This window comes from Xanthomonas maliensis (assembly GCF_009192945.1).
GTDB lineage: Bacteria > Pseudomonadota > Gammaproteobacteria > Xanthomonadales > Xanthomonadaceae > Xanthomonas > Xanthomonas maliensis.
Window position 1 is genome coordinate 1 of sequence record NZ_NSET01000019.1, and the last position, 57671, is coordinate 57671.

Below are 57671 nucleotides of genomic sequence, written 5' to 3' on the forward strand. Positions count from 1 at the left end.
GGCCGCGGCCGCGGCCGAGGGCGACCGCTCGGAAAACGCCGAATACACCTATCGCAAGAAGCAACTCGGCGAAATCGACCGCCGCGTGCGCTATCTCAGCAAGCGGCTGGAGGCATTACGGGTGGTCGATACCGCGCCCACCGATCCGCACGCGGTGTTCTTCGGCGCGCAGGTGGAACTGGAAGATGCCGACAGCGGCGAACTGCTGCGCTACCGCATCGTTGGTCCGGATGAAACCGACGCCGCGCTCGGCTGGATCAGCATCGACTCGCCGCTGGCGCGTGCACTGCTGAAAAAACGTGTGGACGACGAGTTCGAGGCGCAACTGCCCGGCGGCCGACATACCTTCGTGGTGGTCTCGGTGGCGTACGAGACAGGCTGATTGCCGATCGTCGGTTACGCCCGAGCAGGAGACGGCTTGCCCGCCCCCCTTCCCGCAATCCACGGACCTTCGCCTGCTCCGATCGAAGCGGCGAGTGCGGATAGATCGCAGCCGCGATGGTGGCGAACCAAGCACGCCACTTCCGGTGCATGCCCGCGATGGTGGCGCCCTGCTCGCCTCTTGTACCGATCGTTTCGGAACGAAGCATGCTGGGTCGTCCACCGCACGCGGCCATGAACCGCAGCGAAGGACCCACCCCAACGCATCGTCGCAGGCGCAAACCCACGACGACGACTTCCGAAGACTAGACCATCTGCAGATTGAGCGGCCGGCCGCGGCCAGCTGGCTCGCTGGGCGAGCGCAGCGCATCGCCGAACAGATCGTGCTCATCGCTGTCGGTGATCTCGACCTCGACCAGATCGCCCGGCTGCAATTTGCAGGCGCCGCCATTCTGGATGTGCACCAGCCCGTCGATTTCCGGCGCATCGGCACGCGAGCGCGCCACCGCGATATCGTCTTCGACCAGGTCCACCAGGCACTGCTGCACGGTGCCGATCTTCGCTTCCAGCCGCCGCGCGGAGATCTCGGCCTGCTTGGCCATGAAGCGTGCCAGCCGCTCCTGCTTCAGCGGCTCGGGCACCGGGTCCGGCAAGGCGTTGGCGCTGGCACCTTCGACCGGCGAATAGGCAAAGGCGCCAACGCGATCCAGCTGCGCCTGATCGAGGAACTCGAGCAGCGCTTCGAACTCGGCATCGGTCTCGCCGGGAAAGCCGACAATGAAGGTGGACCGCACGGTGATCTCCGGGCACAACGCCCGCCAGCGCTGCACGCGCTCCAGCGTCTTGTCGACCGCGCCGGGCCGCTTCATCAGCTTGAGGATGCGCGGGCTGGCGTGCTGGAACGGGATATCCAGATACGGCAGTAACTTGCCCTCCGCCATCAACGGCACCACGTCGTCCACGTGCGGATACGGGTAGACGTAATGCAGCCGCGTCCATACACCCAGTTCCGACAGCCCTTCGCAGAGCGCCTTCATCCGGGTCTGGTAGCTGCGGTCACGCCAGCTGCGCTCGGCGTATTTCAGATCCACGCCATAGGCCGAGGTGTCCTGCGACACCACCAGCAATTCCTTGACCCCGCCGCGCACCAGCCGCTCGGCCTCGCGCAGCACCTCATCGACCGGACGCGAGGCCAGATCGCCGCGCATCGAGGGGATGATGCAGAAACTGCAGCGATGATTGCAGCCTTCGGAGATCTTCAGATACGCGTAGTGGCGCGGCGTCAACTTGACGCCGTAGTCCGGCACCAGATCGACGAAGGGATCGTGGCGCGGCGGCAAGGCGGCGTGTACCGCTTCCATGACGCTCTGGTAGTCCTGCGGGCCCGACACCGCCAGCACGTCCGGATAGCTTTCACGGATCTGCTCCGGGCGCTTGCCCAGGCAGCCAGTGACGATGACCTTGCCGTTGGCGTTCATCGCCTCGCCGATCGCGTCCAGCGACTCGGTCACCGCCGAGTCGATGAAGCCGCAGGTATTGACCACCACCACGTCGGCCGCGTCGTAGCTGGGGACGATGCTATAGCCCTCCACGCGTAGCTGGGTGAGGATGCGTTCGGAATCGACAAGCGCCTTCGGGCAGCCAAGGCTGACGAAGCCGACTTTGGGAGCGGCCTGGGACATTACCGGGGGTACCGGGTGAGAAACCGCAGATTATAGCCCACGTTGCCTCGCGGGCTGGCCGGGATGCGGCCGTGGCTTAACCGGACAGCCCCCGTTCTGATCGCAGGCGCGGCCGACGCAGCAGCCAGGCCGCTCTCATGGCCCACGAGTGCTTGATCGTCTTTTAGTGCTTGATCGTCTTCTTCAGATAGAGGGTCTTTGCACCGAAATCGATCACCGCGCCATTTGCGATCATGAAGTCCGCGCCCAAGGTACCGCCGGTGGGACCGGATGCAGGGCGGGGCCAGCCCATGTACTCGTACTCATCGTGGATGTGTATCCCGATAACGGGTCCCGATTGCCACGTGTCGATCATCATATAAATCGGCTTGTCGGTGATGTACTCCAGGCCGGTCGCGCCTCCAGGGCCGCCATAGCTCACCCCTGCCTTGCCTTCGACATGCGCGGCGGACGCAAAGTCTGAATCCAATATCAGGCCAGCCACCGTACCCACGGTCATTGCTCTGGTCACATCGTTGATCGTGACCGGCACGACAAACCGTCCCTTGGCGTTTTCGGTCATGGGAATCGCGACGTAGCCACTCTTGCTCATGCGCTTGGAGAGGGACTGGCGGGTCTCATGCGAGGGATTCAGAACCACCTGGTGTTTGACATAGTCCATGACGATGCCGTTATCCCGTATCCAATCCAGCCCAAGCATGCCGACCTTCTCACCGGGGGTCTCGAAGACCGACACAGGCCGATGCGGCAGGTGGGTGGATCCCACATTGAAATCCGCAATCTCGCCTTCGTCCCGACCAAGCTTGCTCACCTGACCAGGCGACTCGATGCCGAACGCACCGGCGTGGCGAAGGATCTTGACTCCCACCTGCTTGGCAAAGGCATGCTGAAGCTGCATGTAAAGGCCCGCATTGGCATGGATTTCCATCTCCAACGGCTTCCCGTTGAAGCCTGCATGCACCCGTGGACGACGGCCGGCATTTTCCTCCAGTCTGAAGGAAACGACCTCTTCTTTTGGCCGGACCAAGGCATCGGCTGCCCGGCCCAGCGCCGGTGTTGCTGCCATCACCAGCAGCAACGCACACAACTTGGATCTGCTCATAAGGGCCCACTTTTCTGAATGTTTGTCATGACCAACGGACAGCGCTCGCACCCTCCGCGCGCGATCCGCATGCAAGGCTCGCCATCGGAGATGGATGCGCGGCGCACGCATATGGTTTAAACGTCGGCAGACGTGACGCATCCGGCAACCACCAGCGAGCATGCATACGAGATCTCACTGTGCAACCAAGGCTGACGACGCCGACGCTGCAAGGGACCTGGGCACCGGCGCGGACCTCGCAGTCTCGCACGCTCTTCAGGCACGCTACCGATTCATAGGGACGAGCGCGCTCGCAAAGCCAGCTGTCAGAACAGCTTGGGAAGCAACAAGCCAGTGCGCTTGCGATAGGCGGCAAAGCCTGGATAGCGGGACAGCGACGCGTCTTTGCGCAGCATGCTCTTGAAGAAGAAGACGAACATCCAGGTCGCAAAGATCAGCCAGGGAATCCAATGACCGGAAGCCGCCGCAAACGACGCATAGATCAGGATCTCGCCGAGATAATTGGGATTCCGGGTGCGACTGAACACGCCGTCCTCGATCAATCCGGGCTTCAATCTTAACGTGTAGTACTTCTGGGCATCCCCGACATAATGAAGAAAGATTCCCAGCGTGAACACCGAGAGCGTCAACCCGACGACCCAGGGATGCAGCTGCGCATGCCTGCTGATCAGCAGATAGGGCGCAACGTAGTAGCCTGCGAGCGGCAGGAAGATGAAGAAAAACCCGATTTTTCCCGGCAAACGCGCCTGAAAACGCCGATCCGGGAAGGTCACCCCTTTCAACAACCAAAGCAATGAGTAGGTCCCGTGCAGGCTCAGATAAATAAACGCCTCCATGCTCCAATTGTCGTAGTACCACATGAACCCCAGCACGAGCGGAATGACCAAAACCTTATGCGCGTTGATGAAATCAATTGCTCTCATAGCGTTACATTTCCTCCTGAGTCAAACTGCCGGTGCTCCACGCACCCCATGCTAGCGGAATCGGATTCGACGCATCCATGATCGCGCCCAATTCCCATGCACATAACGCCGATGTTTGCGCATAACGCGACCGTGCTTCTCACGTCGTCCGGGTCGACGACCGAGCCAAGGTGCTGCTGTGCCGCGAACGCAGCCTCCCTCGACTGACCTTGGCCGTCCTTTGCAGGGCGCATCATGACGGTCTCTGCTCCACTCCAGTTAAAGAACGGTGAACCCGGCAGCGTGCGCAACAGCGATCACCGTTGCCGCCTGTACTCGGCCGAATGGGTGCAATCACCGGATCGTTTTAGCGAGATCCTCACCTATCGCGCCCTCGACTCGATCGATAATAGGGACCTCTCTCAACGCATCAGGAGTTGCCATGGGTCACTGGACCACGCTCGACACCCCCGGCGGACAGGTTGCCGCCTGGCACGCCACACCGGCTTCCAGCCCACGCGGCGGCCTGGTGGTGATCCAGGAAATCTTCGGCGTCAACGCGCACATTCGCGACGTCGCCGATGACTTCGCCGCGCGCGGCTACGAGGTGCTGGCGCCGGCCTTCTTCGATCTGGAAGAAAAAGACGTGCAGCTGCCCTACGACCAGGACAGCCTCAAGCGCGGACTGGCGCTCGCCAATGCGGTTGGCCTGGATCGCGCGGTGGAAGTCGTGCAAGCCGCTGCAACCTTGCTGACGCGGGCCGGCAAGGTCGGCACGGTGGGCTATTGCTGGGGTGGCTCGGTCGCATTGCTGTCGGCCATCCGCCTGGGCCTGCCGTCGGTCAGCTATTACGGCGGGCGCAACGTGCAATTGCTCGACCAGACACCGCAGGCGCCGGTGATGTTCCACTTCGGCGAGCAGGACAGCAGCATTCCGCCGGAGGCGATCCAGGCCCATCGCGACAAGCTGCCGCAGATGGAGACCTTCGTCTATCCGACCGGACATGCCTTCAACCGCAGCATCGACCCCACGCACTACCACGCGGCCAGCGCCGAGCTGGCATTGGAACGCACACTGGGCTTCTTCCAGAGCCACGTGGGATGAGCCAATTCCAGCTCGATCCGCGGCTGGCCGCCGACAGCCTGCTGGTGGTCGACGGCCCGCTCTCGCAGGTGCGCTTGATGGACGACACCCGGTTCCCGTGGCTGCTGCTGGTACCACGCGTGGCCGATGCCAGCGAATGGATCGATCTGGATGGCGGCCAGCAGCGCTTGCTGCTGGCCGAGATCAACCAACTGTCGCACGCGCTGCGCGAGGAGCCACAGGTCGCCAAGCTCAATGTCGGCGCCCTGGGCAACATCGTGCGGCAACTGCATGTCCACCTGGTGGGCCGGCATCCTGGCGATGCGGCCTGGCCTGGACCGGTCTGGGGCAGCGGACCCGCCCAGCGATTCACCCCCGAAGCGCTACAACAGCGTGCCAGTGCCTGGGCGCAACGGCTACGATAGGCACCCGTCTCTCAATCTGCCCGTTCGCATGAAATCCAATGTCGTCGCCGCGCTGATCCTGATCCTGGTCGGCCTGCTGTTCCTGGCCAACAATCTGGGCTGGACCAATCTCAGTCTCGGTCGGCTGATCGCCACCTGGTGGCCGGCCCTGCTGGTGGCGTGCGGCATCGGCATGCTGTTCGGGCGCGGCAAGTAGGCGACCCGCCCGCCGTCGCCCGCTGCGAGGCGGGCGGTCGGCTGGGCGCCAACGAACGCGCCTGCAGCGCCGGCCGCGAGGGAGATGACGACTGTCACCTGCGATCGTTGACCTCTGGCACCTGACCCAGCACCGCGCACGGCGCATGATCGCCTCACACCCAACGAGGCCACCGCCATGTACAACCGCCTGATTCCCGCGCTGTTCCTGATCGTGCTGGGCACCCTGTTCCTGCTGAACAACCTCGGCCTCAGCCACATGGACCTCGGCGGGCTGATCGCGATCTGGTGGCCGGTCATGCTGGTCGCGGCAGGGATCCGCCAGCTGCTGCGCAAGCGCGCGGCAGCCGTCACCGCCTGCTGATTGCCGTTGCCCCTCTCAGGTCCGCGGCAGGGTCACGCCGACCTGGCCCTGGTACTTGCCGCCACGATCCTTGTATGAGGTCTCGCAAACCTCGTCGGACTGGAAAAACAGCATCTGCGCCACGCCTTCGTTGGCGTAGATGCGTGCCGGCAACGGCGTGGTATTGCTGAATTCCAACGTCACGTGCCCCTCCCATTCCGGCTCCAGCGGGGTGACGTTGACGATGATCCCGCAGCGCGCATAGGTGCTCTTGCCCAGGCACACCACCAAGGTATCGCGCGGGATGCGGAAGTACTCGACCGTCCGCGCCAGCGCGAAGCTGTTGGGCGGGATGATGCAGACATCGGACTCGATGTCCACGAAGCTGCCCGAGTCGAAGTGCTTGGGATCGACGATGGTCGAGTTGATATTGGTGAACACCTTGAACTCGCGCGAGCACCGCACATCGTAGCCGTAGCTCGAGGTGCCGAAGCTGACGATGCGCTGGCCCGCCGCGTCCTGCTTGACCTGGCCAGGCTCGAACGGCTCGATCATGCCGTGCTGCTCGGCCATGCGCTTGATCCAGCGGTCGCTCTTGATGCTCATCGGATGTTCCTTGAAGACGGAAGGCGCCGGGCCGGATGGCCCGCGCACAAGGCGGCAGATTTTAGCCCAGCGACGGGATTGCCAGCGCGCGGGCGCTATCCCAGCGACGCGGAGATCGGAATGCTGGCGCGTGGGCGCTTGCCCAACTCCTCCGACAGCCGCGCTGCAGCCGCCAGATAGGCCTGCGCGGCGGCCGACTCAGGGGCCGCCACCACGATCGGCTGACCGACGTCGCCCTGCTCACGGATGGCAATCGCCAACGGCAGCGCGCCCAGCAGCGGCACACCGTAGTGCACCGCCATGCGCTCGCCACCACCTTCGCCGAACAGGTGCTCGCGATGGCCGCACTGGCTGCAGGTGTGTACCGCCATGTTCTCCACGATACCCAGTACCGGCACCGCTACTTTCTCGAACATCTTCAAGGCCTTGCGCGCGTCCAGCGTGGCGATGTCCTGCGGCGTGGTGACAATGACCGCACCGGCGACCGGAATCTTCTGCGACAGCGTCAGCTGGATGTCGCCGGTGCCTGGCGGCAGATCGATCAGCAGGTAATCCAGGTCGTCCCACAAGGTATCGCTGAACAACTGCATCAGCGCCGAGGTCGCCATCGGACCGCGCCAGATCATCGGGGAGTCCTGGTCGACCAACAGCCCGATCGACATCGCCTCGATGCCGAACGCGCGCAGCGGTTCGATCGACTTGTTGTCCGGGCTGTCGGGCCGCCCGCTCAGGCCCAGCATCGCCGGAACGCTGGGGCCGTAGATGTCGGCATCCAGCACCCCTACCCGCGCGCCCTGCTGGCGTAGCGCCAGCGCCAGATTGACGGCGGTCGTCGACTTGCCTACCCCGCCCTTGCCGGAGCCGACGGCGATGACATTGCGGATCCGCGAATGCGGCGACAAGCCCCCTTGCACGGCGTGGGCGGCGATCCGCCGCTCGGCCGTCATGCCTTACCTCTCACGGCCATACGTGCCGCCACCAACATCAATTTCCAACCGACTTGTTTCATTGCTGACCTGGACTACTGGGGGCCGGCCCGGCACGACATGCCAGACCCGCCGTACACGGGCGCACAGTTTAACGGGTCCACGCACCGTGGCCCGCTCCGTCGGCGAGCCCATGGTTCGTGTCATGCATCGACGTAAATGACATGCATGGACACATTGTGAATCAATTGTTACTTTTGGATTTCCGGTTCAGGTTCCGCTCAGCGAGCCCGTCCGGTGGAGTTTCTTCATTCGCAAGGATTTCGCTACCTCATGTCCAGCCGTCTCTCCCATCGCATTTCCCCTACCCGTTTGAGCACCGCCCTGCTGGTGGCACTCATCGCCCCGACTGGTCAATTGGCCGCGCAAGAAAACGGCGTCGCATCCGACACCACCGACCTGGCCAAAGTGACGGTGACCGGCTCGCGTATTGCCCGTACCGGCTTCGTCACCCCCTCCCCGGTCACAGCCATCACGTCCGAAGAGATCCGCGCCACTGGCGCGACCACCATCAGCGACCTGATGGTGCGGATGCCGGCGCTCTCGCCGAGCTACACCCTGGGCAACTCCACGCGCTTCATCGGCACCGCCGGACTGGGCTTGCTGGACCTGCGCGGCATGGGCACCGATCGCACCTTGGTGCTGGTGAACGGACGCCGCCATGTCGGCTCCAGCCCCGGCTCCACCGCGGTCGACGTCAACACCATTCCGGTGGAATGGGTCGAACGCGTGGAAGTGATCACCGGCGGTGCGTCGGCGGTCTACGGCGCCGATGCGGTGGCCGGCGTGGTCAACTTTATCCTCAAGAAGTCCTTCACCGGCTTCGAGACGCGTGGCCAGACGGGCATCGCCGACGAAGGCAATTTCAACCGCTCCTTTGCCAGCTTCTCGGCCGGTACCGACTTCGCCGAAGGACGCGGCAATATCGCCGTGTCCGCCGAATACAGCACCCAGGACCGCTTCGGGCGCGGCAATCGCGCCATCGGTCGCGAATATCTGGTCAGCGTCCCCAATCCGAACTTCGACCCAAGCCAGCCACCGAGCGAGCGCAATCCGCAGAACGTTCTCAGCGGCCCCGGCGGCAACCATTCCACGTCCTACGGCGGCACCTTCAACCTGGGGACGTTCGACTTCCGCAATCCAGCCAGCTATGGCAACCGCTATCTGTTCAACCCGGATGGCAGCTTCCGCCGTAATCGCTACAGCGGCACGGTGGTCAGCAACACCTCCTGCGTGGACTGCGATTTCGCCGATCTCAACGCAGTGGCCGATCTGCAGCCCGGCTTCGATCGCAAGAGTCTCAACACCATGGCCAGCTTCGAGCTGACCGAGAATCACCGCGTGTTCTTCGAAGGCAAGTACAGCGAGACCGACTCGGAATTCTTCGGCCAGCCGGCGTTCGACAGCTCGCTGCGCATTCGCCGGCAAAACCCTTACGTGCGTCCGGAATTGGGTGCCTTGATGGATTCGCGTGGTGCCACTCAGCTGCTGATGAACCGCTTCAACGTCGATGCCGGACGGCGCGGCGAGAACATCGAGCGCAAGACCTACCGGGCCGTGCTCGGTGCCGAGGGCAACCTCAGCGAGAACTGGACCTACGACGTGTCGGCCAACTACGGCAAGACTACCGTCGATCGCTTGAATCTCAACAACCGCATCAACGAGCGTTGGCAGGCCGGCATCGACGCAGCGCGCGACGCCAATGGCAACATCGTCTGCCGCACCACGCTGGACCCGAACGCCATCAATCCCAACACCAACCGGGTTTACTCGGCACTGGCGCGCGAAGGCTGCATCCCGTTCAGCGTGTTCGGCTACGGTGCGGTCAGCCCGGCGGCGGCGGCGTGGTTCAACACCACCTCGCGCGCGAAGGCCAAGGTGCAGCAGACCGTGTTCTCCGCAGCAGTGGCCAACAGCAATCTGCTGTCGCTGCCGGCCGGCGACATCGGCTTCGCAGGCGGCCTGGAGTACCGCAAGGAGCAGAGCGAGGAGACCACCGACCCGCTGGCAGCGTCGGGCGCTACCTTCCTCAATGCCATCCCCAACAGCGGCGGCGACTACAACGTCAGGGAAGCCTTCGTCGAGACCACCATTCCGCTGTTGGCCGGGCTCCCCGGTGTGGACCGCTTGGCGCTAGATCTGGCCGGCCGTTACTCCGACTACAGCAGCATCGGCTCGACCAAGACCTGGAACATCGGCCTGGACTGGACCATCATCCCGTCGCTGCGCCTGCGCGGTACCTTGGCGCAAGCCGTGCGTGCGCCGAGCATCGGCGAGCTGTACGACTCGCAGAGCGAGAACTTCGCCACCATCGCCGACCCCTGCAATTACCTGTCGACCAATGCCAATCGTCCCGGCACCGCCGGCGATGTGGCGCTGCGTCAGGCCAACTGCAGCGCACTGGGGATCCCGGTCGGCTGGATCGATACCTACACCGCGACCCGTCCTGGCGTCAGCGGCGGCAATCCCGACCTGAAGCCTGAGCGCGCGCGTAGTCTGTCCTACGGGCTGGTGTGGCAACCGGAGTTCTTCGAGGGCTTCGGCATGTCGATCGATTACTGGCGCATCGACCTGCGCGATGCCATTGGCACGGTCACCGCAGAAACCAATGCTACCCGCTGCGTGGACAATCCGGGCGGCATCAACAACAGCTTCTGCGGCTTCGTGCAGCGCGCACCGTTGGGCGGTTTCACCGACGACCAGGGACGCATCTATCCGGAGCACAGCATCATCGGCTGGCAGGCGCTCAACGAGAACCTGGCGCGCTCACGGCGGGTCGGCGTCGACCTGGAGATGGACTATCGCTTCCAGCTGGGTGAAGGCAACACGGTGCTGCGCCTGGTCGGCACCCGGCTGATCCAATCGCGCGAATGGGTCTTCCAGGATTTCCCGCAGGAATACGACGAGTACGTGACCTACGTGACCGACCCGCGCTGGCGCGCGCAGTTCCAGACCAAGTACAGCTGGATGGACTGGCGCGTCTCCTGGGACATGAACTACGTGGACGGCAACCTGCGCGTCACCCCGGAGAGCTACAACAGCAACCCCGGCTCGGCCAGCCCCATCCGCAATGGTTCCTACACCTACCACAACGTCCAGTTCGGCTATCAGTTCCCGGGATCGAAGATCGACGTCTACGTGGGCATCGACAACGCCTTCAACAAGGAGCCGCCGCGCAACTACTTCGGCGGCGACCTGACCTCGGCGCTGTACGACAACATCGGGCGCTTCTTCTATCTCGGTACGACGGTCCGGTTCTGAATGGCATCAGGCTGACCCAGGCAAGGCCCCGGAGTGTCGGGGCCTTTTCATTTGGCCACACAAACGAACCCAACCGAAGGTAACCAGCGCTTACACGTTCCTGAATAGTGCGTGCCGGGTCACTTGCGGCCGTAAAATTTGTGCTGATTTCTACAGTTTTGATGCGGATTACGGCAATTTCATTAATAGGATGTTCAAAAGGGTTGCGACAACGCCCACAACTTCATTACGTTCGGGTTAAGGTCATCTTGCTTTGCGATGACCGCCATCTCCCGACACATCTCAGCAAAGGTCTGCAATGAGCAATCAGCTTCGTCGCCAGGCGCTAAAGCGCTCCGCTCTCGCCGTCGTCCTCGGCGCATGTCTGTTCAACAGCGCGGTACACGCGCAGAGCACCACCGGCAGCATCTACGGCAGCGCACCTTCTGAAGCAGGCAGCACCATCGTGGTGCAGAGCGACACCGGCCTTAGCCGCACCGCGACCATCGATGCGAACGGTCGTTACAACCTCGGCTCGCTGCCGATCGGCAATTACACCGTGACCCTGCGCCGCGGCGACCAAGTCGTGGATACCCGCAACAACGTGCAGCTGCGCGTGGGATCGGGTACCGAGGTGTCGTTCGGCGGCGCGAGCGGCGGCGATGCGACCACGCTCGGCTCGATCACCGTTACCGCAGCCAACGTGCCGAAAATCGACGTCAGCTCCACCAGTTCGCGTTCGGTGATCACCTCCGAACAGCTGGCAACGCTGCCGTTGGGGCGCAGCGCAGAAGCGATCGCGCTGCTCGCACCCGGCGCCGTCGCCGGCAGCGGCGCGTTCAACAACGGCTCGCGCTCGGTGGTGTCGTTCGGCGGCTCGGGCGTCACCGAGAACGCGTACTACATCAACGGTTTCAACGTCAGCAATCCGCTCAGCAACCTGGGTGGCGTGAGCCTGCCGTACGGCGCCATCGATCAGCAGGAAACCTACACCGGCGGCTACAGCGCCCGCTATGGTCGCTCGACCGGCGGCGTGATCAGCCAGGTCGGCAAGCGCGGCACCAACGAGTGGCACTTCGGCGCACAGGCCGTGTGGGAACCGAAGAACCTGTCCAGTGCCGTCGGTGACGTCTGGTATCCGAGCAACACGCTCAATGCCGATCCGCGGTATCAGTACGAAGACGACTCGCTGCCGGGCACGATCTACCGGAGCGGCAAGGGCGACGTGCAGAGCCGCACGGTTTACAGCGCCTACGCTGGCGGCCCGCTGATCGAAGACAGGCTGTTTATCTTCGTTGCCGGCGAGAGCGACAAGACCGACGGTGCGGTGACCAACACAGCGACCGCTGCCACCAGGCAGGGCCGCAATCACTACGACTACAGCTCACCGAAGTTCTACGGAAAGGTGGACTGGAATATCAACGACAGCAATATTCTGGAATACACGCGCATCCAGAACACCGACCGTCGTGCCGGTGCCTACAGCAATTACGACTACGAAACGCGTACCGATGGCGGCCCATCCGGCCTGTATGCGGATACGTACAAGATCAAGGACAGCTACGACATCTTCAAGTACACCGGTTATCTCACCGACGACTTGACGGTCAACGCGACCTGGGGCCGTAGCACGGAGCACAACCAGCAATTCAACCCGCTGGTGTCGCCGCTGCCGTTCATCGCCGGCCTGAACCTGCAGAATCCGGCCATCACCGGCGGTACGCCGATCTCCAACAGCCAGGCGACCAACCGCTCCAAGGCCGACGATCCGATCAACAAGACGCGCAATCTGCGCCTGGAATTGAACTACCGGCTGGGCGATCACGACCTGACCGCCGGCGTGGACAATATGTACTTCAACGCCTACGACGAAGGCGTGCGGACCACCGGCCCGGGGTATCAGTGGATCTACGGCAGCGCAGGCAGTGAAGTCTCGCCTGTTCGCGGCACGCTTGGCGTGGGCCCGACCGGCCCGGGCACCGATGGCTACTATGCGCAGCGGCGCATCTTCACCACCACAACCAGCATGGCGGTGGAACAGAAGGCGTACTACCTGGAAGACCGTTGGCAGGTCAACGACCACTGGTTGCTCACCCTGGGTATCCGCAACGACAAGTTCACCAATTACAACAGCGACCACGTGCCGTATGTGGACAGCGGCGACCAGTGGGCTCCGCGTCTGGGCGCCAGCTGGGACGTGTTCGGCGATTCTTCGCTGAAGGTCTTCGCCAACCTGGGACGTTATTACCTCGCGCTGCCTAACCAAGTGGCGATCCGTGGTGCGTCCGCCTCGACCTATACCGACGAGTATTTCGCCTACACGGGCATCGATGCCAATGGCGAGCCCACTGGCCTGCGACCGATCGGCCCAGGCCCGGTGTCCAGCAATGGCGAATATGGCCAGGCCCCGGATCCGAATTCCTTTGCGCCAACCGATCTGAAGTCGCAATACCAGGATGAATTCATCCTGGGCTTCGAGAAGACCCTGGGCGAGAGCTGGAATTCGGGCGCAAAGGTCACCTACCGCAAGCTGCAGGCGGCCATCGACGACGTCTGCGACACCGGCCGTATCGCCGACAAGCTCGAAGCCAGCGGCGGCAATCCGGATGCAGTGGACATCCCCGGCTGCGTGATGTTCAACCCAGGCAAGACGAACACGTACAACCTGGCCAATGTCAATGGATCCGGCTACACCCAGGTCTCCATGTCGCAGTCCGACTGGGGCTTCACCGATAAGGCCAGGCGCAGCTATGTGTCGGTCGATCTGTTCCTGGAGCATCCCTTCGACGAGAAGTGGTACGGCCGCATCGACTACACCTGGTCGCACAGCTACGGCAATACCGAAGGTCAGGTGAAATCCGACCTCGGTCAGGCCGACGTGTCCAAGACGCAGGACTGGGACTCGGCTGAGCTGATGTACTACGCCGGCGGCAGCCTGGCCAATGATCGGCGCCACCAGATCAAGGCGTTCGGTGCCTATCAGATCAATCCGGAATGGATGGCCTCGGCCACCCTGCGCGTGATGTCGGGCACGCCGATCAGCTGCCTGGGCTTCTATGGCGGCCCGAATGCGGCAGCGGTCGACTACGATCCGATCGGCTATGGGTCTTCGTACCACTATTGCGGTCTCCAGCCCTCGCCTCCGGGCGAAGCCGGCCGGACGCCGTGGATCAAGAACCTGGATCTGGGTTTGACCTACCGTCCGTCGTTCGCCGATCACAAGCTGGCCTTCGGCGTGCAGGTCTTCAACGTCCTCAACGATCGAACGGTCAATCGTGTCGACGGCGTCTACGAAGGCGATGTGCCTTTCAACGTCTCCAACACCTACCGCGTGGGTCTGCAGCCTTACAACTACAACACGCCACGCTATGTCCGTCTGACCGCCTCTTACGATTTCTGATGCGGCAAGACAACCGGAGACGTTACGGCGTCTCCGGTGCATCGAGACACTTGCTCCAAGCCCCGGCTCGTCCGGGGCTTTTTTTTTGAGTGCAGCGGCCGCTCAGCCGCGGAGAATTTCCCGCGCGGCGTTGTGCCCTGGCGCCCCGGTGACTCCACCGCCCGGATGGGTGCCCGACCCGCAGAGATACAACCCTGGGAGCGCACCGCGATACGCGCCCTGGCCGAGCAGCGGGCGGGCGCTGAACAGTTGGTTGAGCGTCAGGGCGCCGTGGAAGATATCGCCTCCAATCAGGCCAAACACGCGCTCCAGATCCAACGGCGATAGCACTTGCCGGCCAAGGACCGAGGCAGCGAATCCAGGCGCATAGCGCTCGACGGTGGCGATCATCAGGTCGGCGACCTCTTCGCGATGGTCGTCCCACTGCCGGCCCTGCGGCAGCACCGGCGCCACGTGCTGGCAGAACAGGCTGGCCACATGCTGGCCAGGCGGTGCCAGCGAATCGTCGAGCGTGCTGGGGATCAGCAATTCCACCACCGGCTCGCGCGACCAACCGAGGCTGCGTGCGTCCTGCCAGGCGCGGTCCATGTAGTCCAGGCTCGGCGCCAGGATGATGCCGGCAGTCAGATGATCGCCACTGCCAAGCAAGGCGGTGAATTCGGGCAGCTGCGACAGCGCCACATTCATGCGGAAGGTGCCGGAGCCGCAGCGATAATGCGCGATGCGTTCGCGGGTGCCCTCCGGCACGTCGTCCGCGCGCAGCAAGCGCTGGTAGAGCAGCTTGGGATTGACGTTGGCGACGACCGCTCGGGCACGCAGCGTTTCTCCATCGGCGGTGACCACACCGACCGCACGCCCGTGTTCGACCAGCACGGTCTGCACCGCACAACCGGTCCGAATCTGCGCGCCATGCGCACGCGCACTGGCCGCCATCGCCTGGGTGATCGCGCCCATGCCGCCGATGGCGTGGCCCCAGGCGCCCTTGACGCCGTTGCTCTGGCCAAAGACATGGTGCAACAACACATACGCCGTTCCCGGCGTATACGGGCTGGCGTAGTTGCCGACGATGCCGTCGAAGCCGAACAAGGCCTTGATCGGTGCGCTTTCGAACCAGCGATCCAGGTACTCGGCCGCGGAGATGGTGAATAGGTCCAGCAACTCGCGTCGCAGCGCCAGCGGCAGCTCCTGCAACTGCTTGCCGACCTTGCCGGCTCGCCACAGTTGCGGCAATGCCCGCAGCCAGCCGCCGTCGGTGACATCCGGCGGCGCCTGCAGGGCGAGTGCGCGCAAGACATCCGCCAACTGCTCCAGGCGGGCTTCATAGGCGGGCAATGCTGCCGCATCGCGGGCGGAGAACTTGCCGACTTCCTGCACCGTCCGGCCGCCGCCGGCCAGCAGGTAGTTGCCATCGGGCAGCGGCAGGAAGTTGTTGATGCGCCTCGGCACCACACGCAAGCCATGTCGCTCCAGCGCCAGATCGGCGATGACCTTGGGCTGCAGCAAGGACACTGTGTACGCGGCCACCGAATTGCGAAACCCTGGGTGGAACTCTTCGGTCACTGCGGCGCCGCCGACCACGGGCCGCGCCTCCAGCACCAGCACCCGTTTGCCCGCTCGCGCCAGATAGGCGGCGCACACCAGGCCGTTGTGACCGGCGCCGATGATCAAGGCGTCCAGAGGTTCGGCGCGCGTCGACATACTCTTTATATAGCACCGCTCGCCGATGTGGGCCATGCATGGCTGGCGCTCTGACTTGCCGGGGTCTCCCCCTTGGCGGCGTTCTGCGAACGAAGAGCCCTCGACAGCCTGTCGCACGCTTCCCGTTAAACGACAGCCTACTTGTCGACAGTCGCCATCGGCCAGGTCGACCGCTGTCCAGGCGCCCGGACGCAGCCCGCCGCCGCAGCATGCATCGGCACCGCCTCCCCCTGCGGACGCAGCAGCTGTATCCAGGCATCCATGACCTTCGACACCCATGCGCCGAGTCCTACAGAACGGTAGAGTGCCGTCACGGCTCCAGGGTGACGGAGCCTCCCAATCGACTGACGCTCCTGGAGCCTTTGTGATTCGCACACCTCATCTGTTGACCCTGTCCCTGGCCGTGGCGGCCGCGTTGAGCGGCTGCAAGAAATCCGACGATGCCGCACCGGCAGCGCCAGCCACCGATGCCGCAACCACGGCACCGGCCGCACCGAAGACGCTGACGCTGGACCAGAGCAAGTTGCCGCCGGTGAACCAGTTCACTGCCGCGGATCTGGACACCAACGCCAACGCCTGTACCGACCTGAACGCGTACGCCAACGCCAAGTTCCTGGCTGCCCACCCGGTCCCCAACGATCGCACCAGCTGGGGCGCGTTCGAAATGCTGGACGAGCGTTCCAACGCCATCCAGCAACAGCTGGCCGAACAGGCTGCCGCCGAAAGCGGCGCAACCGGGGTAGAGAAGATCGTCGGTGACCTGTGGTCTACCGGCATGGACGAAGCCAAGGTCAATGCCCAGGGCATCGAACCGCTGAAGCCGGAACTGGCCGCCATCGAGGGGATCACCGATCAGGCCAAGCTGGTCGATTACCTGCGCAGCAGCGCCGCCAAGGGCCAGAACGAACTGTTCGGCTTCGGCGCCGAGGCCGACTTCAAGAACTCCAGTCAGAACATCGCCTATGCGATGCAGGGCGGCCTGGGCCTGCCGGATCCGGAGTACTACACCAACGCCAGCAACAAGCCCAAGCTCGAAGCCTATCAGGCGCATATCGCCAAGGTGCTGGAACTGTCGGGCGTGGCCGCAGCCGATGCCGCTGCCCAGGCCAAGCAGGTCGTGGATTTCGAAACCCGCCTGGCCAAGGTGTCCAAGACCAGCACGCAGATGTCGCGCGATGCCTCTCTGGCCTACAACCCCGTCTCGCCGGCCGAGGCCGACAAGCTGACGCCGAACTGGTCGTGGACCGAGTTCTTCAAGTCGCAAGGCGTGGCCACGCCGGAAATGTTCTCGCTGGCGATCCCCGCCTTCCATCAGGAAGTGAGCAAGATGATCGCCGACACCGATCCGGCGATCTGGCGTGCCTACCTGCGCTTCCATGCCGTCGATGGCGCATCGCCGTTCCTCAGCCAGCCGTTCGTCGATGAGAACTTCGCGTTCTACAACAAGACCATGCGCGGCCAGAAGGAAATCAAGCCGCGCTGGAAGCGCGTGCTGGCCACCATCAACAGCCAGGCCGGCGAAACCCTCGGCCAGATGTACGTCAAGGTCGCCTTCCCCGCCGATTCCAAGGCCAAGATGGAGACGCTGGTCGGCAACCTGCGGACCGCGCTGAAGGCCCGCATCGAGAAGCTGGACTGGATGAGCCCGGAGACCAAGGCCAAGGCGATCGCCAAGTGGGAGAGCTTTACGCCCAAGATCGGCTACCCGGAAAAGTGGCGCGACTGGAACGGCCTGAGCACGAGCCGCGACAGCTATCTGGGTAACGTGATGGCCGCGCAAGAGTTCAACTACAAGTGGAACCTGTCCAAGATCGGCAAGCCGGTGGACAAGACCGAATGGGGCATGAGCCCGCAGACGGTCAACGCCTACTACAACCCGCTGCAGAACGAGATCGTGTTCCCGGCCGCCATCCTGCAGCCGCCGTTCTTCGATCCGAACGCACCGGAGGAGATGAACTACGGTGGCATCGGCGCGGTGATCGGCCATGAAATGACGCACGGCTACGACGACCAGGGCAGCCGCTTCGGTGCCGATGGCAACTTCATTGCCGATCCGGGCTGGTGGACGCAGAAGGACCTGGATGCGTTCAAGGCACGCACCGGCAAGCTGGTGGCGCAGTTCGACGGCTACCGCACGCCGGCAGGCGACAAGGTCAAGGGCGATCTGACCCTGGGCGAGAACATCGCTGACCTGGGCGGCCTGAACACCGCCTACGACGCGATGCAGGCAGCGACCGCCGGCAAGGATGACCCCAAGACCGACGGCATTACCCGTGACCAGCGCTTCTTCCTCAACTGGGCCACGGTGTGGCGTCGCAACTTCACCCCGGAAGAACTGGTGGTGCGCCTGAAGACCGACCCGCATGCACCGGCGAACTTCCGTGCGATCGGCGCGCCGTCGAACATGCCGGCCTTTGCCGCCGCCTTCTCCTGCAAGGCGGGCGATGCGATGGTGCGGCCAGAGAAGGATCGTGTGGTGATCTGGTAAGCACGACCGGCAACACCCAGGCACACGGACGGCGATCGCGAGATCGCCGTCCGTTTTTGTTTCCCTCCACGCCATCGCCTGCAAGACGCCGGTAGTGCGCTCTTGGGATGTTGCCGCGTGACGCGTCGGTCGATCCGCACGCAGAGACGGCACGCGGCGCTCGTCCATAGGGTCTCGCTGATGTGCTGGCAGTCGCCAACCACGGCATCACGGCGAACGTGCCGCCAGGGCACTGGCCCACCGATGCCGCGCTGGCGTCCGCGCGCCCGATCGCCAAAGCCTCAACAAATCTCAACGCCCCTGGTCTCAAGGCCGCGTCCGCTTACACTGCCGACTGTTCTCCGCGGACCGCTCGCCATGTCGTTGCTCAAGGCCTCTCCCCTCGCCCTCGCCCTGGTCGCCTGCCTGTCGGCCTGCCAACGGACGCCCGACAATGGCATGCAGGCGAACACCGCCGCCCCACCGACGCCAGCGGCCAAGCCTGCCGCCCGCGCCTTCGATATCGGCGAGCTGGATACGTCCATCAGCGCCTGCAAGGATCTCGACGCCTTCGTCAACGGCAAATGGATCAAGGCCAATCCGATCCCCGCCGATCGCAGCAGCTGGGGCGTGTTCGACACGCTGGCCGAGCACAGCCTGGATACCCAACGCGAGATCGTCGAGAACGCCGCCAAACAAGCGAACCAGCAGACCGATCCGCTGGCACGCAAGCTCGGCCTGTTGTACGCCGCCGGCATGGACGAGGCCGCGATCGAGGCGGCGGGCGATCAGCCGATTCGCCCACAACTGGACGCGATCGCAGCGTTGACATCGGGCAAGGACGTCGCCGACTACATCACCCGCCGCTATGCCGACGGCGACGGGTACGTGTTCGAGTTCGGCTCCGGCGCCGACTTCCAAAACGCCGCGATGCAGATCGCCTTCGCCAGCGAAGGCGGCCTGGGATTGCCGACCAAGGACTATTACACCGCCGCCGAATATGCCCCCATCCGCGCGGCCTACCTGGCCTACATCGCGCGATCGTTCGAACTCACCGGCAGCTCCGCCGATGCGGCCAAGGCGCAGGCCAACGATGTGATGGCCCTGGAAACGCGCCTGGCGGCCGCCTCGCTGGCGCCTGCCGACGCACGCGATCCCAAGAACGAGTACCACTTCGTCAGCACCGCCGATGCAGAGAAGATGACGCCGCATTTTTCCTGGAAGGCGTTCTTTGCCGCGCAGGGTGTGGATCCCGGTAAGGGTTTCTCGTTGTCGCAGCCGCGGTTTTTCGCAGCGTTCGACCACGAACTGGCGCACGCCCCCATCGACCAGTGGCGCGCCTATCTGCGCTTCCACACCATCGACTCCGCTGCCGGCGCGCTCAGCAAGGCCTTCGTGGACAACAGCTTCCAGTTCCATGGCAAGACGCTGGCCGGGCAGCCGGAGCAACGCCCGCGCTGGAAGCGCGTGCTCGGCGCAGTCAACCGCGCCATGGGCGAAGGCCTTGGCCAACTCTACGTGGCCAAGACCTTCACTCCGGAAGCCAAGCAGCGTGCTGGCGAGCTGGTGGGAAATATCCAGGCCGCCCTCAAGGCGCGTATCGAACGGGTGGAGTGGATGAGCCCGCAAACCAAGGCCAAGGCGCTGGCCAAGTGGGAAACCTTCCTGCCCAAGATCGGCTATCCCGACACCTGGCGCGATTGGTCGGGGCTGGAGATCGTGCCGGGCGACTATTACCGCAATCTGCAGGCAGCGGCCAAGTTCAATTACCAGTACGACCTGGCGCAGATCGGCAAGCCGACCGATCGCAAGCGCTGGTCGATGACGCCGCAGACGGTCAACGCCTATTACGATCCGACCACCAACACCATCAACTTCCCCGCCGCGATCCTGCAGCCACCGTTCTTCGACGCCAACGCCGACGATGCCTTGAACTATGGCGCGATCGGCGCGGTGATCGGCCACGAATCCACCCACGGGTTCGACGACCAGGGCAGCCAGTTCGATGGCGCGGGCAATAACGTCAACTGGTGGCTGCCGCAGGACCGCACCGCGTTCGATCAACGTGCTGCCAAATTGGTCAAACAGTTCGACGACTATGTGCCGCTGGCCGACAAGCCGACGCTGCACGTCAATGGTCGCCTGACGCTGGGTGAGAACATCGCCGACCTGGGCGGCATCAACATCGCCTACGACGCGCTGCAGACCGCACTGAAGGCGCATCCCGAGCGCGCAGCGGCCGTCGACGGCTACCGGCCCGAACAGCGCTTCTTCCTTGGCTTCGCCCGCAACTGGCGCGAGCAGATGCGTGAGCAGATGCAGCTGATGCTGCTGGCGTCCGATCCGCATGCCCCCAGCCACCTGCGTGCGATCGCCGCACCATCGAACATGCCGCAATTCGCCGCGGCGTTCTCCTGCAAGGCCAGCGACCCGATGGTGCGGCCGGAGCAGGACCGCGTGGTGATCTGGTAGGCCAGGCACGGGCGGATCGTCCCGGGCGGCACGCGCCGCCCGGGCGGCGACGGCGATGGCGTGAATCCGCCGGATGGAGAGGCGGATAGAGGAAACCCGCCTGCCTGCGCGGCACGCAGCCTTGCTAAACTCCGCCGACTTCACCTCGGCCACCTCGTCTCGATGCCCACCATCCGTCCGCTTGCCCTCGCCCTTGGCTTCAGCCTGATCACGCTGCTGTCCGCCCCCGACGCCGACGCCGCTCGCAAGAAGAAGGCTCCCGCCAAGGCACCGGCAGTGCCGGCTGCCTGCAGCAACTTCTACGACTACGCCAATGCGGCCTGGCTCAAGAGCAACCCGATGCCCCAGGCCGGCGCGGTCACCGCGCTGGGCCAGCTGTCCGACCGCGCCCTGCAGCAGCAGCGCGATCTGCTCGATGCGGCGATGAAGAGCCCGCAGGGCAACGTACAGAAGCTGCTCGGCGACTTCTGGGCCAGCGGCCTGGATGAAGCGGCGGTGGAAAAGGATGGCTCCAACCCGATCGCGCCGCTGCTCTCGCGCATCGATGCGATCAAGAAGGCCAAGGATGTGCCCGCTTCGATCGCCGCCCTGCATCAGGTCGGCATCCCGGTGGCCTTCAACTTCGGCCCGGATGTGGACCTGAAGGCGCTGGATCGTCATATCGGTTACTTCATGCAGGGCGGCATGGGCTTGCCCGACCCGGCCTTCTACACCCGCACCGACGCCGATACCCAGGCGCTGATGGGCCGCTACCGCAACTACGTCAAGCAGATCCTGACCCTGACCGGGACGCCAGCCGATCGGCTGGAGGCCGACGCCGGTTCGGTGCTGCAGATCGAATCCGCGCTGGCGCGCACGGCGAAGTCGGTCGAAGGCATCAACAACCCGTTCAACAACTACGCGCCGGTCGCCACCAAGGACCTGGCCAAGCAGTACAAGAACTTGCGCCTGGGCGACTTCCTGCAAGCGCAGGGCGTCAAGGACGATCTGGTATCGATGGCCGATCCGGCCATGTTCAAGCAGCTGGACAGCATGATCGTCAGCATCAAGCCGGAACAGTGGCAGGCCTACCTGCGCTGGCGCGTGGGCGATGCGATGGCGCCGTACCTGTCCAAGAGCTTCCGCGATGCCGAGTACCAGTTCCGCGGCCGTCTGCTGCGCGGCGAAGCCGTGCCGCCGCAGCGCTGGCAGCAGGTGCTGGATGCGATCAACGTCGCCGCCGGCCCGATGCTTGGCCGCGAGTACGTGGCGCGCTACCTGAGCAGCGATACCCGCCGCCAGGCCGAGGCGATCGCCGACCAGATCCGCGACGCGCAGGTGGCCGCGCTGGAGCGCACCGGCTGGGGCAATGGCGACGTCGTCAATGAAGCCAAGGCCAAGCTGGCGGCAATGAAGATCGAGGTAGGCGCACCGCGCCGCGATCTGGACTACACCGTCCAGCCGATGGGCCGCGGCAGCTTCGGCGGCAATATGCTGATCGCCTCGACCTGGCGCCATCGCGAAGAGATGAAGCGCATCGGCAAGGGCAATGCCGATCGGCGTTGGGACGTGTTGCCGCAGCAGCCGGCATTGGCCTACGACATCGCCCAGAATCGCCTGGTCGTCACCGCCGCGGTGCTGCAGCCGCCGGTACTGACCGCAGGTGGCACAGCGGCCGCGCAATACGGTGCCTACGGCGCCCTGGTCGCGCATGAAGTGACCCGTGCCATCGATGCCAAGGGCGCCCTGGTCGATGCCAAGGGCGAACTGCGCAACTGGTGGACGCCCGCAGAGAAGAGCGCCTGGACCCAGTTGACCAGCAAGGTCGCCAGCCAGTACTCCGCCTACCCGTATCCGGGCGTGCCCAACGCCAAGGTCAACGGCACCCAGACCGCGGAAGAAAACCTGGCCGACCAAGCCGGCGTCGAACTGGCCTGGCAGGCGTTCAACAAGGCGCAGCCGGCTGCCAGCAGCGCCGACAAGCAGGCCTTCTTCACCGCGTGGGCCGGCTTGTGGGCGCAGCAGGTCTCGCCCAACGAGGCCATTCAGCGCGCCAGCGCCGATATCCGTGCACCGGGCGAGTGGCGCACCAATGGGCCGCTGTCCAACCTGCCCGAGTTCGGCGCAACATTCCAGTGCAAGGCGGGCCAGCCGATGCAGCGCGCCGAGTCCGAGCAGTTGAAGATCTGGCGCTGATCCAAGGGACGCCCGTAAGAAAAAAGAGCGCGGATTCCGCGCTCTTTTTTTATATGCCCGTTTTTACCGACCGATCGCAGGCCAGGATCCCAAGCCCGCGACCGGCCTCAGCGCACGCGGCGGCCCGGCAGCGAAAGCGCGGATGCCCGCCCCGCGCCCGAGATGCTTAACGCACCACCCGCAGCGGCGGCTTACGGCGTCGCCCACCCTTGCCGCTACCCCCGAACGGCGGCTGGCCGCGCCAATAGCGGATCATCAACCAACCGAACAACATGCCACCCAGATGGGCGAAATGCGCCACGCCTGGCTGCCAGCCGGTGGCCCCCAACAGCAGCTCGATCGCACCGAAGACGATCACGAACGTGCGCGCCTTCATCGGGATCGGTGGGAACAACAGCATCACCCGCTGATTGGGGAACAGCATGCCGTAGGCGAGCAGCAAGCCGAACACGCCGCCCGACGCACCTAGCACCGGCGCGCCGCCCTGGGTGAGCCAGGCCACCAGCAGCTGGCACACACCGGCACCGGCGACGCACACCAGGTAGTAGCTCAGGAAGCGCTTCGGCCCCCAGGTCTGTTCCAGCGGCGCGCCAAACATGAAGAGCGCCAGCATGTTGAAGAACAGATGGTTGAAGCTGCCATGCAGAAACGCATAGGTCAGCAACTGCCAGGGCATGAAGCTGGCGCCTGGCGAAAACGCATCGAAGCCGCTGGAAATCGGCCACAGCATCAGCGGCGCGAGGGTGGCATCGGAGGGCGACACCCCGGGGGCAAAGTCGCCCAACGCCCACTGCAGGACGAACAGGCCAATATTGGCGATCAACAAGGCTTTGGTAACGGGCGGCAAACGCGGAAACATGGCGACATCCTTCGGACCTGCCGGCCATCATAGCCGTAGGCCTATGAAGGACCCCATACGGCCGCGTCCAGGCGCTCGGCCGCGCTGGGACGCCGCACACGTCCCCGCTCCACCGTCACGCCCTCGGCGCGCAGGCGCTGGGATTGCTCGCGATACGCCGCCGCGCCTTCGGGAAACGCGATACGCCCATCGCTACGCAGCACGCGATGCCATGGCAGCTGCGGATCGGTATTGCCACTGAGCACCCGCGCCACCAACCGGGCCCGGCCTGGCAAGCCGGCACGGGCGGCGACTTCGCCATAACCGGCGACCTGGCCGGCGGGAATGGCCCGCACCACGGCGAGGATGACTTGCCGCGCCTGCTCAGCGGTCGCTGCGGCGGTGCGGGGGGCGGTGCGGGAGATGGGACTGACCATGTCGCGATGATGCCAGTCGGTGCCGCGGTGAGGAACGTGCCGGCCTTGGCAAGGGATGATCGGATGTGCAGACAGCCTTCAAGGCCGAGTTCCGTCCCCGCACCGACCGCTCCGCGACGCAGCAGCGCGGGGCTATCGAAGCAGCGCGATGCTTGCCGAGGTCGCTGCTTGGTCGCGTCGGTGCGCGGCACTTGCCCAGCGCATTGAGTCTGGGAGCCACCGTCTGGCACAGCGCAAGCGCATCGGCGCGCAGCGCACCGGCTGCGCCTGGCCATTGCCCGCAATCTGGGTGATGCCGCGCCAGATTCCACGCCAAGGCGCAGCACGTGTTGTTCGTCGACGAAACGAGCCTGGGGCACGTTCGCCGCAGGCATTGCACGCGGCGTGGGCGCTGGCGGTACTGACCGCCAGCTCGCTCAATGCATCAGCACGATTTCTTCCGAAGACGTTGGATGGATCGCGACGGTGTCGTCGAAGTCGCGCTTGGTCGCCCCCATCTTCAGCGCCACCGCAAAGCCCTGCAACATTTCGTCTGCGGCTTCGCCCAGCAGGTGCACGCCAACCACCCGCTCGTCATCGCCCGCGCAGACCAGCTTGAACAGGCTGCGCTGCGGTGCATCGGCCAGCGCGTGCAGCATCGGCCGGAAGTTGCTGCGGTACACGCGCACGGCGTCGCCGTACTGCGCGCGTGCCTGCTCTTCGCTCATGCCCACCTGTCCCAATGGCGGATGCGAGAACACCACGCTGGGGACGTTGTCGTAGTCCATGCGCGCATCCGGACGATGGCCGAACAGACGATCCATCAGGCGACGCCCTGCAGCAATGGCAACCGGCGTCAGGCCGACCTTGCCAGCGACATCGCCGATGGCGTGGATGTTGGAGACGGCGGTGGTCTGCCATTCGTCCACGACCACCTCGCCCTTGTCGCCGAGCGCCACGCCCACCGCTTCCAGCCCGAGACCGGCGGTGTTGGCGCGCCGCCCCACCGCCAGGAACACCTCATCGAACACATCGTTGCCTTGCTCGCTGGCATGGCGAGCGCGCCCACGCACGCGCAGGCCACCGGTCGCATCGCGCTCCAGCCCGGTGGTCTGGAAACCGAAATGCAGACGCACGCCGAGATGACGCAGGTTATCGGCCAATTGCAGGGTCAGTTCGGCATCGAACCGCTCCAGCAAGCGGTCGCCCTGCACGAACAGGTGCACGCGGCTTCCCAGCGCCTGCAGCAGCCCGGCGATTTCCACCGCGATATAGCCGCCACCGACGATGGCGACCTGCGGCGGCGCATGGCAGAGATTGAAGAAATCGTCCGAGACGCTGCCATGTTCGGCACCGGCGATGTCCGGGCGCAGCGGATGGGCGCCAGTGGCGATGACGATATGGTCGGCGGTCACGGCCACGCCATCGTCGCCCATCACGGTATGACGATCGCGCAACACGCCACGTCGCGGCACCAACACGACACCATCATTGTCCAGCCGCCGCCGATAGCTGGCGTGGATGTTGGCGATGTAGCCCTGGCGGTGCGTCACCAATTCCTTCCAGGACAGCACTGGACGCGGGACGTCGAAGCCGAGCGCACCGGCCAGCTCGATCTGACCGGCCAGGTTGGCAGCCAGCCACATCGCCTTCTTCGGCACGCAGCCCAGATTGACGCAGGTTCCACCCAGCTCGCCCGGCTCCATGATGGCCACACGTGCGCCATGGCTGGCGGCGCGGAATGCCGCAGCAAGGCCGCCAGAGCCGCCACCCAACACCAGCACATCGTAGTCATGGCGAGCGCTCATGCGCAGATCCCCGATCGCTCGAACACGGTATTCCGCGCCAGGGCGCGCCAGGTGATCACATCCGCCATGGTCTTCGTTCGCTGTCTCTGCATCTGCGCACAGCATGCCACGTCGGGTCGCGATTCCCCTGTGAGGAACGCGTGCCGGCGCTCAGCGACGCATCGGCGGCACCCGCAGATAGGTCGTGCTGCGCCACAGCCATTCGACCGGACCGAAACGGAAATACCGCAACCACAGCCGGCTCAGCACCACTTGCAGGGCGAACACGCCGAGCGCGAATGGCAGCTGCCAGACACGTGGCAGTTGCTCGAACCATCCCAGGCCATAGCCGTAGAACACCCAGGTACACAGCAGCGATTGCAGCAGATAGTTGCTGAGCGCCATGCGTCCGGCGGGCGCCAGCCACGCCAGTTGGTGCGCCCAGCGCACCAGCCAGGCCATGTAGCCCAGGCTCATCAGCAAGCCGGCGATCAGCGCCAGCGCGAAGGCACACGACAAGCGCAGATCCAGCCGCGCCGGATCCATCCATGGTTCCAGTGCCACGCTGAGCAGCATCGCCCCCAATCCCAGCGGAAACGCGACATAGCGCAAGGCGGCGAACACGCGCGCAAAGCGCTCCGGTGCGGCAATGGCGCCGCTGCGCACGAACCAGCCACCGAGCAGGAACATGCCCAGCATGGTCGGCGCATTGATGCTCAAGCCGCTCAACGCATGTTGCAGATCGTGCCAGCGCTGCTCGGTGGCTTGCAGAAAGCTGCCGCTGCCAAACGCCACCCGTTGCGCCTGCACATTGGCCGCTGCCTGCCGCGATGCCTCGGCCACCGCTTGCTGCCATTGGCTCGCCGCTGTCGGGTCGCGCTGGGTCATCGACGCAGCGCCGCCGTACAGCAGCATCAGGAACGGCGCAGCCAGATAGATCAGCACGGCCAGCCAGGGCAGCGTGGGCGTGGCGAGCCGGCGCGTGGCGAGCAGCAGCGGTGCCAGCAACGCATAGGTCAGCAAAATATCGCCAGACCACAGCAGCAGGGCATGCAGCAGGCCGATGACCAGCAGTCCGGCGCTGCGACGCAGGTACATGCCGGCGAACGGACGTGCCGCGTGCTGCGCACGCTGCATCATCACGGCAAAGCCCATGCCGAACAGCAGCGAAAACAAGGTGTAGAACTTGCCCTGGACCAACACGTAGATCAGCGCATCGGCAAGTCGGTCGGCGCCATGCCAATGCGGGTCCACCCCGGTCATTGCCAGATCGAGCGGGCCGACGAAGCCTTCGATGTTCATCAGCAGGATGCCGAGCAGCGCGGCACCGCGCAGCACGTCCAGCACGGTGATGCGCTCAGCGGCGGCGATCGGCAGCAGCGGCGTGGACTCGGTCATGGCAGCGACGCTCGGCAAGGCAATGGCACCCCATACAACGCAAACGGCCCGCCGAATGGGCGGGCCGTTGCGGCAAAACGCAGGATCTTAGTGGTGATGACCGCCGTCGCCGTGCACGTGGCCGTGATCGCGCTCTTCCTGCGAGGCATCACGCACCTCGACGATCTCGACATCGAAATGCAGATCCTTGCCCGCCATCGGGTGGTTCAGATCGACGTCGACCACGCTCATGCCGACCTTCTGCACGGTGACCGCGCGCGGGCCGAAATTGGTCTGCAAGACGACCTGGGTGCCCGGGGTCAACTTGGTATTGCCGAAGTGCTTCTTGGGCACGCGCTGGCTCAGGCCCTCGCGGTACTCGCCGTAGGCGTCGGCCGCCTTGACGTCGACGCCGAAGCTTTCGCCGGCTTCCTTGTCCATCATTGCCGCTTCCAGGCCCGGGATGATGTTGCCATGGCCGATCAGGATCGCCAGCGGATCGCGGTCCTTGGAGCTTTCGATCGGCTCCTGGCCGATCTCGGAAACGGTGTAATGGAAACGGACGACGCGGTCTTTTTCGATCTTCATGCCTGACTCTGAGTGAGCTGCCCGACGGCAGACGGTTGAGGACGGCTTGTCGGCCGCCGGGAGCGCCGCCATCATGGCGAACGTCCAAACGCGTATTATCCCGGCTCGATGCCTATCACGCCAGTTTTCGCCGGTCGCGCCCGGCATGTCCGCGCCGTCCTGCTGCTGGCAGCGCTGCTGCTGTTGGCCGCCTGCTCCTCGCAGGCACCGGTCCGCCGCTCCAGCACGCCAGCGCCGACGCCGCGCGTCTGGCCGCAGGTACCACCGGCCGATCCGGCCGCGGCCAACAACATTCTGATGCGTGCACTGGGCCTGGTCGGCACGCCCTATCGCTATGGCGGCAACACGCCGGAATCGGGTTTCGACTGTAGCGGATTGGTCACTTACGTCTACCGCGATGTGCTCGCCCTGACCCTGCCCCGCACCTCACGTGAATTGGCTGCGGTGCAGGGACCGCGCATCCCGCCCGAACGGCTGACCACCGGCGATCTGGTGTTCTTCAGCAGTGGCGGCGCGGTGACTCACGTCGGCATCTATGTCGGTGACGGGCGTTTCGTCCATGCCCCGAGCACGGGGGGGACGGTGCGCCTGGATTCTCTCGACGGAGCTTACTGGCGCGACCATTATTCAGGTTCAAAACGGGTTTTGCACTAAAATGTGATGCACATCACATGTCATAAAACGGAAAGTTAACTCAATTTGAACGTAACGATCCTTTCACCAGGGCATCATCCCGCATCGACAGTAGAAATGTGATTCCCGCGTGACGAACGACGAACAGCTGAACCCTGGCGCCGCCCCGCTACCGCCCCGGAAACCGCTCCGCCTGCTGTGTGCCACCGCACTCTGGCTCGCCGCCCTGCCCGCCTTGGCGCAAACCGCCACTGGCACCCCAACCGCAGCGCCGGCGGCCGCTGCCGATGCCGCTGCTACCGTCGAGAAGGCCGCTCCGCGCAGCCGTGCCGATGCAGCCGCAACCGCCACCCTGGCTGCCCTGCTGCCGCATCTGGCGGCCAACGACGCCATTCCGCTGATGGACCGCTCGGCGATGTTCGCCGGCGACCTCAGCCGCCTGCTGGCCAACTACGACGTTTCGCAGAGTGCGGCCAGCGCGGCGCAAAACGCCGTCGCCGACAGCAAAGTGCAGGTGATCCTGCAACGCGCCATGGCATTGCTGGGTACCCCGTACCGCTGGGGCGGCGAATCGACCGACGGTTTCGACTGCAGCGGCCTGGTCGGCTATGTGTTCAAGACCGCGCTGGGGATCGAACTGCCACGCGTCTCGCGCGACATCGCCCGCGAGGACAGTGCCGAACTGATCAAGGACCGCAATGCCCTGAAAGCCGGGGACCTGGTGTTCTTCGGCCGCCGTGGTCGCATCGATCACGTCGGGCTGTACGTCAGCGAAGGCCAGTTCCTGCACGCCCCCAGCCGCGGCAAGGACGTGCGGGTGGACTCGCTGGTCAGCGGCTACTGGAGCGAAAAGTTCATTCAGGCGCGCCGCGTGCTCTAAGCCGCCGGCGACGCTGGAATCCTGCAAGGCCGCGGCGATCCCGCGGCCTTTTGCTTGGCACGCTGCCGACCCCGCGCTGGCGGGCGTGTTGCTGCCAGCAAACACCGTCCTGCCGCCGCTGCACGCTCAGGCTTCCGTGCCGGCCTGATAGTGGGCAATGGTGTCCTCGATGCCCTTGCTGAGTTCCATCACCTTCAAGGCGTATTCGGCCAGGCGTTGATCCTCGTCGGTCGAGGGCTGCCATGCCGGCACCGCAACCGAGGTCACTCCGTCCGGGTCCATCGCCACGAACACGATGATGCAGTGGGTGCACAGGCGTGCATCGCCGCCCATCGGGCTGCGTGCACGCACATCGATGGCGAAGTGCATGCTGCTGCGGCCGGTATAGACCAGCTTGGCCGAGACGCTGACCAGATCGCCGATCCGCACCGGGGCGACGAAGCGGATGCCACCGACCGCGACGGTGACGCAATAGTGACCGCTCCAACCGCTGGCAGCGGCAAAACCGGCCTGGTCGATCCACTTCATCACCACCCCGCCATGCACCTTGCCGCCGAAGTTGACGTCGTTGGGCTCGGCCAGGAAGCGGAAGGTCAGGTCGCGTTGTTGTCCTGTCATCGGGCGCTCCTGCGGCGCGGCTTCGGATGCGCGGCAGTGTGACATGCGCGGATGCGATCGCAGTGGGCACTCAACCCACCCCAGGTGCGGCAGACGCGCCTTGCACGCGCCATCCGGTCAGCCAGACCGCCAGCGATCGCGGCACTCACGCGTCGAGGTTGTCCTGGCGACGAATGCATAGCCACGGAAAGTGCGGTTGCGGGCGCCGCAACCAGCGTCGCAGCCGGGCACGCGGTCGCCGCGGGTCGAAGCGCATTTGCACCACGAAGCGATCGAAGCTGGCATAGGTGTGCTGGTGGTAATGCGCGGCCAACGCCGGGTAGCCCAGGCCATCGAAGTAACGCAAGGTGCGGGCCGCGCTGTCGCGGGCCTGTTGCGCACTTGCGTACAGCGGACTGTCGACGATATGCAGCTCGCCAGCGGCATGCAGCAGCGGTAGCAAGCGTGCGACCAGCGCGGCCGCATCGGCGAAATACTGGATGCAGGCCGGCAGCACGATGGTGGCGAACAACGCGGGCGGCAGCGCCAGGGTCTGGATATCCGCCGCGACAAAGCTCAGCCGCGGATCGTGGCCGAAGACTCGCGCCGCCTGCGCCAGCTCGGTGCGATTGACGTCCACACCGCAGACCTCGCATTGCAAGGCGTCCATCAGCAGATGCGACAACCAGCCATTGCCGCAGCCCAACTCCAGGATCGGCCCCTGCCCGCTGCGCAAGCGCAGATGCTCGACCAGCAGGCGACTGGAGAGTGCACGCACCCTCCATTCGTGGCTGGCCCCCAGCGCACCGCCTGGTTGCGGCAGGCGGCGGACCTGGGCATCGCTGTACAGCCGGCCTTCCTGGCGACGGATGTGCAGATACTGCTGCTCGAACTCGCCCGGCGGCAGGCCGGCCTGCACCAGCACGCCCGCGTCTTCCCGCAGCGGTGCAAACGCCTGCAAGCGCTCATGCAGGATCGGAGAAAACCCGCTGTCCACGCCGCGACTCAGCGTGAGGACGGCCGATCGGACAGCGACTCCTCCACCCCGACATTGCTCGACGCCGCCTCGTAAACCGCCTTGTCGAGCAGGCCGGTCTCCTTGGCGACCAGCACCGGCACCAGCATCTGCCCGGTGACATTGGTCATGGTGCGCATCATGTCGAGGATGCGGTCGATCGCATACAGGTAGCCGATCACTTCCAGCGGCAGATTGGCGGCGCTCAGCACTACCGTGGCCATCACCACCGCCGTACCCGGCACGCCGGCGGTACCGAAACTACCGAGCACCGATGCGATCAACACCACGAAGTACTGGTTGCCGGTCAGCGGCACGCCGGTGTATTGCGCAATGAACACCGCGCACAGCGCCGGAAAGATCGCCCCGCAGCCATCCATCTTGATGCTGGCGCCCAGCGGCACGGCAAACGCCGCGTAATCCTTGTTGACACCGAGGTTGTGGGTGATCGCACGCAGCGCCACCGGCATCGCAGCAAAGCTCGACGAGCTGACGAAGGCCACCTGCATGCCCGGCCCGGCACCGCGGAAGAACTTCCACGGATTCAACCCGTGCACCAGCAGCAGGCTGCTGTAGACCACCACGATATGCAGGGCGCAGGCGATGTACAGCGCCAGCACGAAGTTGCCGAACGGCAGCAGCTTGCTGAAGCCGTAGCTGCCGACCAGGCCGGCGATCAGGCCGAAGGTACCGAGCGGGGTCATCTCCAGCACGAAGCGGGTGACCTGGATCATGATGTCGCTGCACTGGCCGGTGAGCTTACGGGCTTCGGCAACGCGATCGCCCAGCTTGACCATCGCAAAGCCCAGCAGCGCGGCGAAGAAGATCACCGGCAGGATCGAACCGCGCCCCGCCGCCAGCACGGTCTCGCCGGCCGCGTTGGTCTTGGTGCCGATGCCGGTCAGCGCGTAGAACGGGTTGGACGGCACCACGTCGAGCAGCACCTGCACTGGGCTGGGCACATCGCGCGGCTTCCAGGCCGAATCCACCTGCAAACTGAAATGCCCGGCACCTGGTTGCAGCACGGTGCCGACCGCCAGGCCGACCGCCACCGCCAGCGCTGCGGTCACGATGAACCACAGAAAGGTGCGACCACCCAGTTTGGCGACCGACTGCTGGCCGTGCAAGGCGGAGATCGCATTGATCACCGCGAAGAACACCAGCGGCACGGCGATCATCTTGATCAGAGTGACGTACAGATCGCCCAGGGGGCCGAACCACACGTCGGCAGTCGGCCCCAGCGCCCAGCCAGCCAGCGCTCCGAGCACGAAGCCGGCCACCACGCGCTGCCAGAACGGAATGCGCAACCAGGCCGCAACCAGTGTCATGGATCGAATCATCCGGGGGGGAGAGTGCGATCACGATAGCCCAGCGCCGCGCCGGCCGCGAGGCCACGACTGGAACAGCAGCATGTCATCGATGCGACGGAGGTCGGACGCCGGGCGGCATAATGGAGGCCGATTCAGTAACGAGTGTGCCCAATGCGTTATCGCCTGTCTGTCCTTGCCGCCCTCACCACACTGTGCGCCGCTGGCTGCGCGTCGACCACTGCGCCCACCGCCCAAGGCCCCGCCGTGCAGGTGGATCTGGCGCAGATCGCGCATCCAGCGGGCGAAACGCCGCAATGGTGGTATCGCTCCGGTGCCGCACGCGCTGCCGGCAACGGCGCCATGGCTGGCCGGGCACGCAATGTGATCCTGTTCCTCGGCGATGGCATGAGCCTGACCACAGTGGCGGCTGCGCGCATTCTGGATGGCCAACGCAGGGATGGACCTGGCGAAGAGAACCTGCTGTCGTGGGAACAGTTCCCGGCCACCGCTTTCAGCAAGACCTATAACACCGATTCGCAGACTCCTGACTCGGCCGGTACGATGACCGCGATCACGACTGGCGTGAAAACGCACATGGGCGCAATCGGCGTCAGCGCCGGCAGCCGCAACGACTGTGCCGACAGCCTCGGCAAGGGCTTGCTCAGCTGGCTGCAGTTGGCCGACAGCGCCGGCATGGCCACCGGCATCGTCACCACCACCCGCCTCACCCATGCCACCCCGGCAGCCACCTATGCGCACTCGCCGGATCGCAATTGGGAAAACGACACCGATCTGCCTGCAGCCGCGCGCGCCGCGGGGTGCACGGACATCGCCCAGCAACTGCTGTCCACCGCCCGCTTCGGACGCGGTCCACAGGTCGTGCTCGGCGGCGGTCGCAGCCAATTCCAGACCGCGCAGCAACGCGACCCCGAATACGACGACAAGGTCGGCCTGCGGCTGGACGGCCGCGATCTGGTCGCCGAATGGAAACACGCCCACCCGCAGGGTGCGTACGTGTGGAACAGCGCGCAATTGCAGGCCGCCGCCGGCGCACCGGCGCTGCTTGGCCTGTTCGAGCCGGACCACATGCAGTTCGATCACGACCGCAATCGCAGCCCGCAGGGCGAGCCCAGCCTGAGCGAGCTGACGCGCACGGCGATCCAGTCGCTGGCACGCGATCCCAACGGCTTTGTGCTGATGGTGGAAGGCGGCCGCATCGACCACGCCAACCACGCCGGCAACGCCTATCGCGCGCTCGACGAAACCGTCTCGCTGTCCGAGGCGGTGCGCGCGGCCGTGCAGACCGCCCCGGCCGACACTTTGATCATCGTCACCGCCGACCATTCGCACACACTGAACTTCGTCGGCTACCCGGTGCGAGGCAATCCGATCCTGGGCAAGGTGCGCGGTGGCGGCGGCGAGGAAGGCGACCGCAGCCAGTTGGCCACCGACCTGGTCGGCCAGCCCTATACGACTTTGAGCTATGCCAATGGCCCCGGCTACACCGGCGCCAGCAACGCGCAAGCGGCCGGGCCGAAGCGCTTCCCGCACGAACCCAGCAGCAACGAACCGGCATCTGGACGCCCGGATCTGACCCACGTCGATACCGAAGCCCCCAACTACATGCAGGAAGCCTTGGTGCCGACCAAATCGGAGAGCCATGGCGGCGAGGATGTCGGTATCTGGGCGACCGGCCCGGGCAGCGCCGCGTTCCGCGGCACGCTGGAGGAGAACGTGATCTACCACGTCATCGTCCAAGCCACGCCTCGTCTGCGGCAGCGACTGTGCCGCGCAGGCACCTGCGACCAGGCCGGCGTGCCGGTCGAACTGCCGGCAGCGGACGCGTTCCTCGCCGACGCCGCACACGCGCAATGAACGCCGGCCCCGCCCGACGCGGTCATTGCGTGCACCTGGCCACGCTCGGACTGCTGCTGGCCGCGCTGGGCGGGGGACTGTCGGCCGGCGCACAGGACGCGGCGTGCCGGCCGGCCGATCCGGACGCAGTGGACACGCGCTTGCCGGGCTGTGAAGTTGGTCGCGATGGCAGGCTGCACCTGACTGCGGACACGCTACGCCAACTGAGGTTCGATCGAGATGGATTGGCGATCGTGGCGGCCGGCGATCGCTACCACTACGTGCGTCGCGATGGCCGCACCGTCCCGACCCTGACGGTCGACAATGGCCCCGATCCCTTTGCCGAGGGACTGGTGCGGGTCCCACGGCCCACCGGCGTCGCGTTCTACGATCGACAGCTGCACGAAGCGATCCCCGCCGTCCACACCTTCGCCTGGCCGTTTGCGGACGGTGTGGCTCAGGTCTGCGACGGTTGCCAGGCGGCTGCGCCCGATCGCAATGGCTATACCGCCATGCAGGGCGGACGCTGGTATTTCATCGACCGTCACAACCGTGAAGTCCCCGCAGCGGTGCGCTGAGCCGATGCAGCAATCGCGACCATCCTTCCCACGCGAGCATGCGCCGGCGGCGCCATTGCTCTTGCGACGCACTGCGGCCACTTGCAGACCCGCGCCTGTCCCCGTGCGCTCCACCGGCAGAGCAGCACCATCCGGCACGATGCCGCGCGCTGCGCACGGTCGCGTCCTGCGCCGCGGCGGATGCAAGGCGTTGTCGGGCCGCGCTGCGCAGTGCGGTTGCATGCGCGCATCTACAGGACTGCGATGACTCCGCGCGACAGCGCCATCGCATGCTCCCAGGTGGAGGCGGCCCTGCCCGCCCAGCCCCCCGCTGCGCTGCTGATCGGTTTCAGCGGCGGTCTGGACTCCAGCGTGCTGCTGCATGCGGCTGCGCAACGCCCTGCGTATCGCCGCGCCGGGCTGCGCGCCATTCACGTTCACCATGGTCTGCAAGCCGACGCCGACGCCTGGGCGACACACTGCGCCCGGATCTGCGCCGCGCTGGCGGTGCCGCTGCACGTGGTGCACGTGCAGATCGCGCACGACAGCGGCGATGGTCTGGAGGCCGCAGCCCGGCAGGCACGGCGCACGGCCTTTGCACAGTGGCTGGCGACGGACGAATGGCTGGCCCTGGCCCAGCACCGCGACGATCAGGCCGAGACCTTCCTGCTGCGCGCATTGCGCGCCTCCGGACCGGACGGCCTGGCGGCGATCCGGCCGCAGCGGCCGTTCGCTTCCAGCATGCTGTGGCGGCCCTTGCTCGCACTGCCACGCGCCGATCTGCTGGCCTACGCACAGGCGCACGGTCTGCAGTGGATCGAGGACCCGAGCAACACCGACGCCCGCCACGACCGCAATTTCCTGCGCAATCACGTGCTGCCGCTGCTGCAGCAGCGCTGGCCGCACGCCGGCGCCACGCTGGCGCGTAGCGCACAGCTGTGCGGCGAGGCCAGTGCCCTGCTGCAGGACGACGACGCAGCGCTCTTGTCAACGGTCGTGACCCCAGACGGCGCGCTGGACCTGGCGCGGCTGCGCGCGCAACCGGCGCTGCGGCGCGCGCGCCTGCTGCGTGCCTGGGTGGACGCGACCGGTGCACCGCCGCTGCCGGCGCGGGGCGTGGCCGCGCTGGAGCGCGAGATCGACGCCATCGCCAGCGATCGAAAGGCGTGCTTTCGCTGGCGGCAATGGGAGGTGCGCCGCTGGCGCCAACACCTGCATCTGCAGCGCCCCCCGGCGCCCTGGCCGGCGCATTGGCAGTCGACATGGGATGGCTGCGCGCCGTTGGCTCTACCCGATGGCACACACCTGGAGCTGGTGGGCGCCGCGAGCCTGCGCTTCGATCCGCCGCTGCAGGTGCGCGCGCGCCACGGTGGAGAACGCATCGTGCTCCCGGGTCGCAGCCACTCGCACCTGCTCAAGCACGTGCTGCAGACACTGGACCTGCCACCTTGGCAACGAACACGGCTGCCCATCCTGTGGCGCGACGCGCGGGTCCTGGCCGCCGGCGATCGCCTGCTCTCGGCCGAGCTGACGCAGTGGCTGGACGCCCACCAGGCACGTCTGCAATGGCGGCCGTCAGTGCCGACGAATTGACCGACCTGGGCGCGCGCCGCACACTTCCACGATGGCAAAGAAGTCCTCGAACGAATCCTCCCCCGTCGCCCGCTTCGAACAGTCGCTGGAAGAACTCGAACAGCTGGTGCAGAAGATGGAACTGGGCGATCTCAGCCTGGAGCAGTCGCTGAGCGCCTACGAGCGCGGCATCGGCCTGTACCGCGATTGCCAGCAGGCACTGGAACAGGCCGAACTGCGTGTGCGCCTGCTGACCGACCCGGCACGCCCGGAGCAGGCAGAAGCCTTCGAGCCGCCCGCGCCGGACGGTTTCTGAGGTGGCCGGCGCAGCGCTGCAACGCTGGGTGATCCGCACCGAACGCAACCTCGACGCCAGTCTGCCAGCGCCGGCATTGTCGCCGCAGCGCCTGCACGCGGCGATGCGGCACGCGGTGCTGGGCGGCGGCAAGCGCATTCGCCCCTTGCTGGTGTATGCCAGTGGCAGCTTGTTCGGCGCCGAGGAGGAAACCCTCGATCCTCCCGCAGTGGCGGTGGAACTGATCCATGCCTACTCGCTGGTGCACGACGACCTTCCAGCGATGGACGACGATGACCTGCGGCGCGGCCAACCCACCGTCCACATCGCCTTCGACGAAGCCACCGCAATTCTGGCCGGCGACGCCCTGCAGGCACGCGCCTTCGAGCTGCTGGCGGACGCGCCGGTCGATGCCGCACTGCGGGTCGGTTGGTTGCACTGCCTGGCCACGGCGGGCGGGGCCGCCGGTATGTGCGGCGGGCAGGCGCTGGATATCGAAGCCACCGGACAATCGCAGCCGCTGGCCGCGCTGCAACGCATGCATGCGCTCAAGACCGGTGCGCTGATCCGCGCTGCGGTGCGCATGGGTGCTCTGGGGGGTCAGGCACCGGCGGAGGATCTGCAACGCCTGGACGACTTTGCCGATGCACTGGGCCTGGCCTTCCAGGTCCGCGACGACATTCTCGATGTGGAAGCGAGCTCGGAACAATTGGGCAAGACCGCCGGCAAGGATCTGGCCCAGTCCAAGTCGACCTATCCGGCCTTGCTCGGCATGGAGGGCGCCAAGCGCAAGCTGGCGGAGCTGTCCGAGCGAATGCAGGACCTGTTGCAGCGTTATGGCGCGCCGGCCGAGGCATTGGCGACCCTGGGCCGCTTCGCGGCCGACCGCGGCCACTGACGCGCTTGGGAATGGCGCATTCCGTGCGCTAGCGCACGGTCGGCGGCGAGCATCGCAGCCGCCAACCCGTGGTGAATATCACATAAATGATATTTCACAAGATGATTTTTGGGGCGGCGAAAAGTGCAGCTCGCGCCCACCAGATGTGACTCACGCCGCACTTTCTGGCTGGACTTGCACCGCCAACAGAACAACCCACGCCGTAAAGCGGCTGCAGTCGCTCTTCATGGCACCAATCGCCCGCTTGTCGCGCCCGCTCCTGCCTGCCTAGGTTGCGGGGCCCGCGCCGCGGGCGTCCCCCGATTCCCATGGAGAGTCTCTGGTGAAGAACGTTTTCCTCGCATCGTTTGCAGCAGGCACGCTGGCCGTTGTTGGAGTCCTCGGTACCGCCCACGCGCAATCCCTGCGCGGCCCGGTGCCGTTGACCGTCGAACTGAGCCCGGTCGCCAATCAGCAGGGCAAGATTGCCGTCACCGTGACCAATACCGGCAGCCAGATCGCTCGCGTGCCGAGCTACCAGCTGCCACTGAAGTCGCTGGACAACGGCATCCTGGAGGTCAGTCGCGATGGTCGGCCGGTGGAGTACACCGGGCGTCTGGTCAAGCGCGGCCTGCCTACGGCGGCGGACTTCACCATTCTGCAACCCGGCCAGAGCGTCCAGGGCGAGGTCGATCTGGCTAACGCCTACGATCTGTCGGCCAGCGGCAACTACACGATCCAGCTGCGCTCGACGCTGCAGTACGCCTCCCTGTCCGACGGGAGCCTGATGAAGGCCGCCAACGGTCAGCCGGCGGTGGCCACCAGCGCCCCACTCACGGTGTGGCTGGACGGCGTCCGACGCGGCGTGCAGCGTCAGCTGGCAGTCGGTCCGCAGGCGGTGGTCAACGGCATCAACTATCTCAATTGCAGCAGCACGCGCACCAGCCAGGCCGCCACCGCGGTGGATGCGGCACGGACCTATTCGCAGAATGCCCGCAACTATCTCAATGCCGGCAGCACCGGCGCGCGGTACACCACTTGGTTCGGCGCCTACAACGCGTCGCGCTACAGCCGGGTCAGTTCCAACTTCGTCAACATCGACAACGCGCTGGACCAGAACAACGGTCAGCTGACGATCAACTGCAGCTGCGAGGCGGACCTGGCCAGTGCCTACGCCTACGTGTATCCGAACCAGCCTTACGAGATCCACGTCTGCAACGCATTCTGGAACGCGCCGGTGCGTGGTACCGACTCCAAGGGCGGCACCCTGGTGCATGAGACCAGCCACTTCACCGTGGTGGCCGGCACCAACGACGTGGTCTATGGGCAGAGCGGCGCGCGCAGCCTGGCCAGCAGCAACCCGGCCCAGGCGATCACCAACGCCGACAGTCACGAGTACTTCGCCGAGAACAATCCGGCGCAGAACTGATCGGGCGCAGGCAGAAACGACGAAGGCCCGGCAGCACTGCCGGGCCTTCGTCCGTTCGCGAGGCGGACTTACTTGATCAGGCGCAGCGTGAACGGATAGCGGTAGCTCTCGCCGCCATTGGCCTTGATCGCGCCCAGGATGCAGAACACCACGTTGGCGATCCACACCAGGGTCGGCAGGAAGAACAGGATGCCGAACGAGATGGCGGCGAGTACGATCGCCACGATGTACGCCAGGATCACCGTGATCTGGAAGTTGAGCGCTTCCTTGGCTTGGTCGCTCGCGAACGGCTTGGACGGCGTGGCGTCCTTGCTGACCAGCCAGATCACCAGCGCGCCGATGAACGCAGTGAGGGTTCCCAGTAGATGCGCGGCGAGCGCGAGCGTGCGCTCTTCCGACGGAGTGCTGGTGCCGACCGGCGGCGGCGGCGGTGCCGCATGCGTGTCGAAGTCGCTCATCATGTGTCCTTATGAAGGGTGGTGGTCGAGCGGCGGACTATAGCAACGTTTCCGCCCGCCACCAGTGTGCAAAGGCAGGGAGTCGTTTGGCGATCACGGCCAGGCGCGAGCGCCGCTGCCTCAACTGTCCCCGGCCACCGTCATGCGATTGATCAACACCGAGCCGATGCGCACGTGCGAGCGCGGATCCACGTCGGCGCCGACCGCCTCGATGCCGGCGAACATGTCGCGCAAATTGCCGGCGATGGTCAATCCGTCCACCGGATAGGCGACCACACCGTTCTCGATCCAGAAGCCGCCAGCCCCGCGCGAGTAGTCGCCGGTCACCGGGTTGACGCCGTTGCCCATCAGCTCGGTCACCAACAGGCCGCGCTGCATGCCGGCCACCAGCGTCGCCAGGTCGGCGGCATTCGCGCTGACCTGCAGGTTATGAACGCCGCCGGCATTGGCGGTGGTCTGCAGGCCCAGCTTGCGCGCCGAATAGCTGCCCAGCACATAGCGCTGCAGCACGCCGCCGCTGACCAGCGACGAGGCACGGGTGGCCACGCCTTCGCCGTCGAACGCGGCCGAGCGCAGACCCCGGCGCAGATGCGGCAGTTCCTCGATCGCGAACCACTCCGGGAACAAGCGGCTGCCGACGCTGTCGAGCAGGAAGCTGGCCCGCCGATACAACGCGCCGCCCGACACCGCGCCGAGCAGGTGGCCGACCAACGAACGCGCGACGTCCGGCGCGAACAGCACTGGCATTTGCCCGGTTGGCAGCGATCGCGGCTGCAGGCGCGCCACGGTGCGTTCGGCGGCCTGGCGGCCGATCGCGTCCGGCGACTGCAGGTCTTCGCGCGCCAACGCACTGCTGTACCAGCCATCGCGCTGCATGCCATCGCCCTGCCCGGCGATCAGTGCGCAACTGATGGAGTGGTGGGTGTCGCGCTCGCGACCGACGAAACCATGCGAATTGGCATACACCGACAGACTGAACCCGGTACTGGCCGACGCGCCGTCGGAATTGCTGATGCGCGGGTCGGCATCGCGGCCGGCCTGCTCGCAGGCCAATGCCAGATCCACCGCGGTATCGGCATCCAGCGCCCACGGGTGCCAGCCGTCCAGGTCGGGAAAGTCGCGCGCCATCAGCTCCGGATCGGCCAGTCCCGACGCCTCGTCGTCTTCGGTATAACGGGCGATCGCGCAGGCCTGGGCAACCGTGGCCTCCAGGCTGGCCTCGTGCAGGTCGGCGGTGCTGGCGCTGCCCTTGCGCTTGCCGAAATACACGGTCACGGCAATCCCACGATCGCGGGTGGACTCGACCGTTTCCACCTCGCCCAGGCGTACGTTCACGTCCAGGCCGCGCTCCTCGCTGCAGCTGACCTCGGCCTGGGTAGCGCCAGCGGCGCGCGCGCGCTCGAGCAGCCGCTGGGAGAGATCGGTCAGCGCCTCCAGGCGCTGCTGGCTGTCATCGCGGACGGAGGGTTCGGGGGAGAGTGCGTTCAATGCCTTATCCTATGTTGCAGATGCGGAGCCGCTGCCGAGGGCAGCAGCGCGATGGCGGTGACGACGGTCGCGCCGACGACCGCAACGGACGGCGCCCGGCGCCGTCCACGACGAGCCGGTCCTGCGACCGGCGCTGATCCAGGGGTTTTCCAATGTTTTCGGGAAGTGGTGGCAATGCGCGGACGTGACGAAGAAACCGGCGAATTCCTCGGCTCCAGCCGTAGCCAGCAACGGCGCGAGGCGCTGGAGGTGCTGGCCCTGGGCGAAAAACTGGTGGCGCTGTCGCCAGCGCAGCTGGCCAAGTTGCCGGTACCCGAATCGCTGATCCCGCACATCGAGGAAAGCCGGCGCATCACCTCGCACATCGCCCACAAGCGCCAGCTGGCGTTTCTGGCCAAGCACATGCGCCGCGAAGACGAGGCCGTGCTGCAGGCGATCCGCGAAGCCCTGGACGTCAACAGCGACACCGCCCGCCGCGAAGTGGCCGCCATGCACCGGGTCGAACGCTGGCGCGAGCGCCTGCTGGCCGAGGGCGACGTGGCGCTGGCCGAACTGCTGGAAATCTATCCCGCCGCCGATCGCCAGCAACTGCGCCAGCTGGTGCGCAATGCGATCCACGAACGCGCCAAGAACAAGCCGCCGCGCGCCTACCGCGAGCTGTTCCAGCTGCTGCGCGAGTTGTCGACGCAGGCCGGTGAGGATGCAGAGGCGGATGACGCCAGCGACGATGAGGACGGCGGCTTCGAGGTGTCGGGACCCGGGACCCGGGACCCGGGACCCAAATAAGGGCACGAACAGCGCGCGCCGAGCGCAGACCCCGGCAACGACAACGCGAGTTTGGTCGCAGGCACCATGCATCGGCGCAGCGAAGCGCATCGAGCACTCGCCAGGCTCTGCGTTCCGCGCGCTGGGTCCGCTGAACCACACGCACACCGGCTCTTGCTGCCCCCGGGTCCTGGGTCCCGAGTCCCGAGTCCCGACCACCAGCGCCCGCCACTCAGCAAGCCCTACAGTCCGTACGCGAATTCCGCACGACCACGTAGTCCACAGCTTTTGCTCTCCCCGGGTCCCGGGTCTCGGGTCCCGGGTCCCGGCTCCAACCGGGTCCCGAGTCCCGGCTCCAATCACGCCTGCGTCCCGCCAACGGTGATGCCGTCGATCAACAGCGACGGCTGACCGACGCCCACCGGCACGCTCTGGCCATCCTTGCCGCACACGCCCACGCCCTCGTCCAGAGCCAGGTCGTTCCCGATCATGCGGACCTTCTGCATGGTCTCCGGACCATTGCCGATCAGGGTGGCGCCCTTGACCGGTGCAGTGACCTTGCCGTCCTCGATCAGATAGGCCTCGGTGGCCGAGAACACGTACTTGCCGCTGGTGATGTCGACTTGGCCGCCACCGAAGTTGACCGCGTAGATGCCCTTCTTGACCGCGCGGATCATCTCCTGCGGGTCGTGTTGGCCGGCGCGCATGTAGGTGTTGGTCATGCGCGGCATGGTCAGGTGGGCGAAGGACTCGCGCCGGCCGTTGCCGGTCGGCGCCACGCCCATCAAACGGGCGTTGTGGGTGTCCTGCATATAGCCGACCAGCACGCCATCTTCGATCAACGTCGTGCACTGGCTGGGAGTGCCCTCGTCGTCGATGTTGAGCGAGCCGCGCAGGCCGGCCAGGGTGCCGTCATCGACGATGGTCACGCCCTTGGAAGCGACGCGCTCGCCGATACGGCCGGCATAGACACTGGTGCCCTTGCGGTTGAAGTCGCCCTCCAGGCCATGTCCCACCGCCTCATGCAGCAGCACGCCCGGCCAACCGGGGCCGAGCACCACCGGCATCACGCCGGCCGGTGCCGGCACCGCGTCCAGATTGACCAGGGCCTGGCGCAGCGCTTCGCGCGCGAAGGCTTCCGGACGGCCGTCGGCGAACAGTTCGGCGTAGCCGTAACGACCACCGCCGCCGGCGTAACCGGATTCGCGCCGTCCGGCATGTTCGACGATCACCTGCACGTTCAAGCGCACCAGCGGGCGGACGTCGGCCGCCAGCACGCCATCGCTGCGGGCGATCAGTACCGTGTCCACGCCTCCGGACAGACTGACCATCACCTGCTTGACGCGCGGGTCGCTCGCCCGCAGGGTCTGGTCGATCTGCCGCAGCAGCTCCACCTTGGTGGCGTTGTCCATACCATCGACCGGGTCGCTGGCCGGATACAGCGCGCGGCCATTGCCGCGTACCAAGGCGCGGCTTGACTGCGCACCGCCTTCGCGTGAGATCGCCCGCGCCGAGCGCGCCGCTTCCAGCAAGGCATCGCGATGGATGTCGTCGGAATAGGCAAAGCCGGTCTTCTCGCCGGCGATCGCGCGCACGCCCACGCCTTGCTCGATGGAATGGGCGCCGTCCTTGACGATGCCGTCCTCCACGCTCCAGCTCTCGCGGCGCGAATGCTGGAAATACAGATCGCCGAAGTCGATGCCGGGGCCCAGCAGGGCACCGAAGGTTCGATCGAGGTGGCCGGCATCCAGGCCGGAGGGAAGCAGCAGCCGGGACTCGGCAAGTGAGAGCGTGTTGTCGGTCATAGGGTCAGGATGGGGCCCGCGCCGCGAGCGCACAAGTCGTCCGCCTGAATCGCCGGCATCGCTATCATCGATCGTCCCCATTCGCTGCCTCCCACGCATGAAGCTCACTGCCCACGTCTTGGATGGCCACACGCTGGATATCCGCCCTGCGCCACCCGAGCGCGCGTGGATGGATGCCACCCACCAACGCTACGCCTATCGCTGCCTGCCGCTGAGCGTGGCCAACACCCATGGCTGGGAGCTGTTGTGCCAGGCGGGCTTCAGCGCGGAGTGGAGCGGTGGCGATAGCCTGGACGCGGTGACTATCCGCAACGACGACGGTGCCGTCGCGCCGGCGATCAGCCACTTCGGCTACGGCGTGCTGACCTTTCACGTGCCCTGCCTGTTCCGGACCGACGAGGGCATCGATCTGTTCGTCACCGGACCGCTCAACCGCCCCAAGGACGGCATCGGCGCGCTCAGCGGCCTGGTCGAAACCGATTGGAGCCCGCATACCTTCACGATGAACTGGCGCTTCACCCGGCCCGGCCGGGTGCGCTTCGATGCGGGCGAGCCGTTCTGCCATCTGTTCCCGCTGCCGCGGCAGTTGATCGCGCAGGTGCAGCCGCGTTGGCAATTGCTCTCGGAGGCACCGCCGCTGGAGCAGCAGCACGCCGCGTGGAGCCAGCGCCGCAACGATTTCCTGCAGCAGTTGCCCGACCCCGAGTCCGACGCAGCGCGCGAACAATGGCAGCGCGACTACTTCCGTGGCACGCCTGGGCCGGCGCAGCCCGCCGTGGCTGGCCATCGCAGCCGCCTGCGGTTGCCGCGCTTCACCCGCCTGGACGGCGCCGACGCAGACACTGCGCCGAGCGAGTAGGCCTGGCGCTCAGCGGGTCTGGCGCGCCGGGGCTGCCGGCTTGGTCGACGGCCGTTCGCGCGCTTCGCGCTCGACCACGTCCACCTGCGGCTCCTTCCACGGCCCGGTGACGTGGTAGGTCTTGGCACCGATGGAGCCCAGCGGCTTGCCGAGTACCGCATTGGCGGCGGCGCCGACGGCAGCACCCACCGGCCCGCCCGCCACCGCGCCGACCACCGTCAGCAGGTTGCCGGCTTTCGGATTCACGTCCACGGTCTGGTCGAAGGTCTGCGCGCGCAGGTCGGTCTGGCCACGGATGGCGATATCGGCCGCCGGGCCTTCGATACGGATGGCGTCGGTGCGGGCGAACCCTCCGCCGAAGCGCACCTCGCCCTCCAACCGGTTGAAGGCCAGTCCCTTGGAGAAGAAATCGCGGAAGTCGAACATCAGCCGGCGCGGCAATTGCGCCACGCTGAGCAGGCCCAGCACGCGACCGGCCCCCGGTTCGACCTCCAGCAACTGGCCATTGCGCACGTTGACCTTCAGGTTGCCCTCCAGCGATCCCAGCTCGAACCCGGTAGGCGCGCCCTGCCAACCAGCGTTGAGCTCCAGCTGGCCTTCACCGCCGCGCAATTGCCCACCCAGGGTCAGGTTCTGCAGCAGGTTGCCGAGATTGCGGCTATCCACGCGTGCAGACAATCGCGTGCTGGCCGCCGCACCCTTGCCGCGCCAGGCACCGGTCAGGCCGATGGCCTGGTCGTCGGAGCGCAGCTGCAGCTGATCGACCTGCATGCCGTCGGTGAGTCGGCTGCTGCGCAAGGTCGCCGCACCAAAGTGCATCTTGTCCACCCGCAGATCGGCGATATCCAGCGACAACGGCGGGATCGACGCCGGGTCGAACTCGGCCACCGCCTGTCGCGCCGGCGCCGGCAGCGCACCGGCAAGCGGATCGCTCGGTTCGACCACCTCGGCGGCGGCGGGGGCCACGGTTGGCTGCCAGTACACGCGGCGCAGCTGTCCCTGGACGGTGCCGCCGTCAGCATTGGGAACCGTCAGTTGCCCCGCCAGCGACGGACCCTCGAGAGTGACATCGACCGCATCGCGGGTGGGCCGCAAGCGCAGGCGGGTCTGCGGAAACACGCCGCCGATCATCAACAGCTTGTCAGCCTGTACGTCCACCTGCTGCAACGGCATCGCGTCGTCCTTATTGGCGGCGGGCTGCCCAGGCAGCGGCGGTGTCTGCGGTTCGCTGCTGCCGCGCGCCAGGCCGATCCAGTCGATCGCATCCAGCGAGGCCGCCCGGCCCGTCACCACCAGGCCGTTGACCGGCGGGCGTTCGGTCACGGTGTCGGTTCCCAACACCACCCGCACGCCGGTCTGGTCGCCGCGACTGGTGGCCTTCAGCGCCACCAGCGTCCCGAACGCGACATCGATATCACCCTCGCCCAAGGGCAACGCGACCTTGACGCGCGTCGGTAGCGGCCGGCTGGCCGGCTTGTCGAGCGGGGCCGGCAAGTCCAGCGTCGTGCCGGTCAGGTCAGAGCGCAACGTGAGTTGCGTGGGCGGGTCCGGCTGACCGACCGCGTCCAACGGCACATCCACGCCCACCTGCCAGGGCGCGCTGCCATGCACGTAGGGCTGCAACCAACGCATCTGCGGCGCACGGTCGAACAGCTCCTTGGCATCGAGGGTGGCATCGAGCCTCGCCTCGAAGGCATGGCTCGGGTCCTGCACGCCATCGCCGGCCCGCAGCGACAGATCGCCGCTGCGGCCCTGTCGCTGCACCGACAGTCCCTCGGCGGTGAAGCCGCTGTCGCGGTAGTCGGCGCGGCCGCTGACCTGGGTGAAGGCCAGATTCCACCGCGCATCGGCCAGGGTGGCGCCCTGCAGCGCCACGGTGCCGCCCAGATGGCCGCCGGCGCCGTGATCGCGCAGCGGGCGCAGCAGATCGAAGCTGACGCTCGCCGGTCCGGCGGCGCTGAGATTGCGCAAGGTGTCGCCATAGCGGGCCTGCAACGGGCTGCGTCGCAGCATCGTCAGCAACTGCCCGGCATCGGCCTGGGTATTGGCACGCACATACAGCCCCAAGGTCGCGAAGCTTGGAATCCCCGCTTCCATCTGCGCGATCGGAACGCCGGCCAGATTGCCATTGCCCTGCAGCGTGAATCCATTGCCGATGAAGCTGAGGTCCGCCTGCACCTGCTCCATCGCCGGCCAGTCTGGCTGGAAACGGATCACCCCGTCGCGGATATGACCGAAGGCTTCGAAGCGGCCGTCGTTGTTGTCGAACGGCCAGTCGTCCAAATCGCCGCTGACCAGCCCGGTGCCGCCGGTCACCACGCCGCCGGCGACCGCCATGTCCAGCCAATCGATGGCCGCCTTGCTCATCTTGGAGTGAATCCAGAATCGGCGTGCCACCGGCAGTGCGGCATCGTCCAATTGCGCCGCCAGGCCAATCCGCGGCCGCGTGCCGTCATTCTGGAACCACAGCCCGCCGCGGACATTGGCGCCATAGTCGGTGCCCTGCACGCGCAAGGCCGGGGTGGCGACCTGCCAGCCGTCGCCTTCGCGCCAACCCACGATCTTGCCGGCCAATTGCAGTTCGTGCACTTGGCCGAAGCCGCTGGGCCAATCGAAACGCAGGCGTGCCTGCGGCGACGGCTCCAGTTCCACGCCCTGGGCATCGCCGTCGAAGCGACCGCGCAGTCCGCTCAGTCCCGGCGACTGCCCGACTGGCAGGAACGCCAGCTCCTGCAACGCCCCCTGCACCTGCACCGCGCCGCCTTGCTGGCCGGCCACCTGCAGGTCGGCCACGCGCAGCTGCGGCTTGGCCAGGCTCAACCAATGCCGCAAACCAGGCGACAGCTGATCGCTGAGCGCGGCCAGACCAATCAACCCAGACAGATCCAGCGAGCGTGCCGCGAGCGTGTAACGCGCCCCCCCGGTCATGCGGATCCCGTCCAGCGCCTGTACCTGGCCCGCGCGGGTGGTCCGCAACAACGGCGCATCCACTTGCCAGCCAGCGGCGGTCGTCCGCCAGCGCGCCCTGGCCTGCAGCCGATCCAGCGTCAACGTGCGGCGCGCGGTGTCTTCCGGCAACGGGGCGCCGGACAGGCGTAGCTGGCGCAGATCCGCATCGACGGTCATTCCAGCAATGCGTCGCGCACGCAAATCCGCCCAGGCCTGCAGCCGGCCGGTACCGCCCTCCACGCGTACGCCCGCAGCCTGCAACAGGCTAGACCAGGGCGCCAATGCCGCGGGATCGGCTTCGAAGTACGCCTGACCGTCGCCACTGTCGCGCTCGAAGGACAGCACGGCGGTCAGCGGCGCGCTGGCCGGGTCGATCCAGCCACGGCTACCCGCCTGCACGGTCGAACCGCGGACACGTAGTCGCAAGTCGATGCGTGGCAGCGTGGTGTTCATCCCCAGCGACGGCGCCACCACCTGCAGCCGCCCGTTGACGACCTGGATTTCTCCCAGTCGACGCAAGGCCTCCAGCGGATCGCCTTGCCCGCCGCTTGGCAGTCCACGCACCGACCAGGTGCCATCGTCGCTGCGTTGCAAGGTCAGCGCCGGACCGCGCAGACGTATCTCGGTCAACGCACGGCCTGGCAGCAGGCCGGAATACATGGCAACCAGCACCTCCGCCTGGCCAACCCGCACCTCGCCTTGCGGGCCGATCCGCAGGCCGTCCATCTGCAACAACGGGCCGCGCCGGGTCCACTCGGTTCGCAGTGCATCGAAGCGGATCGGCTGGCCGGCACGCTGGCTGAGCCAGTCGGCGATCTGTTGCGGATGCTGCTCGGCCAGCGGCAGCGCCTGGCTGAGTCCTCCCACCAACAGTGCGATCGCCACTAACGCGAGCGCGAGCGCGGTAAGCGCATAGCGGCGAAGCAGACGGAGACGGCGGCGCAGCGGTGTTGGCATTCAGGACGGGTGTTCGGGGATCAGGAAAGGCGATGGCAACGCAACGATGGCCTTTCCAGCAGACGACCCGAGCGAGCACGGCGCGTCCGTTCCGGCGACCGGCACGAGCCGTCCTTTTTACTCCATTGCCCTCCACTCACGCATGAAGCGGCGATCGGCACATCTCGCGGCCGCGCCCGCTTCCGTCCGCTCACAGCAGCACCACGTCGAACTGCTCCTGCAGATACTGGTCGTCGGACTGGAAACGGATGCTCTTGCCGAGGAACTCTTCCAGTTCGGCGACCGCGGCCGACTCCTCGTCGGTGATCCGCGCCACCACCTTGGACGAGGCGATCACCAGCAGGCGCGCTGCATCGAACTGGCGGACCGCGCGGGTGATCTCGCGGAAGATTTCGTAGGTCACCGTCTCGGCGGTCTTGACCGTGCCACGACCGCCACAGTGGCCGCAGGTCTCCGACAGCTGCCGCTCCAGGCTTTCGACGGTGCGCTTGCGGGTCATCTCCACCAATCCCAGTGGCGAGAACTCGTACACCGTGGTCTTGGCATGGTCGCGCGCCAGCGCCTTTTCCAGCGTGCGCAGCACCTGCCGGCGGTGCTCGGGGTCGTCCATGTCGATGAAATCGATGATGATGATGCCGCCCAGATTGCGTAGCCGCAGCTGCCGGGCCACGGCCTGTGCCGCCTCCAGGTTGGTGCGGAACACCGTCTCTTCCAGGTTGCGCTGGCCGACGAACGAACCGGTATTGACGTCGATGGTGGTCATCGCCTCGGTCTGGTCGATCACCAGATAGCCGCCGGACTTCAACGGCACCTGTTTGTCCAGTGCGCGACCGATCTCGTCTTCCACTCCGTACAGATCGAAGATCGGTCGATCGCCGGTGTACAGCTCCAGGCGCTCGGCCAGCACCGGCATGTACTTGGCGACGAAAGCCTGGAGTTGGGCGAAGGTCTCGTTGGAATCGACCTTGACCTTTTCGACATCGCGGCGGATCAGATCGCGCACGGCGCGCAGCGGCAGGCTCAGGTCCTCGTAGATGATGCTGCACGACTGGCCCTCGCGGCCGCGGCGCTCGACCACGTTCCAGACCCGCGACAGATAGGCGATATCTTCGGCCAATGCCTCGGCGGGCTGGCCTTCGGCATTGGTGCGGATGATGTAGCCGAAGCCGCCATGCTGGGCAGAGACTTCGCTGACGATGGTCTTCAACCGCAGCCGTTCGGCTTCGTCTTCGATCCGCGCCGATACCCCCACCACCTTGGACTGCGGCAGCAAGACCAGATAGCGCGAGGGAATGCTGATCTGGGTGGTCAGCCGCGCCCCCTTGGTACCGATCGGATCCTTGACCACCTGCACCACGATGTCCTGACCATCGCGCAGCAGCTCGACGATGGGCACCGAGGCCATGGGCGGCGGCGGGATCGGCGTCTCTTCGGTGTCGACCGCGCTGGCAGGCGCCGGGGCCGGGCGGACCACGTCGTTGGCGTGCAGGAACGCAGCGCGCTCCAGGCCAACCTCGACGAAGGCCGCCTGCATGCCCGGCATCACCCGCTGCACCTTGCCCTTGTAGATGTTGCCGACCACCCCGCGACGCCAGCCGCGCTCGATATGCAGTTCCTGCAGCATGCCGTTCTCGATCACCGCCACGCGAGTTTCGCGCGGGGTGACGTTGACCAGGATCTCTTCCGACATCAATGCACTCCGAAGGCAGCAAGCAGTTGCGAGGTATGGAACAACGGCAATCCCATCACACCGGAATAGCTGCCGGCCAGATGGGTGATGAAGCACTCGGCCTGGCCCTGGATCGCGTAGCCGCCCGCCTTGCCCATCGGCTCGCCGCTGTCCGCATAGCGGCGGATCTGGGTCGGCTCCAGAGCGGCGAAGCTGACCTGGGATGCCACCAGCGTCTGCAGGGGCTGCCGCTGCGCTGCCACCAGCACGACCGCGGTGAGCACCTGATGGGTCTGCCCGGACAACAGGGTCAGCATCGCCTCCGCCTCGTCAGCGTCGGCCGGCTTGCCGAACACCCGTTGGCCGAACACCACTTCGGTGTCGGCACCGAGCACCACCGCCTGCGGATCGCTCGCCAGCACCTGGGCCAGGCCCGCCTGCGCCTTGTCCAGCGCGACGCGCTGAACGTAGTACTCGGGTGTCTCGGCGGCCGCGCGCACCTCCGGCACATCCAACGCAAGCGTTTGAAAGGGAACCTCCAGGCGCTGCAGCAGCGCCTGGCGACGAGGAGAACGGGAGGCGAGATAGAACATGCCCCCAGCATACCTGTTGGCCCACCTGCTCTGCTCTTCCGACCGTTGGCCGCAACCGCACGCATCGGCTCACAGCTCATTCATCGCGTCCACAACACCCTCAGCGCACAGACACGGAGGATCCCATGCGCACTACCCTCACCCCGCTGTTGCTGGCCCTGTCCCTCGCCACCGGAGTCGCCATGACCGCCCATGCCCAGACCACACCGAGCTACGCGTTGCCCAGCGATGGCACCTTGCTCAATGTGTCGACGGAGGCAGAAGCCAAGCGTGTCCCGGACATCGCCACGCTATCGGCTGGCGTGGTCACCCAAGCCAGCGATGGCAATGCCGCGATGCGGCAGAATGCCGAGCAGATGAGCAAGGTGATGGCTGCGGTGAAGGCGGCCGGTATTGCCGACAAGGACGTGCAGACCAGCGGCATCAATCTCAGCCCGCAGTACACCTACAAGCAGAACGAAGCGCCACGGATCAACGGCTACGAGGCGCGCAACAGCGTCACCCTGAAGGTGCGCGACATCACCCGGCTGGGCAAGGTGCTGGATGCGCTGGTCGCCCAGGGTGCCAACGACATCAACGGACCCAGTTTTTCGATCGACCAGCCCGAGCCGGTCTACGACGAGGCGCGGGCTGCCGCATTGAAGAAGGCACAGGCACGGGCGGAGACTTACGCCAAGTCGCTGGGACTGAAGGTGCGTCGCATCGTCAGTATTTCCGAGGGCCGCAGTGGCGGCGTCCGCCCGATGGTGATGATGGCGTCGGCGATGCGCTCGGCCAAGGCGGAAATGGATACACCGGTCGCCCCTGGCGAAAGCACCTTGTCGATCAACCTGGACGTCACGTTCGAACTGGGACGTTGAGCGAGAGTGGCGCAGCCATCTTTTGCTCGAGGTGGCTGCCCCCTACGCAGAAAGGGCCCTAATAGAGACCTGGAAACTCAATCAAACATTGGTTGCGCCAACCACCACCATCTCCACAAGTGCCGGACGACACATGCTTCGTAACTGAATTGGCAAATCAGGCACTTTGTGCTTAAAAAAACATAAAAAACAAAGAAAATTATCTTTAAGCGGGCTCATCTGCGTCCTAGGATCGGTGTCAGCGTAACGTCACATCCGTGACGGCGCTCTTTCTGGAGAGAGAGATGACACGTAGTCCCGCCTTGCGCCGCCCGCCGCGTCCGTTCCCCGGTTCGCACTATCGCCGCGTCAGCCTGCTGGCCATCGCCCTCAGCGGCGCCATTGGGGTCATGACCGTCGGCACCGCCCAGGCCCAGAGCACGACCGCCAGCATCTACGGCAACGTGCAGGCTGGTCCCGGTACCACGGTGACCGTGCAAAGCGATACCGGCCTGACCCGCACGACCACCGTCGATGCTAACGGCCGCTACGCGATCGGCAACCTTCCGGTCGGCAGCTACACCGTTACTGTCCAGCGTGATGGCCAAACCGTGGACACCCGCAAGAACGTGATGCTACGCGTCGGCGCCGGCTCGGACGTCTCCTTCGGTGCCGCCGGGGGCGAAGCCGCGACGCTGGAAACGATCACTGTCACTGGCAAGAACATTTCGCCGGTGGATGTCTCTGCCACCGCCTCACGCACGATCATTACCGCCGAGCAGTTGCAGCGCCTGCCGCTGGCACGCTCGGGCGAAGCGATCGCCCTGTTGTCGCCTGGCGCAATCCAGGGCAGCGGCTATTTCGGCAATGCCATTTCCTTCGGCGGCGCCGGCGTCACCGAGAACGCCTACTACCTCAACGGCTATCTGAGCTCCAATCCGTTGACCAACATTGGCGGCGTCACCCTGCCGTACGGCGCCATCGATCAGCAGGAGACCTATACCGGCGGCTACAGCGCCCGTTATGGTCGCTCGGCCGGCGGCGTGATCAGCCAGATCGGCAAGCGCGGTACCAACGAGTGGCACTTCGGCGGGCAGATGCTGTGGCGGCCCAAGACGCTGTCCAGCGACTATAAGGACGTCTTCTATCCGGATACTGCCCCGCCGAACAGCAACTACAACTACACCGATTCAACCTTGCCCGGCACGCTCTACCGTAGCCGCAAGGACGATAAGCAGTGGAATACCGTCTACAGCGCCTACGCTGGTGGACCGCTCATCGAGGACCGACTCTTCGTTTTCATTGCCGCCGAACAGGAACGGACAGAAGGCGTGTCGACCGCTCGCCGAGATGACCCGGTCATCGGCCGCAACAATTATCGCTATGACGAGCCCAAGGTCTACGCCAAGATCGACTGGAATATCAACGACAGCAACGTTCTCGAGTTCACCGGCGTCAAGAACAATTACCGCGAAAGCGGCACATATAGCGACTTCAATGGTTACGAGGGAGTCGCCTCGAATGCAGACGGTGCGTTCGCCGACACGGTGAAGGTCAACGACCGCTACTACATCGGCAAATACACCAGCTATATCACCGACGCACTGACCTTCAGCGCGACCTACGGCAAGAGCCAGCAGAGCGACTATCGCAATAACCCGAGCACGAACCCATTTTTGTATACCCCTAATCTGCAGGATCCATCCGTTACCGGCGGCGCCCAGATTCGCAACAACCAGACCTCATCTCAAGGACGCGACGGCGAAAACCGCACGCATGGCCTGCGCCTCGACCTGGAATACGTGCTGGGCCACCACACGCTGGCGGCGGGCGTCGACAATATGTATTTCAACGCCGACAAAGAAGGAGTGGTCACGACCGGCCCAGGGTATACCTGGACCTATGGCCGCTCGCGGCGCCCGGATTTGCCGATCAGCGGTTCGCTGGGCGTCGGCCCGGCCGGCGGCGATGGCTATTACGTGTATCGAGGCGTGTTCAACACCTCCACCAGCATGTCGGTCCGGCAAAAGGCCTACTTCCTGGAAGACAAGTGGCAGATGACTGACAACTTGTTGCTGACATTGGGCGTACGCAACGACAAGTTCACCAACTTCAACGACGCCGGCAAGCCATATGTGGAAAGTGGTGACCAGTGGGCGCCGCGCTTGGGCCTGAGCTGGGATGTGTTCGGCGATTCGTCGTTCAAGGTGTACGGCAATGCCGGCCGCTACTATCTGGCATTGCCCAATAGCGTGGCTATCCGCGGAGCATCGCCGTCGACGTTCACCCGCGAGTACTTCAATTACACGGGCGTCGACGCGCAAGGCAATCCCACCGGCCTGACGCCAATTGCGGTCGATCCGAGTAGCGGCTTGGTCTGCTCGGGCAACGTGGTCTCCTCCAACCTAGAATGTGGCCAGCCGACCGACCCGGCCGGCATCGCTGCCACCAATCTCAAGTCGATGTACCAGGATGAATTCATGGTCGGCTTCGACAAGACCCTGGGCAGCGATTGGGTCACCGGCGCCAAGCTCACCTATCGCACGTTGGGCGCCACCATCGACGACGTATGCGATTCCGCCAAGATGAGCGACAAACTGACCGCGATCGGCATTGATCCCAGCACGGTCAATATTCCTGGGTGCATCATCTTCAATCCGGGCGAAACGAATTCGTTCAGCCTGGCCAATCTCGATGGCTCGGGCCGGACCCAGTTTTCGATGACGTCAGAGGACTGGGGCTTCGACAAGAAGGCAAAGCGCAAGTACCTGGCTCTGGATCTCTTCCTGCAGCACCCCTTCGACGGCAAGTGGGAAGGCCGCATCGATTACACCTTGTCGCGCAACTATGGCAATACCGAGGGCCAGGTGAAGTCGGACATCGGCCAGACCGACGTGTCCAAGACCCAGGACTGGGATGCGGCTGCGCTGATGTGGTATTCCGGCGGATATCTGGCCAACGATCGTCGCCACCAGATCAAGCTCTATGGCTCTTACCAACTCGCACCGGAATGGCTGATCGCTGGCAATATCCGCATCCTGTCCGGAACGCCAAGGTCCTGCCTGGGCTATGTCAGCATCAACGGCATCGACGAGTCTTCCGCTGCCGGCGACCCGGTCGGGTATGGCTCGTCCTATCACACCTGCGACGGCCAGCCATCGCGGCCTGGCGACGCCGGTCGCCTGCCATGGACGAAGATCGTCGATCTGGGCCTGACCTACCGCCCCGCCTTTGCTGACAAGAAACTGGCCTTCACCCTGCAAGGCTTCAACATCTTCAACGAACGCAAACCGCTGCAGGTGGACTCGACCTGGGAAGACAGCCCTTACAGCCTGTCCAACACCTACGGGATGGGGATCTATTTCACCCAGCCTCGCTATGCCGTGTTGTCCGTGTCGTACGACTACTGACGCCTCTCCCGTCAGTGTCGTTTGCCCAGCCCTGCGAAGGGCTGGGCTTTTCTGATGAGCGGTCGCGTACCGTTCCGATCCGATCGCCGGAAGCGCCTGATGACACCATTGCGGGCGATGTCTCCAACGTGACATCGCGAACGCAAGAGACGCACGCATCGGTGGCTCGCTTGTAGATCCCATTGCGTTGGAGTACATCTGGGCCTGCGGACGGCGGATGCGTCCGCATCGCGCTGTTCCTTTCCGCAGATCCGTTCCGGAGGTGGATGATGGTACGCACGCAGTCGCAAGCGATTCCCCGCACCCAACCCATCGACAGTTCGCGTGTGCTGGCGCTCAGCACCGCGATCGGTTTGCATCTGCTGGCCGCCGGACTGTTGTTGATTCCGCTCTCGCAGCATCCGCTGACGCAGCCGGCAGTCGCCAAGGAACGCTGGCAGGTCCCGATCAACGTGCCGACGCCGCCAGTGCCGCCGGCGCCGCCAGTGGTCGTGCCAGTCGTCGTGGAGTTCACGCCGCTCAAGACGCATACCGCCACCCCCACCACGCCGATCAAGGCATCGGCAACGCAAGCGGCGGTGGTGGACAACACATCCGCGGCCCTGCCGCCACTGGAAGCCACTCCCGCGACAGGTTCGGCCGATAGCGTTGCGTCCAGCGGGCCGGTCGAGGCGGGTCAGTTGCACTATCTCAGCGCGCCAGCACCGAGTTATCCGGTTGCGGCGCTACGTGCCGGCCTGCAGGGCACCGTCGTGCTGCGTGTGCTGGTCGACATCGATGGACGCCCCAGTGAGGTCAGCATCCAGACCAGCAGCGGTCACCGCGCACTGGATCTGGCCGCACGCAGCCAGGTGTTACGCAGCTGGCGCTTCCAACCCGCCCTGCAGAACGGCCAGCCGGTCCAGGCTTACGGTCTGGTACCAGTGAGCTTTTCGTTGGAGTAGGCGCGGCCTTGAAGCCGCGGCGGCCCAGCTGCCGCGGCGGCCTGCGCTGAGGCGCGGGGACCGCAGCTCCCCGATGATCGCCTCGCCCGCCGTGACCATGGCGGTGCGACGGCCACCTGGCGTGCGTCATGTCCGTTGAGGTGCGTGCGAAACGCTCTATGGCGGGTCGACACAAGGCGTGCGCTGGCTGGCCCGCCTGGACAAGGCACGCAACGCGGTCTCGGCGCGCCGCAGGACGCCTCCCGCAGCGTTCGTCGGCGGCACGGAGCATGCGCCGCGCCGCTTATCTTGGCGCCAGCCAACGCCCGTGCCACGCAGCACCCGCCCTGCACCGCCGACGGCCAACGCATCTCATCTCGACGTGCATAGCACACGCTAGCATGGCTGTCGGCGGGGCGACGTTCGCTCAGGCGCGGTGATACGGATGATTGGCCAGCATCGCCGCGGCCCGATACAACTGCTCGGCGACGATCAATCGCACCAGCATATGCGGCAAGGTCAACGGGCCGATCGACCAGCGCTCGTTGGCGCTTTGCAACACCTCGGCCGCGTGCCCCTCCGGCCCGCCGATCAGGAACGCCAGATCGCGGCCCTGTCCGCGCCAATGCTCCATGCGTTGCGCGAGCTGTTCGGAGCTGAGCGGTCGTCCGGGCACATCGAGCGCAACCACATGGGCGTTCTTGGGCAAGGCCGCCAGCACCCGCCGGCCCTCGTCGTCGATCGCCCGCTGGGCATCGCGCCCCTTGCCGCGCAGGCCCGGTTCGATTTCGACCAGCTCCAGCGGCATCCAATGCGACAGACGTTTCTGGTATTCGGCAAAGCCCTGCGCTACCCAGGCCGGTGCGCGTTCGCCGGTGGCGATGAGTCGGCATTTCATCGCCACATGATATCCGTGTCACGGCTCGGACATTCCGCAGCATCTGTGCCGCTGCGTGTCATGGTGTGGTTACAGCCGGCAAGTACGGTCGCTGCACCACCCAGCCCGCAGGAGCCGTTCGATGCCCAGTTTCGATCCCGCCCGCCGCCAGGTCCTCAAGGGCAGCGCCGCCGCCATGGCCGCCGGCGCGCTCGGCAGTCTTAGCGCCTTGCAATCGCGCCAGGCCCAGGCCGCCACGACCAACGCACAGCAGTTGGAACCGGTCCCCAGTCGCTACGGCCCGCTGGCGCCGGTAGCCGACCAGAGCACCGGCCTGCCGCTGCTGCAGCTACCGCGCGGCTTCAGCTATCGCTCCTTCGGCTGGAGTGGCGACCGCATGGACGATGGCCAGCCCTGCCCCGATCGCCACGATGGCATGGCGGTGGTCGGCGTGCGCCGGCCGGATTGGCGGCCGGGCCGCGATCCGCTGCGCGGTCTGGAATACATGCTGATCCGCAACCATGAGCGCGGCGCGGCCACACCATTCCGCGCGCCGGCGATGTACGACACCGGCATCGTCAGCGGCAACCAGCTGGCCGGCGGCGGCACCACCACGCTGAGCTATGGGCTGCGTGGCTGGGGCAGCCTGGAGCCCAGCCTGGGTGGCACCCTGGTCAATTGCGCCGGTGGGCCGACCCCATGGGGCACCTGGCTCAGTTGCGAAGAGATCAAGACCAACGCTATCTCCAGCACCGGCCGCAAGCATGGCTATGTGTTCGAGGTGGACCCGGACAGCGCCCGCACCAGCGGCCGCCCGCTGGTGGGGCTCGGCCGCTTCAGCCACGAAGCGGTGGCGATCGACCCGCGTACCGGGATCGTCTATCTGACCGAAGACG

General features: G+C 65.7%; 45 protein-coding genes (1 of these 45 running past the window's edge). 24 read left to right on the forward strand and 21 right to left on the reverse strand.

Features of this window, described 5'->3' with window-relative positions; translation table 11 throughout:
* The coding region (locus CKY51_RS04610; protein ID WP_152248947.1) for a GreA/GreB family elongation factor at positions 1–382 on the forward strand (382 nt) is incomplete at its 5' end.
* A 304-nt stretch (positions 383–686) separates the two neighbouring features.
* On the opposite strand, the gene rimO is transcribed toward CKY51_RS04610, so the two are convergent.
* From rimO to CKY51_RS04625, 3 genes are all read right to left on the reverse strand, one after another.
* Positions 687–2063: a 30S ribosomal protein S12 methylthiotransferase RimO gene (rimO, locus tag CKY51_RS04615; protein WP_022973921.1), complete on the reverse strand. Its 1377-nt coding sequence runs from the start codon at positions 2061–2063 to the stop codon at positions 687–689.
* A gap of 163 nt (positions 2064–2226) precedes the next feature.
* Entirely contained in the window at positions 2227–3165 is a 939-nt protein-coding gene (locus tag CKY51_RS04620) for a hypothetical protein (protein ID WP_152248948.1), read from the reverse strand.
* 305 nt (positions 3166–3470) lie between these two features.
* On the reverse strand, positions 3471–4088 hold the full coding sequence (locus tag CKY51_RS04625; protein WP_152248949.1) for a DUF1295 domain-containing protein: 618 nt from the start codon (positions 4086–4088) through the stop codon (positions 3471–3473).
* Positions 4089–4509: 421 nt separating this feature from the next.
* Between CKY51_RS04625 and CKY51_RS04630 the strand changes: the two genes are divergently transcribed.
* The 4 genes from CKY51_RS04630 to CKY51_RS04645 all read left to right on the forward strand — a co-directional run bounded on the left by CKY51_RS04630 (position 4510) and on the right by CKY51_RS04645 (position 6135).
* Positions 4510–5172: a dienelactone hydrolase family protein gene (locus CKY51_RS04630; RefSeq protein WP_022973922.1), complete on the forward strand. Its 663-nt coding sequence runs from the start codon at positions 4510–4512 to the stop codon at positions 5170–5172.
* Positions 5169–5576: an HIT family protein gene (locus CKY51_RS04635; protein ID WP_022973923.1), complete on the forward strand. Its 408-nt coding sequence runs from the start codon at positions 5169–5171 to the stop codon at positions 5574–5576. The genes CKY51_RS04630 and CKY51_RS04635 overlap by 4 nt, the downstream gene beginning before the upstream one ends.
* 28 nt (positions 5577–5604) lie before the next feature.
* On the forward strand, positions 5605–5772 hold the full coding sequence (locus CKY51_RS04640; RefSeq protein ID WP_022973924.1) for a LiaI-LiaF-like domain-containing protein: 168 nt from the start codon (positions 5605–5607) through the stop codon (positions 5770–5772).
* A 177-nt stretch (positions 5773–5949) separates the two neighbouring features.
* A complete protein-coding gene (locus tag CKY51_RS04645; RefSeq protein WP_022973925.1) occupies positions 5950–6135 on the forward strand; it encodes a LiaF transmembrane domain-containing protein in 186 nt (61 codons plus the stop codon).
* A 15-nt stretch (positions 6136–6150) separates the two neighbouring features.
* Here CKY51_RS04645 and dcd read toward each other — a convergent pair whose 3' ends face one another.
* Both dcd and apbC read right to left on the reverse strand, forming a co-directional pair.
* Positions 6151–6720: a dCTP deaminase gene (gene dcd / locus CKY51_RS04650; protein ID WP_152248950.1), complete on the reverse strand. Its 570-nt coding sequence runs from the start codon at positions 6718–6720 to the stop codon at positions 6151–6153.
* Between the two features lie 95 nt (positions 6721–6815).
* Entirely contained in the window at positions 6816–7667 is an 852-nt protein-coding gene (gene apbC / locus CKY51_RS04660; protein WP_022973927.1) for an iron-sulfur cluster carrier protein ApbC, read from the reverse strand.
* Between the two features lie 312 nt (positions 7668–7979).
* On the opposite strand from apbC, the gene CKY51_RS04665 reads away from it, so the two are divergent.
* Both CKY51_RS04665 and CKY51_RS04670 read left to right on the forward strand, forming a co-directional pair.
* A complete protein-coding gene (locus CKY51_RS04665) occupies positions 7980–10967 on the forward strand; it encodes a TonB-dependent receptor plug domain-containing protein (RefSeq protein WP_152248951.1) in 2988 nt (995 codons plus the stop codon).
* Positions 10968–11265: 298 nt separating this feature from the next.
* Positions 11266–14346, forward strand: a complete 3081-nt coding sequence (locus CKY51_RS04670) for a TonB-dependent receptor (protein ID WP_152248952.1) — start codon at positions 11266–11268, stop codon at positions 14344–14346.
* 102 nt (positions 14347–14448) lie between these two features.
* Here the strand turns inward: CKY51_RS04670 and CKY51_RS04675 are convergent, their stop codons facing one another.
* Positions 14449–16044 carry a phytoene desaturase family protein gene (locus tag CKY51_RS04675; RefSeq protein WP_022973931.1) on the reverse strand — a complete coding sequence of 532 codons (1596 nt, stop codon included), beginning with the start codon at positions 16042–16044 and terminating at the stop codon, positions 14449–14451.
* A gap of 385 nt (positions 16045–16429) precedes the next feature.
* Between CKY51_RS04675 and CKY51_RS04680 the strand changes: the two genes are divergently transcribed.
* The 3 genes from CKY51_RS04680 (at position 16430) to CKY51_RS04690 (ending at position 23158) form a co-directional block, all read left to right on the forward strand.
* Complete coding sequence (locus CKY51_RS04680) at positions 16430–18532, forward strand: M13 family metallopeptidase (RefSeq protein ID WP_152248969.1); 2103 nt, start codon at positions 16430–16432, stop codon at positions 18530–18532.
* A 357-nt stretch (positions 18533–18889) separates the two neighbouring features.
* Positions 18890–20983: a M13 family metallopeptidase gene (locus CKY51_RS04685; protein ID WP_022973935.1), complete on the forward strand. Its 2094-nt coding sequence runs from the start codon at positions 18890–18892 to the stop codon at positions 20981–20983.
* A 162-nt stretch (positions 20984–21145) separates the two neighbouring features.
* Complete coding sequence (locus CKY51_RS04690; RefSeq protein WP_022973936.1) at positions 21146–23158, forward strand: M13 family metallopeptidase; 2013 nt, start codon at positions 21146–21148, stop codon at positions 23156–23158.
* Between the two features lie 166 nt (positions 23159–23324).
* On the opposite strand, the gene CKY51_RS04695 is transcribed toward CKY51_RS04690, so the two are convergent.
* The 5 genes from CKY51_RS04695 to CKY51_RS04715 all read right to left on the reverse strand — a co-directional run bounded on the left by CKY51_RS04695 (position 23325) and on the right by CKY51_RS04715 (position 28164).
* Positions 23325–24017, reverse strand: coding sequence for a rhomboid family intramembrane serine protease (locus tag CKY51_RS04695; RefSeq protein WP_022973937.1), 693 nt, complete (start codon positions 24015–24017; stop codon positions 23325–23327).
* Positions 24018–24058: 41 nt separating this feature from the next.
* Positions 24059–24433 carry an MGMT family protein gene (locus tag CKY51_RS04700; protein WP_022973938.1) on the reverse strand — a complete coding sequence of 125 codons (375 nt, stop codon included), beginning with the start codon at positions 24431–24433 and terminating at the stop codon, positions 24059–24061.
* 416 nt (positions 24434–24849) lie between these two features.
* Complete coding sequence (gene gorA, locus CKY51_RS04705; protein ID WP_022973939.1) at positions 24850–26220, reverse strand: glutathione-disulfide reductase; 1371 nt, start codon at positions 26218–26220, stop codon at positions 24850–24852.
* A 150-nt stretch (positions 26221–26370) separates the two neighbouring features.
* Positions 26371–27597: a DUF418 domain-containing protein gene (locus CKY51_RS04710; protein WP_022973940.1), complete on the reverse strand. Its 1227-nt coding sequence runs from the start codon at positions 27595–27597 to the stop codon at positions 26371–26373.
* Positions 27598–27684: 87 nt separating this feature from the next.
* Positions 27685–28164 (reverse strand): FKBP-type peptidyl-prolyl cis-trans isomerase, encoded by a 480-nt coding sequence (locus tag CKY51_RS04715; RefSeq protein ID WP_022973941.1) that lies wholly within the window; start codon positions 28162–28164, stop codon positions 27685–27687.
* A gap of 108 nt (positions 28165–28272) precedes the next feature.
* Here CKY51_RS04715 and CKY51_RS04720 point away from each other — a divergent pair, with 108 nt between their 5' ends.
* Positions 28273–28818: a C40 family peptidase gene (locus CKY51_RS04720; protein ID WP_022973942.1), complete on the forward strand. Its 546-nt coding sequence runs from the start codon at positions 28273–28275 to the stop codon at positions 28816–28818.
* Positions 28819–28927: 109 nt separating this feature from the next.
* Positions 28928–29677: a C40 family peptidase gene (locus tag CKY51_RS04725; protein ID WP_022973943.1), complete on the forward strand. Its 750-nt coding sequence runs from the start codon at positions 28928–28930 to the stop codon at positions 29675–29677.
* 126 nt (positions 29678–29803) lie between these two features.
* Here CKY51_RS04725 and CKY51_RS04730 read toward each other — a convergent pair whose 3' ends face one another.
* The 3 genes from CKY51_RS04730 to CKY51_RS04740 form a co-directional block, all read right to left on the reverse strand.
* Entirely contained in the window at positions 29804–30295 is a 492-nt protein-coding gene (locus CKY51_RS04730) for an acyl-CoA thioesterase (RefSeq protein ID WP_022973944.1), read from the reverse strand.
* Positions 30296–30440: 145 nt separating this feature from the next.
* Entirely contained in the window at positions 30441–31271 is an 831-nt protein-coding gene (locus CKY51_RS04735) for a class I SAM-dependent methyltransferase (RefSeq protein WP_022973945.1), read from the reverse strand.
* 8 nt (positions 31272–31279) lie between these two features.
* Entirely contained in the window at positions 31280–32617 is a 1338-nt protein-coding gene (locus CKY51_RS04740) for a dicarboxylate/amino acid:cation symporter (protein WP_022973946.1), read from the reverse strand.
* 153 nt (positions 32618–32770) lie between these two features.
* Between CKY51_RS04740 and CKY51_RS04745 the strand changes: the two genes are divergently transcribed.
* The 6 genes from CKY51_RS04745 to CKY51_RS04770 all read left to right on the forward strand — a co-directional run bounded on the left by CKY51_RS04745 (position 32771) and on the right by CKY51_RS04770 (position 39183).
* Complete coding sequence (locus tag CKY51_RS04745) at positions 32771–34474, forward strand: alkaline phosphatase (protein ID WP_022973947.1); 1704 nt, start codon at positions 32771–32773, stop codon at positions 34472–34474.
* Positions 34471–35031, forward strand: coding sequence for a hypothetical protein (locus tag CKY51_RS04750; RefSeq protein WP_022973948.1), 561 nt, complete (start codon positions 34471–34473; stop codon positions 35029–35031). Before CKY51_RS04745 ends, CKY51_RS04750 begins: the two co-directional genes overlap by 4 nt.
* A gap of 243 nt (positions 35032–35274) precedes the next feature.
* Positions 35275–36603, forward strand: a complete 1329-nt coding sequence (gene tilS / locus CKY51_RS04755) for a tRNA lysidine(34) synthetase TilS (protein WP_022973949.1) — start codon at positions 35275–35277, stop codon at positions 36601–36603.
* A gap of 31 nt (positions 36604–36634) precedes the next feature.
* The gene (locus tag CKY51_RS04760; RefSeq protein WP_022973950.1) at positions 36635–36898 is read left to right on the forward strand and encodes an exodeoxyribonuclease VII small subunit; all 264 of its coding nucleotides are present in this window, start codon (positions 36635–36637) and stop codon (positions 36896–36898) included.
* Between the two features lies 1 nt (position 36899).
* Positions 36900–37775 (forward strand): polyprenyl synthetase family protein, encoded by an 876-nt coding sequence (locus tag CKY51_RS04765; RefSeq protein ID WP_022973951.1) that lies wholly within the window; start codon positions 36900–36902, stop codon positions 37773–37775.
* A 322-nt stretch (positions 37776–38097) separates the two neighbouring features.
* Positions 38098–39183: a M35 family metalloendopeptidase gene (locus CKY51_RS04770; RefSeq protein WP_022973952.1), complete on the forward strand. Its 1086-nt coding sequence runs from the start codon at positions 38098–38100 to the stop codon at positions 39181–39183.
* A gap of 68 nt (positions 39184–39251) precedes the next feature.
* On the opposite strand, the gene CKY51_RS04775 is transcribed toward CKY51_RS04770, so the two are convergent.
* Complete coding sequence (locus tag CKY51_RS04775; protein ID WP_022973953.1) at positions 39252–39641, reverse strand: DUF4870 domain-containing protein; 390 nt, start codon at positions 39639–39641, stop codon at positions 39252–39254.
* 120 nt (positions 39642–39761) lie between these two features.
* Positions 39762–41129 (reverse strand): metalloprotease PmbA, encoded by a 1368-nt coding sequence (pmbA, locus tag CKY51_RS04780; protein ID WP_022973954.1) that lies wholly within the window; start codon positions 41127–41129, stop codon positions 39762–39764.
* A gap of 174 nt (positions 41130–41303) precedes the next feature.
* Between pmbA and yjgA the strand changes: the two genes are divergently transcribed.
* Positions 41304–41915, forward strand: a complete 612-nt coding sequence (yjgA, locus tag CKY51_RS04785; protein WP_022973955.1) for a ribosome biogenesis factor YjgA — start codon at positions 41304–41306, stop codon at positions 41913–41915.
* A 338-nt stretch (positions 41916–42253) separates the two neighbouring features.
* On the opposite strand, the gene tldD is transcribed toward yjgA, so the two are convergent.
* Positions 42254–43699, reverse strand: coding sequence for a metalloprotease TldD (tldD, locus tag CKY51_RS04790; protein ID WP_022973956.1), 1446 nt, complete (start codon positions 43697–43699; stop codon positions 42254–42256).
* A gap of 97 nt (positions 43700–43796) precedes the next feature.
* Between tldD and CKY51_RS04795 the strand changes: the two genes are divergently transcribed.
* Complete coding sequence (locus CKY51_RS04795) at positions 43797–44558, forward strand: DUF6065 family protein (protein WP_022973957.1); 762 nt, start codon at positions 43797–43799, stop codon at positions 44556–44558.
* A 9-nt stretch (positions 44559–44567) separates the two neighbouring features.
* Here CKY51_RS04795 and CKY51_RS04800 read toward each other — a convergent pair whose 3' ends face one another.
* The 3 genes from CKY51_RS04800 to CKY51_RS04810 form a co-directional block, all read right to left on the reverse strand.
* Complete coding sequence (locus tag CKY51_RS04800) at positions 44568–48464, reverse strand: YhdP family protein (protein WP_031340610.1); 3897 nt, start codon at positions 48462–48464, stop codon at positions 44568–44570.
* Positions 48465–48654: 190 nt separating this feature from the next.
* Complete coding sequence (gene rng, locus CKY51_RS04805) at positions 48655–50154, reverse strand: ribonuclease G (protein WP_022973958.1); 1500 nt, start codon at positions 50152–50154, stop codon at positions 48655–48657.
* The gene (locus tag CKY51_RS04810; protein WP_152248953.1) at positions 50154–50726 is read right to left on the reverse strand and encodes a Maf-like protein; all 573 of its coding nucleotides are present in this window, start codon (positions 50724–50726) and stop codon (positions 50154–50156) included. Before CKY51_RS04810 ends, rng begins: the two co-directional genes overlap by 1 nt.
* 125 nt (positions 50727–50851) lie before the next feature.
* On the opposite strand from CKY51_RS04810, the gene CKY51_RS04815 reads away from it, so the two are divergent.
* From CKY51_RS04815 to CKY51_RS04825, 3 genes are all read left to right on the forward strand, one after another.
* Complete coding sequence (locus tag CKY51_RS04815; protein WP_022973959.1) at positions 50852–51586, forward strand: SIMPL domain-containing protein; 735 nt, start codon at positions 50852–50854, stop codon at positions 51584–51586.
* A 284-nt stretch (positions 51587–51870) separates the two neighbouring features.
* Positions 51871–54975 (forward strand): TonB-dependent receptor, encoded by a 3105-nt coding sequence (locus CKY51_RS04820; protein ID WP_152248954.1) that lies wholly within the window; start codon positions 51871–51873, stop codon positions 54973–54975.
* Positions 54976–55241: 266 nt separating this feature from the next.
* Entirely contained in the window at positions 55242–55919 is a 678-nt protein-coding gene (locus tag CKY51_RS04825; protein ID WP_022973961.1) for an energy transducer TonB, read from the forward strand.
* 406 nt (positions 55920–56325) lie between these two features.
* On the opposite strand, the gene rlmH is transcribed toward CKY51_RS04825, so the two are convergent.
* Positions 56326–56796, reverse strand: coding sequence for a 23S rRNA (pseudouridine(1915)-N(3))-methyltransferase RlmH (gene rlmH / locus CKY51_RS04835; protein ID WP_022973962.1), 471 nt, complete (start codon positions 56794–56796; stop codon positions 56326–56328).
* Between the two features lie 121 nt (positions 56797–56917).
* Between rlmH and CKY51_RS04840 the strand changes: the two genes are divergently transcribed.
* Positions 56918–57671: the start of an alkaline phosphatase PhoX gene (locus tag CKY51_RS04840; protein ID WP_022973963.1), read on the forward strand. It continues 782 nt past the right edge of the window; the window shows 754 of its 1536 coding nt (coding positions 1–754); it begins with the start codon at positions 56918–56920; the stop codon falls past the right edge of the window.

What these genes read in the sequence shown, in the direction of transcription:
- apbC (WP_022973927.1), bottom strand. Translation starts at nt 7,667, where the DNA reads ATGACGGCCGAGCGGCGGATCGCCGCCCACGCCGTGCAAGGGGGCTTG.
- CKY51_RS04645 (WP_022973925.1), top strand. Translation starts at nt 5,950, where the DNA reads ATGTACAACCGCCTGATTCCCGCGCTGTTCCTGATCGTGCTGGGCACC.
- yjgA (WP_022973955.1), top strand. Translation starts at nt 41,304, where the DNA reads ATGCGCGGACGTGACGAAGAAACCGGCGAATTCCTCGGCTCCAGCCGT.
- CKY51_RS04800 (WP_031340610.1), bottom strand. Translation starts at nt 48,464, where the DNA reads ATGCCAACACCGCTGCGCCGCCGTCTCCGTCTGCTTCGCCGCTATGCG.
- CKY51_RS04760 (WP_022973950.1), top strand. Translation starts at nt 36,635, where the DNA reads ATGGCAAAGAAGTCCTCGAACGAATCCTCCCCCGTCGCCCGCTTCGAA.
- CKY51_RS04685 (WP_022973935.1), top strand. Translation starts at nt 18,890, where the DNA reads ATGTCGTTGCTCAAGGCCTCTCCCCTCGCCCTCGCCCTGGTCGCCTGC.
- rng (WP_022973958.1), bottom strand. Translation starts at nt 50,154, where the DNA reads ATGTCGGAAGAGATCCTGGTCAACGTCACCCCGCGCGAAACTCGCGTG.
- CKY51_RS04820 (WP_152248954.1), top strand. Translation starts at nt 51,871, where the DNA reads ATGACACGTAGTCCCGCCTTGCGCCGCCCGCCGCGTCCGTTCCCCGGT.
- tilS (WP_022973949.1), top strand. Translation starts at nt 35,275, where the DNA reads ATGACTCCGCGCGACAGCGCCATCGCATGCTCCCAGGTGGAGGCGGCC.
- CKY51_RS04815 (WP_022973959.1), top strand. Translation starts at nt 50,852, where the DNA reads ATGCGCACTACCCTCACCCCGCTGTTGCTGGCCCTGTCCCTCGCCACC.
- rlmH (WP_022973962.1), bottom strand. Translation starts at nt 56,796, where the DNA reads ATGAAATGCCGACTCATCGCCACCGGCGAACGCGCACCGGCCTGGGTA.
- dcd (WP_152248950.1), bottom strand. Translation starts at nt 6,720, where the DNA reads ATGAGCATCAAGAGCGACCGCTGGATCAAGCGCATGGCCGAGCAGCAC.
- CKY51_RS04795 (WP_022973957.1), top strand. Translation starts at nt 43,797, where the DNA reads ATGAAGCTCACTGCCCACGTCTTGGATGGCCACACGCTGGATATCCGC.
- CKY51_RS04710 (WP_022973940.1), bottom strand. Translation starts at nt 27,597, where the DNA reads ATGACCGAGTCCACGCCGCTGCTGCCGATCGCCGCCGCTGAGCGCATC.
- CKY51_RS04670 (WP_152248952.1), top strand. Translation starts at nt 11,266, where the DNA reads ATGAGCAATCAGCTTCGTCGCCAGGCGCTAAAGCGCTCCGCTCTCGCC.
- CKY51_RS04720 (WP_022973942.1), top strand. Translation starts at nt 28,273, where the DNA reads ATGCCTATCACGCCAGTTTTCGCCGGTCGCGCCCGGCATGTCCGCGCC.
- CKY51_RS04825 (WP_022973961.1), top strand. Translation starts at nt 55,242, where the DNA reads ATGATGGTACGCACGCAGTCGCAAGCGATTCCCCGCACCCAACCCATC.
- CKY51_RS04715 (WP_022973941.1), bottom strand. Translation starts at nt 28,164, where the DNA reads ATGAAGATCGAAAAAGACCGCGTCGTCCGTTTCCATTACACCGTTTCC.
- CKY51_RS04730 (WP_022973944.1), bottom strand. Translation starts at nt 30,295, where the DNA reads ATGACAGGACAACAACGCGACCTGACCTTCCGCTTCCTGGCCGAGCCC.
- CKY51_RS04620 (WP_152248948.1), bottom strand. Translation starts at nt 3,165, where the DNA reads ATGAGCAGATCCAAGTTGTGTGCGTTGCTGCTGGTGATGGCAGCAACA.
- CKY51_RS04630 (WP_022973922.1), top strand. Translation starts at nt 4,510, where the DNA reads ATGGGTCACTGGACCACGCTCGACACCCCCGGCGGACAGGTTGCCGCC.
- CKY51_RS04810 (WP_152248953.1), bottom strand. Translation starts at nt 50,726, where the DNA reads ATGTTCTATCTCGCCTCCCGTTCTCCTCGTCGCCAGGCGCTGCTGCAG.
- rimO (WP_022973921.1), bottom strand. Translation starts at nt 2,063, where the DNA reads ATGTCCCAGGCCGCTCCCAAAGTCGGCTTCGTCAGCCTTGGCTGCCCG.
- gorA (WP_022973939.1), bottom strand. Translation starts at nt 26,220, where the DNA reads ATGAGCGCTCGCCATGACTACGATGTGCTGGTGTTGGGTGGCGGCTCT.
- CKY51_RS04750 (WP_022973948.1), top strand. Translation starts at nt 34,471, where the DNA reads ATGAACGCCGGCCCCGCCCGACGCGGTCATTGCGTGCACCTGGCCACG.
- CKY51_RS04775 (WP_022973953.1), bottom strand. Translation starts at nt 39,641, where the DNA reads ATGAGCGACTTCGACACGCATGCGGCACCGCCGCCGCCGCCGGTCGGC.
- CKY51_RS04740 (WP_022973946.1), bottom strand. Translation starts at nt 32,617, where the DNA reads ATGACACTGGTTGCGGCCTGGTTGCGCATTCCGTTCTGGCAGCGCGTG.
- CKY51_RS04695 (WP_022973937.1), bottom strand. Translation starts at nt 24,017, where the DNA reads ATGTTTCCGCGTTTGCCGCCCGTTACCAAAGCCTTGTTGATCGCCAAT.
- CKY51_RS04640 (WP_022973924.1), top strand. Translation starts at nt 5,605, where the DNA reads ATGAAATCCAATGTCGTCGCCGCGCTGATCCTGATCCTGGTCGGCCTG.
- CKY51_RS04665 (WP_152248951.1), top strand. Translation starts at nt 7,980, where the DNA reads ATGTCCAGCCGTCTCTCCCATCGCATTTCCCCTACCCGTTTGAGCACC.
- CKY51_RS04625 (WP_152248949.1), bottom strand. Translation starts at nt 4,088, where the DNA reads ATGAGAGCAATTGATTTCATCAACGCGCATAAGGTTTTGGTCATTCCG.
- CKY51_RS04745 (WP_022973947.1), top strand. Translation starts at nt 32,771, where the DNA reads ATGCGTTATCGCCTGTCTGTCCTTGCCGCCCTCACCACACTGTGCGCC.
- CKY51_RS04690 (WP_022973936.1), top strand. Translation starts at nt 21,146, where the DNA reads ATGCCCACCATCCGTCCGCTTGCCCTCGCCCTTGGCTTCAGCCTGATC.
- CKY51_RS04635 (WP_022973923.1), top strand. Translation starts at nt 5,169, where the DNA reads ATGAGCCAATTCCAGCTCGATCCGCGGCTGGCCGCCGACAGCCTGCTG.
- CKY51_RS04675 (WP_022973931.1), bottom strand. Translation starts at nt 16,044, where the DNA reads ATGTCGACGCGCGCCGAACCTCTGGACGCCTTGATCATCGGCGCCGGT.
- tldD (WP_022973956.1), bottom strand. Translation starts at nt 43,699, where the DNA reads ATGACCGACAACACGCTCTCACTTGCCGAGTCCCGGCTGCTGCTTCCC.
- CKY51_RS04700 (WP_022973938.1), bottom strand. Translation starts at nt 24,433, where the DNA reads ATGGTCAGTCCCATCTCCCGCACCGCCCCCCGCACCGCCGCAGCGACC.